The organism is Herpetosiphon sp. NSE202, assembly GCF_042688385.1.
In the GTDB taxonomy this organism is placed as follows: domain Bacteria; phylum Chloroflexota; class Chloroflexia; order Chloroflexales; family Herpetosiphonaceae; genus Herpetosiphon.
In genome coordinates, this window is record NZ_JBHUPY010000001.1 from 576,717 (window position 1) to 633,735 (window position 57,019).

Annotated in this window: 57 protein-coding genes, 4 tRNA genes and 1 pseudogene (1 of these 62 running past the window's edge); 39 read left to right on the forward strand and 23 right to left on the reverse strand. The window is 47.6% G+C overall.

The features are described 5' to 3' along the window. The first annotated feature begins 346 nt into the window (after positions 1–346). The 13 genes from ACFMKP_RS02450 to ACFMKP_RS02510 all read left to right on the forward strand — a co-directional run bounded on the left by ACFMKP_RS02450 (position 347) and on the right by ACFMKP_RS02510 (position 11,720). Positions 347–1,384, forward strand: a complete 1,038-nt coding sequence (locus ACFMKP_RS02450; protein ID WP_382288742.1) for a WXG100 family type VII secretion target — start codon at positions 347–349, stop codon at positions 1,382–1,384. 23 nt (positions 1,385–1,407) lie between these two features. Further along, a complete protein-coding gene (locus ACFMKP_RS02455) occupies positions 1,408–1,920 on the forward strand; it encodes a DUF4919 domain-containing protein (protein WP_382288744.1) in 513 nt (170 codons plus the stop codon). A gap of 4 nt (positions 1,921–1,924) precedes the next feature. After that, complete coding sequence (locus ACFMKP_RS02460; RefSeq protein WP_382288746.1) at positions 1,925–3,022, forward strand: WD40 repeat domain-containing protein; 1,098 nt, start codon at positions 1,925–1,927, stop codon at positions 3,020–3,022. 312 nt (positions 3,023–3,334) lie between these two features. Beyond that, positions 3,335–4,600, forward strand: coding sequence for a WXG100 family type VII secretion target (locus ACFMKP_RS02465; RefSeq protein WP_382288748.1), 1,266 nt, complete (start codon positions 3,335–3,337; stop codon positions 4,598–4,600). Then, on the forward strand, positions 4,600–5,079 hold the full coding sequence (locus tag ACFMKP_RS02470) for a hypothetical protein (protein ID WP_382288750.1): 480 nt from the start codon (positions 4,600–4,602) through the stop codon (positions 5,077–5,079). Before ACFMKP_RS02465 ends, ACFMKP_RS02470 begins: the two co-directional genes overlap by 1 nt. Positions 5,080–5,149: 70 nt before the next feature. After that, positions 5,150–5,476, forward strand: coding sequence for a hypothetical protein (locus tag ACFMKP_RS02475; protein WP_382288752.1), 327 nt, complete (start codon positions 5,150–5,152; stop codon positions 5,474–5,476). Between the two features lie 188 nt (positions 5,477–5,664). Beyond that, complete coding sequence (locus ACFMKP_RS02480) at positions 5,665–5,970, forward strand: hypothetical protein (RefSeq protein WP_382288754.1); 306 nt, start codon at positions 5,665–5,667, stop codon at positions 5,968–5,970. Between the two features lie 299 nt (positions 5,971–6,269). Continuing rightward, positions 6,270–7,475 (forward strand): WXG100 family type VII secretion target, encoded by a 1,206-nt coding sequence (locus ACFMKP_RS02485; protein WP_382288756.1) that lies wholly within the window; start codon positions 6,270–6,272, stop codon positions 7,473–7,475. Positions 7,476–7,567: 92 nt separating this feature from the next. Then, the gene (locus ACFMKP_RS02490) at positions 7,568–8,374 is read left to right on the forward strand and encodes a hypothetical protein (RefSeq protein ID WP_382288758.1); all 807 of its coding nucleotides are present in this window, start codon (positions 7,568–7,570) and stop codon (positions 8,372–8,374) included. Positions 8,375–8,465: 91 nt separating this feature from the next. Beyond that, on the forward strand, positions 8,466–8,771 hold the full coding sequence (locus ACFMKP_RS02495) for a hypothetical protein (protein WP_382288760.1): 306 nt from the start codon (positions 8,466–8,468) through the stop codon (positions 8,769–8,771). A gap of 295 nt (positions 8,772–9,066) precedes the next feature. Then, entirely contained in the window at positions 9,067–10,422 is a 1,356-nt protein-coding gene (locus ACFMKP_RS02500; protein ID WP_382288762.1) for a WXG100 family type VII secretion target, read from the forward strand. An 89-nt stretch (positions 10,423–10,511) separates the two neighbouring features. Continuing rightward, positions 10,512–11,324, forward strand: coding sequence for a hypothetical protein (locus tag ACFMKP_RS02505; RefSeq protein ID WP_382288764.1), 813 nt, complete (start codon positions 10,512–10,514; stop codon positions 11,322–11,324). Between the two features lie 3 nt (positions 11,325–11,327). After that, complete coding sequence (locus tag ACFMKP_RS02510) at positions 11,328–11,720, forward strand: hypothetical protein (protein WP_382288766.1); 393 nt, start codon at positions 11,328–11,330, stop codon at positions 11,718–11,720. A 31-nt stretch (positions 11,721–11,751) separates the two neighbouring features. Here the strand turns inward: ACFMKP_RS02510 and ACFMKP_RS02515 are convergent, their stop codons facing one another. Further along, entirely contained in the window at positions 11,752–12,318 is a 567-nt protein-coding gene (locus ACFMKP_RS02515; RefSeq protein WP_382288768.1) for a hypothetical protein, read from the reverse strand. A gap of 116 nt (positions 12,319–12,434) precedes the next feature. Here ACFMKP_RS02515 and ppgK point away from each other — a divergent pair, with 116 nt between their 5' ends. Next, positions 12,435–13,178, forward strand: a complete 744-nt coding sequence (gene ppgK, locus ACFMKP_RS02520) for a polyphosphate--glucose phosphotransferase (protein WP_382288770.1) — start codon at positions 12,435–12,437, stop codon at positions 13,176–13,178. A gap of 28 nt (positions 13,179–13,206) precedes the next feature. Here the strand turns inward: ppgK and purB are convergent, their stop codons facing one another. Next, positions 13,207–14,583, reverse strand: a complete 1,377-nt coding sequence (purB, locus tag ACFMKP_RS02525) for an adenylosuccinate lyase (protein WP_382288771.1) — start codon at positions 14,581–14,583, stop codon at positions 13,207–13,209. Between the two features lie 553 nt (positions 14,584–15,136). On the opposite strand from purB, the gene rpsA reads away from it, so the two are divergent. Both rpsA and ACFMKP_RS02535 read left to right on the forward strand, forming a co-directional pair. Next, positions 15,137–16,447 (forward strand): 30S ribosomal protein S1, encoded by a 1,311-nt coding sequence (gene rpsA / locus ACFMKP_RS02530; protein WP_382288773.1) that lies wholly within the window; start codon positions 15,137–15,139, stop codon positions 16,445–16,447. Between the two features lie 311 nt (positions 16,448–16,758). Then, on the forward strand, positions 16,759–19,272 hold the full coding sequence (locus ACFMKP_RS02535) for an ATP-dependent Clp protease ATP-binding subunit (RefSeq protein WP_382288775.1): 2,514 nt from the start codon (positions 16,759–16,761) through the stop codon (positions 19,270–19,272). A gap of 65 nt (positions 19,273–19,337) precedes the next feature. Here ACFMKP_RS02535 and ACFMKP_RS02540 read toward each other — a convergent pair whose 3' ends face one another. Continuing rightward, a complete protein-coding gene (locus tag ACFMKP_RS02540) occupies positions 19,338–20,141 on the reverse strand; it encodes a YceI family protein (RefSeq protein WP_382288777.1) in 804 nt (267 codons plus the stop codon). A 26-nt stretch (positions 20,142–20,167) separates the two neighbouring features. On the opposite strand from ACFMKP_RS02540, the gene ACFMKP_RS02545 reads away from it, so the two are divergent. The 6 genes from ACFMKP_RS02545 (at position 20,168) to ACFMKP_RS02570 (ending at position 27,534) form a co-directional block, all read left to right on the forward strand. Next, positions 20,168–21,121, forward strand: coding sequence for a phosphotransferase (locus tag ACFMKP_RS02545; protein WP_382288779.1), 954 nt, complete (start codon positions 20,168–20,170; stop codon positions 21,119–21,121). A gap of 205 nt (positions 21,122–21,326) precedes the next feature. After that, entirely contained in the window at positions 21,327–22,406 is a 1,080-nt protein-coding gene (locus tag ACFMKP_RS02550) for a HindVP family restriction endonuclease (protein WP_382288781.1), read from the forward strand. Continuing rightward, on the forward strand, positions 22,403–23,332 hold the full coding sequence (locus tag ACFMKP_RS02555; protein ID WP_382288783.1) for a DNA cytosine methyltransferase: 930 nt from the start codon (positions 22,403–22,405) through the stop codon (positions 23,330–23,332). Before ACFMKP_RS02550 ends, ACFMKP_RS02555 begins: the two co-directional genes overlap by 4 nt. Positions 23,333–23,375: 43 nt before the next feature. Beyond that, entirely contained in the window at positions 23,376–24,509 is a 1,134-nt protein-coding gene (locus tag ACFMKP_RS02560; RefSeq protein ID WP_382288785.1) for a cystathionine gamma-synthase, read from the forward strand. Between the two features lie 95 nt (positions 24,510–24,604). After that, positions 24,605–25,651: a TPM domain-containing protein gene (locus ACFMKP_RS02565; protein WP_382288787.1), complete on the forward strand. Its 1,047-nt coding sequence runs from the start codon at positions 24,605–24,607 to the stop codon at positions 25,649–25,651. Then, positions 25,645–27,534 carry a hypothetical protein gene (locus ACFMKP_RS02570; RefSeq protein ID WP_382288789.1) on the forward strand — a complete coding sequence of 630 codons (1,890 nt, stop codon included), beginning with the start codon at positions 25,645–25,647 and terminating at the stop codon, positions 27,532–27,534. Before ACFMKP_RS02565 ends, ACFMKP_RS02570 begins: the two co-directional genes overlap by 7 nt. 43 nt (positions 27,535–27,577) lie before the next feature. On the opposite strand, the gene ACFMKP_RS02575 is transcribed toward ACFMKP_RS02570, so the two are convergent. From ACFMKP_RS02575 to ACFMKP_RS02605, 7 genes are all read right to left on the reverse strand, one after another. Then, a complete protein-coding gene (locus ACFMKP_RS02575; RefSeq protein WP_382288791.1) occupies positions 27,578–27,916 on the reverse strand; it encodes a hypothetical protein in 339 nt (112 codons plus the stop codon). A 33-nt stretch (positions 27,917–27,949) separates the two neighbouring features. Continuing rightward, positions 27,950–28,264, reverse strand: a complete 315-nt coding sequence (locus ACFMKP_RS02580; RefSeq protein WP_382288793.1) for a hypothetical protein — start codon at positions 28,262–28,264, stop codon at positions 27,950–27,952. A gap of 35 nt (positions 28,265–28,299) precedes the next feature. Continuing rightward, on the reverse strand, positions 28,300–28,782 hold the full coding sequence (locus ACFMKP_RS02585; RefSeq protein WP_382288795.1) for a hypothetical protein: 483 nt from the start codon (positions 28,780–28,782) through the stop codon (positions 28,300–28,302). Positions 28,783–28,792: 10 nt separating this feature from the next. Beyond that, the gene (locus tag ACFMKP_RS02590; protein WP_382288797.1) at positions 28,793–29,287 is read right to left on the reverse strand and encodes a hypothetical protein; all 495 of its coding nucleotides are present in this window, start codon (positions 29,285–29,287) and stop codon (positions 28,793–28,795) included. Positions 29,288–29,368: 81 nt separating this feature from the next. Further along, entirely contained in the window at positions 29,369–29,866 is a 498-nt protein-coding gene (locus ACFMKP_RS02595) for a hypothetical protein (protein ID WP_382288799.1), read from the reverse strand. A 69-nt stretch (positions 29,867–29,935) separates the two neighbouring features. Then, entirely contained in the window at positions 29,936–30,409 is a 474-nt protein-coding gene (locus ACFMKP_RS02600; protein WP_382288800.1) for a hypothetical protein, read from the reverse strand. Between the two features lie 61 nt (positions 30,410–30,470). Continuing rightward, positions 30,471–30,953: a hypothetical protein gene (locus tag ACFMKP_RS02605; protein WP_382288802.1), complete on the reverse strand. Its 483-nt coding sequence runs from the start codon at positions 30,951–30,953 to the stop codon at positions 30,471–30,473. A 244-nt stretch (positions 30,954–31,197) separates the two neighbouring features. On the opposite strand from ACFMKP_RS02605, the gene ACFMKP_RS02610 reads away from it, so the two are divergent. The 4 genes from ACFMKP_RS02610 (at position 31,198) to ACFMKP_RS02625 (ending at position 33,668) form a co-directional block, all read left to right on the forward strand. Further along, positions 31,198–33,177, forward strand: a complete 1,980-nt coding sequence (locus ACFMKP_RS02610; protein ID WP_382288804.1) for a hypothetical protein — start codon at positions 31,198–31,200, stop codon at positions 33,175–33,177. 142 nt (positions 33,178–33,319) lie between these two features. Next, a tRNA-Arg gene (locus ACFMKP_RS02615) sits at positions 33,320–33,395 on the forward strand. Positions 33,396–33,421: 26 nt separating this feature from the next. Then, a tRNA-Ser gene (locus ACFMKP_RS02620) sits at positions 33,422–33,513 on the forward strand. 79 nt (positions 33,514–33,592) lie between these two features. After that, positions 33,593–33,668, forward strand: a tRNA-Arg gene (locus ACFMKP_RS02625). A gap of 34 nt (positions 33,669–33,702) precedes the next feature. Here ACFMKP_RS02625 and pnuC read toward each other — a convergent pair. The 5 genes from pnuC to ACFMKP_RS02650 all read right to left on the reverse strand — a co-directional run bounded on the left by pnuC (position 33,703) and on the right by ACFMKP_RS02650 (position 37,824). Then, complete coding sequence (pnuC, locus tag ACFMKP_RS02630) at positions 33,703–34,338, reverse strand: nicotinamide riboside transporter PnuC (protein WP_382288806.1); 636 nt, start codon at positions 34,336–34,338, stop codon at positions 33,703–33,705. Positions 34,339–34,345: 7 nt separating this feature from the next. Beyond that, positions 34,346–35,350, reverse strand: a complete 1,005-nt coding sequence (locus ACFMKP_RS02635) for an AAA family ATPase (protein ID WP_382288808.1) — start codon at positions 35,348–35,350, stop codon at positions 34,346–34,348. Between the two features lie 9 nt (positions 35,351–35,359). Next, positions 35,360–35,533: a hypothetical protein gene (locus tag ACFMKP_RS02640; RefSeq protein ID WP_382288810.1), complete on the reverse strand. Its 174-nt coding sequence runs from the start codon at positions 35,531–35,533 to the stop codon at positions 35,360–35,362. Between the two features lie 150 nt (positions 35,534–35,683). Next, the gene (locus ACFMKP_RS02645; protein WP_382288812.1) at positions 35,684–36,124 is read right to left on the reverse strand and encodes an SPFH domain-containing protein; all 441 of its coding nucleotides are present in this window, start codon (positions 36,122–36,124) and stop codon (positions 35,684–35,686) included. Between the two features lie 293 nt (positions 36,125–36,417). Beyond that, entirely contained in the window at positions 36,418–37,824 is a 1,407-nt protein-coding gene (locus ACFMKP_RS02650) for a DUF1986 domain-containing protein (protein WP_382288814.1), read from the reverse strand. A gap of 317 nt (positions 37,825–38,141) precedes the next feature. Between ACFMKP_RS02650 and ACFMKP_RS02655 the strand changes: the two genes are divergently transcribed. Further along, positions 38,142–39,653 (forward strand): helix-turn-helix domain-containing protein, encoded by a 1,512-nt coding sequence (locus tag ACFMKP_RS02655; RefSeq protein ID WP_382288816.1) that lies wholly within the window; start codon positions 38,142–38,144, stop codon positions 39,651–39,653. 71 nt (positions 39,654–39,724) lie between these two features. Then, a complete protein-coding gene (locus ACFMKP_RS02660) occupies positions 39,725–41,173 on the forward strand; it encodes a PQQ-binding-like beta-propeller repeat protein (RefSeq protein ID WP_382288818.1) in 1,449 nt (482 codons plus the stop codon). 45 nt (positions 41,174–41,218) lie between these two features. Here ACFMKP_RS02660 and ACFMKP_RS02665 read toward each other — a convergent pair whose 3' ends face one another. The 5 genes from ACFMKP_RS02665 to ACFMKP_RS02685 all read right to left on the reverse strand — a co-directional run bounded on the left by ACFMKP_RS02665 (position 41,219) and on the right by ACFMKP_RS02685 (position 47,829). Beyond that, entirely contained in the window at positions 41,219–42,004 is a 786-nt protein-coding gene (locus ACFMKP_RS02665) for a hypothetical protein (RefSeq protein WP_382288820.1), read from the reverse strand. Between the two features lie 50 nt (positions 42,005–42,054). After that, entirely contained in the window at positions 42,055–43,599 is a 1,545-nt protein-coding gene (locus ACFMKP_RS02670; protein ID WP_382288822.1) for a hypothetical protein, read from the reverse strand. Between the two features lie 162 nt (positions 43,600–43,761). Then, positions 43,762–45,309 carry a hypothetical protein gene (locus ACFMKP_RS02675; RefSeq protein ID WP_382288824.1) on the reverse strand — a complete coding sequence of 516 codons (1,548 nt, stop codon included), beginning with the start codon at positions 45,307–45,309 and terminating at the stop codon, positions 43,762–43,764. Between the two features lie 317 nt (positions 45,310–45,626). Further along, positions 45,627–47,177: a hypothetical protein gene (locus tag ACFMKP_RS02680; protein WP_382288826.1), complete on the reverse strand. Its 1,551-nt coding sequence runs from the start codon at positions 47,175–47,177 to the stop codon at positions 45,627–45,629. Positions 47,178–47,583: 406 nt separating this feature from the next. After that, positions 47,584–47,829 (reverse strand): helix-turn-helix domain-containing protein, encoded by a 246-nt coding sequence (locus ACFMKP_RS02685; protein WP_382288828.1) that lies wholly within the window; start codon positions 47,827–47,829, stop codon positions 47,584–47,586. On the opposite strand from ACFMKP_RS02685, the gene ACFMKP_RS02690 reads away from it, so the two are divergent. From ACFMKP_RS02690 to ACFMKP_RS02720, 7 genes are all read left to right on the forward strand, one after another. Next, positions 47,786–48,229: an RNA-guided endonuclease InsQ/TnpB family protein gene (locus tag ACFMKP_RS02690; protein WP_382288830.1), complete on the forward strand. Its 444-nt coding sequence runs from the start codon at positions 47,786–47,788 to the stop codon at positions 48,227–48,229. The two genes, ACFMKP_RS02685 and ACFMKP_RS02690, sit on opposite strands and share 44 nt — an antisense overlap. Next, the gene (locus tag ACFMKP_RS02695; protein WP_382288832.1) at positions 48,226–48,396 is read left to right on the forward strand and encodes a zinc ribbon domain-containing protein; all 171 of its coding nucleotides are present in this window, start codon (positions 48,226–48,228) and stop codon (positions 48,394–48,396) included. Before ACFMKP_RS02690 ends, ACFMKP_RS02695 begins: the two co-directional genes overlap by 4 nt. A 176-nt stretch (positions 48,397–48,572) precedes the next feature. After that, positions 48,573–50,054 (forward strand): menaquinone biosynthesis decarboxylase, encoded by a 1,482-nt coding sequence (locus tag ACFMKP_RS02700; protein WP_382288834.1) that lies wholly within the window; start codon positions 48,573–48,575, stop codon positions 50,052–50,054. Between the two features lie 171 nt (positions 50,055–50,225). Further along, positions 50,226–51,053, forward strand: coding sequence for a hypothetical protein (locus tag ACFMKP_RS02705; protein WP_382288836.1), 828 nt, complete (start codon positions 50,226–50,228; stop codon positions 51,051–51,053). A gap of 119 nt (positions 51,054–51,172) precedes the next feature. Next, positions 51,173–52,360: an acetyl-CoA C-acetyltransferase gene (locus ACFMKP_RS02710; RefSeq protein WP_204755463.1), complete on the forward strand. Its 1,188-nt coding sequence runs from the start codon at positions 51,173–51,175 to the stop codon at positions 52,358–52,360. Between the two features lie 58 nt (positions 52,361–52,418). Beyond that, complete coding sequence (locus ACFMKP_RS02715) at positions 52,419–52,619, forward strand: hypothetical protein (RefSeq protein WP_382288838.1); 201 nt, start codon at positions 52,419–52,421, stop codon at positions 52,617–52,619. A gap of 113 nt (positions 52,620–52,732) precedes the next feature. Next, positions 52,733–52,807: transfer RNA gene (locus ACFMKP_RS02720), tRNA-Lys, on the forward strand. Positions 52,808–53,240: 433 nt separating this feature from the next. Here the strand turns inward: ACFMKP_RS02720 and ACFMKP_RS02725 are convergent. From ACFMKP_RS02725 to ACFMKP_RS02735, 3 genes and pseudogenes are all read right to left on the reverse strand, one after another. Then, positions 53,241–54,230 (reverse strand): annotated as a pseudogene (locus ACFMKP_RS02725) (recombinase family protein); the annotation flags it as partial. A gap of 12 nt (positions 54,231–54,242) precedes the next feature. After that, entirely contained in the window at positions 54,243–54,431 is a 189-nt protein-coding gene (locus ACFMKP_RS02730; protein ID WP_382288840.1) for a hypothetical protein, read from the reverse strand. Then, positions 54,422–54,778, reverse strand: a complete 357-nt coding sequence (locus ACFMKP_RS02735; RefSeq protein WP_382288842.1) for a hypothetical protein — start codon at positions 54,776–54,778, stop codon at positions 54,422–54,424. Before ACFMKP_RS02735 ends, ACFMKP_RS02730 begins: the two co-directional genes overlap by 10 nt. 441 nt (positions 54,779–55,219) lie before the next feature. Here ACFMKP_RS02735 and ACFMKP_RS02740 point away from each other — a divergent pair, with 441 nt between their 5' ends. The 4 genes from ACFMKP_RS02740 to ACFMKP_RS02755 form a co-directional block, all read left to right on the forward strand. Then, positions 55,220–55,387 carry a hypothetical protein gene (locus tag ACFMKP_RS02740; RefSeq protein ID WP_382288844.1) on the forward strand — a complete coding sequence of 56 codons (168 nt, stop codon included), beginning with the start codon at positions 55,220–55,222 and terminating at the stop codon, positions 55,385–55,387. 179 nt (positions 55,388–55,566) lie between these two features. Then, positions 55,567–56,376: a hypothetical protein gene (locus ACFMKP_RS02745; protein ID WP_382288846.1), complete on the forward strand. Its 810-nt coding sequence runs from the start codon at positions 55,567–55,569 to the stop codon at positions 56,374–56,376. Between the two features lie 2 nt (positions 56,377–56,378). Further along, a complete protein-coding gene (locus ACFMKP_RS02750) occupies positions 56,379–56,897 on the forward strand; it encodes a hypothetical protein (protein WP_382288848.1) in 519 nt (172 codons plus the stop codon). 92 nt (positions 56,898–56,989) lie between these two features. Further along, on the forward strand, positions 56,990–57,019 hold the 5' end (the start) of the coding sequence (locus tag ACFMKP_RS02755) for a hypothetical protein (RefSeq protein ID WP_382288850.1). The gene runs 444 nt beyond the window's last position; only the first 30 of its 474 coding nucleotides appear in the window; the start codon lies at positions 56,990–56,992; its stop codon lies off the right edge, out of view.

Here is a 57,019-nt window from a genome sequence, read left to right on the forward strand (position 1 = left end):
AACCGCCTGAGGCTCCAATTAACGATATTTTATTTGACATAATTGAATAGTTGTAGCGTTTAGGATAGGCAATAAATTAAAAATCCCTCACAATTAGCTCGTCAAGCCTCTTGACAAAACCTATGCTGGTTGGCTATGCTGCATACGACATCGCTCCTAAACAGCTATTAGTACCTCTGTTGTTGGGCGGCGGGCTATCCAACCTCATGCCGCCACGTTCCTATTGTATTGATTCCGGTAACTAATATTGGTTTAGGAGGAGTGCTCGTTCCTCTTTTTTTGGTTTGCAGTGCAAACCCGCTATTTTACGCCATGCGTTATGCTATGGCGACCACAAGGAGCCAAAATGGCAGCAGATCTCGTGCAAAGCGATTACGAACGGCTCGGACAGGTGGCAACGCAGTTTCAAAAACTGCACGATCAGCAAACCCAAATGGAAGCCATGGTGCGTCAAACCTACCAACAATTACGTAGTACCTGGCAGGGCGATGCGGCGGTCGCCTTTTTTGCGGAAATGGATGATGCGATTTTTCCAACCCTCAAGCGCTTGCAAACGGCCTTGACCAGTGCTAGCACCCTCACCAGCCAAATTTCGCAAACCTTCCGCCAAGCAGAAGAAGAAGCCTCAAAATTGATGAAATTCGATGGCAACGGCGGGGCTGCTGGCGGTGGCGCTGGAGCCGCTGCTGGTGGCGGCGCTGGGTCTGGAGCCAGCTACTCTGCTGAAGGATCAGCATTTGCCGCAGGTGGCGGCAGCGGTGGGCTTGATCCGGCGGTTAGTGCCAAATGGGCAACCCTTACTCCCAACCAACAAGCAGCAGTTTTGCAAAGCATCTCCAACAAAATTTGTGATGAATATGGCATTGAACATGTGCCAGTCACGGTTTCCGATTTGGCCGATCCGCCAGGCTTGGATCTGTTTGGCTATCGCAACGATAAAGGGGTATTTATCGACCTTGACAACATGGGCGATGCCGACCGCGTATTGAACACTGTGGCCCATGAAGTACGCCATGAAGTGCAACGCCAAATGGGTATTTTGGCCAACCCGAGCAGCTTCGATAAATTCTTGCGCTCGATGGGCATTCAAGAAAGCCCCAAATGGCCAGTTAATGATGTGACTGAAGCTATGGCTAACGAATGGCACGAAAACTTCGCCAACTACATTAGCCCAGAAAGCGATTTTGCCAAGTACGAAAGCCAGCCTGTTGAGAGCGATGCGCGCAAATATGGCGAAAACTACCGCGATAATTTAACCTTATCCGAGTTCGAGAGCCATATTCCCAATCCAACGCCGCAACCTGTTCCAGTGCCAACCCCTGGCCCAACGCCAGTCCCACCAACTGCAACGCCAACCCCAACACCGGTTGGTAAAACGAAGTAACTGATTAATCACAAGGATAGTCTATGACATTAAACGATGCAGCCTATCAATATTGGTCTCAGCCCAATCGCGAACACTTTATGGCGTTGCGCGAGGCAGTGATGGCCAGCGCTAATTATTCACCGCACATCTCGCCCAACGAAGTAGCGCATGCTGCTTTTAGCCAAGGCGATTACCCAACGGTGATCAAGCAGTTGCGGAGTTTGTTGCCCGGAGCCTTGCTAAGCCCAGGCTTGCATAATCTCTTGGCAGTTGCCTACAACGAGCTTGGCGACAAGGATAATACCTTGCGCGAGGCCCATTTTGCCAAAACCGTGATGGATGGCATTTTAATGACTGGCGATGGCAGCCGCGAACAGCCCTACTATGTGCTTTCGGTGCAAGATGAGTACGATGTGTTGGGCTATTTGGGCAAAAACAGCCAACGCCAAACCCTTGTTCACGATCAAGACCAAAACCTCGATCTGCACATCTGCGATGATGAGAGCTGGGTTTGGTTTGAAGTCAGTTCGCTGATTGTCTTAGAAGGAAACTAGGTTCATGCGCTACGTTAACCCCTTGCAGACAATTTCGCGCGTTGTGTGCAAGCAAATTTCTTTGCTCTTGGTAACTATCGTTGGCGCACTCTTAACTGCTTGTAGCTCATCGGGAGGCAATCCAGTGCCAACAATCGGAATTAATGTCGCGCCAGGGGTTAACTTTCGCGGCGATGTGGTCGCCCTTCAGTTTGAAGATAATGCGCAACTGTCGGTCGGCGTTGGCTATGATGGCGCATATCGCTGGAATCTGGCAACGCCTGCGATTGAACAAACCTTCGCTCCCAAACAACTGTTTTTTGGCCTTGCGAGCGCTGCACCGCTCGTCGCCACAACCGATCGCAAAACGATTACGACGTGGGATTCGAGTACAGGTAAACAAGTGGCTACATGGAATGCCAAACCACGCCACTTGGATGTGCAAACAACTGTTTTTGAAGTCAGCGCGCTCGCAATCACGCCTGATCAGCAAACCCTGATTGCTGCCTACAACAAAGGCAGTATGTTGCAAGCCTGGAATTTGGCAACCGGCGAGGCTACGACGACCTTTGGCGCGCCAGCCGATACTGGCTCGATTGTTGCAATTGCGCTCAGCCCCGATGGCCAATTGCTGGCAAGCAACGATTTTAGCGGCGTTGTGCAGGTTTGGGAGGTTGCGAGTGGCCAGCAAGTGCAGCGCTTCAAAGAATCCAGCCTCAAATATCAGCCAGGCAAATTGGCGTGGAGCCACGATGGCAAATGGTTAGCTGCTAGTAGCGGCGATAAAAACGGCGGTAGTGTGCTGGTTTGGGATACCAATTCGTGGTCAATTGTGGCGACCCATACCAGCGCCGAACACCAATTCGTAGGCTTGGCCTTTCATCCGAGCGCCAATACTTTGGCGATTGGCACGAGCAGCGGCTTGATCGAATTGTATGATCCTGCCAGCGAGCAAGTGACGAACACGCTCAACGGCCACGCCGAGCGCGTAACGACGCTGGCTTGGAACGCTGACGGCAGCCAACTGGCCTCTGGCGGTAAAGAGCCGTTGGTGATTATCTGGGATACTGCGAGTCTAAGCGAAAAACAACGCTTGCTATTGCCAGCCACCACCGTCCAATAAGTACATCAGGACGCAGGCAACCCAAGAGCCTTGCTTGCGGTTGCCTTGCTGTTTTAGCCCAGCAACTCCAATAATTAGCCCTTGACAAAACATAAGATCATTGACTATGCTGCATGTGACATTACTCCTAGTTGCTGATTAGTACTTAGCTATTCAAGTATAATCATTGCCCGTCATTTTGCTTCCATCGCTTTTCATGCTTGCTAATACCAATCTGCATTCAAAGGGTAGGTTGGCTTGCCCGTTTGATTACGCTGGTAAGCCCGCTATTTTACGCTCATGGTGTTCCTATGAGCAGCACAAGGAGCCAGTATGGCAGCAGATGTCGTGCAAAGCGATTACGAACGACTTGGCCAAGTGGCGACGCAGTTTCAAAAACTGCACGATCAGCAGACCCAAATGGAAGCCATGGTCCGCCAAACCTACCAACAATTACGCAGTACCTGGCAGGGCGATGCGGCAGTTGCCTTTTTTGCGGAAATGGATGATGCGATTTTTCCAACCCTGAAGCGCTTGCAAACGGCCTTGACCAGTGCCAGTACCCTCACCACCCAAATTTCGCAAACCTTCCGCCAAGCAGAAGAAGAGGCCTCAAAGATCGTAAGCTTTGATCAAGGTGGTACGCAAGAGGAAAATGCTGGCGGTGCTGGTGGCGGCAGCGGTGCGAATCCAACCCCCGAAATCGGTGGCATGGCAGCTGCTTTCGGCCAAGTCCAAAATGTCTTCGATGCAGCGTTTGGCACCAATAACAGTGGCAGTGACAATGTTAAAGATCAAATGCGTGATGCCATGGGCGGAATGGGCTACGATGCTACTGCAATCAAGGATATTATTGCCAATGCCACGCCTGAGCAGCTCAAAGAAATTTGGTCGGATTCGAGCTTGATGGCTGAATTGCACAAAGAATTAGGCACCGATAATTATCTTAATCTGGTGGTCAGCGTTGGCATGAACCATAGCGGCTCTGTTGCCCATACGGGCGCTCCCGATGCAGACACGGCGATTCGTGATCATCTTGGCTCGTATGTTACTGATGCAGTTGCCGATAATCGCCAAATTACAGGCCGCGTTGGCGTAGTCGATGATACCAACTGGGATATTGCCGGAATCAATCATTATGGCAAAGATGTTTGGGAATCGGGCAAACGCGATGCAATCAATGGCTTTGTCGATAGCGACGGTCGGGTTTGGATTCATCAAGATAAAGGCAACCCTGGCACGATGATTCACGAAGGCGTGCATAAATATTCCGATGAAGCCATGATTGGGGTAAGCCAACCACTAAACGAAGGCGTGACTGAATACTTTACCCGCAGTACAACCGATAATCTTGGCTTACCCAGCCGTGGTAACTACCAAGGGAATTACGAATTTGTTAGTTCGTTATCGAGTTTGGTTGGTGAAGATGTGGTTGCCGATGCCTATTTCAATGGCAATATGGATGGCTTGAAGGATGCCTATGTGAATGCAGGCTACAGCGAAGCGCAATGGGATACGCTGATTGAGCATACTCAAAATAACGAATGGGCCGATGCGGAGCTATTGACCGCGCCGATTCCTGCTCCAGGAACACCTTAATGCGTTGGTTGATCTGGCTTAGCTGTTTGTATCTCTTGGGAAGCTGCAGCAGTGCTCAGCCAAATTTACGCAGCATGACCCAAAGCCCAATTAGCGATAAGGATACGCTCATGACCCAAATTACCAATCCCCATTTGGAACGATCAGCGCGGGTACTCGTGACCAGCGACCTCAGCTTAACCCAAGAATCAGCCTTCGTGCCAGCCCAAACGCTTGGAGCACAAGAGGCGCTTGGTTTTTATAACGAAACTTGGCAAATTCATGTGGCATTGTATGCCTTTGAAAACCAAAATCAGCATCAGGCCGCGCAGCAAAGCCTGAAGCAGCAGCTACCAAGCCAAGGAGTGTATAGCAGTTTTGGCAGCAATGGGCCAATCTTGTTTGTTGCCTATGCGCCAAACGATGGCTCAACTGGCGATCCGATTCGCGCCAAACATCAGGTTGCCAAGCTGGCGACACTGTTTGCTGGCGAAGAATAAGCGTTATGCTCGATCGAGGCTCAGACCATTAATCGTGGTCTGAGCTTTTTTTGGTATGTAGCGAGGCGAAATGAAGCAACTCAAACGCGGGTTAAAGCTGATTGGCTATAGCGTGTTGAGCGTATTAATTGGCTTTTGTTATCTTTTGCCCAGCAGTGAATATCGTTCAGCCCAAGGTATTGCGGTCTATGATCCCGATACGGTGCTAGTAATACAGTGGCTAGCTGCGGGCTTGCTCATTCCAGTTGGCCTGTTACTAGTTTGGTCAATTCGGCAACGCCAGCAACGCTTTGGTTGGCTTGAATCTGGCGTGCTGCTGGCTAGTTTGGTAGTATTGATTTGGCGTTGGCTTGCATTGAATGCCTATCAACACCCATTTCCTGAAACCTTGCGTTAAATTTAATATGGCATCATTTAGTGAGTCTAATTTTGTCCATTTACTTGATCAAGCGATGGCAAAATTAGGGGAGATTAACGTTGTCTATGAAGCCTAAATTCTTGAGTGTAACGTTACGAAGTTTCAGCTTGTTGCTCGGAGTAATGTTGCTGATGGCATGTGGTTCAGGAAACAGGAGCACCAAACCGGTGCAAATTCGGGTGCATAATGCGACCGATCGCGGCATCCGCGAGGTGTGGCTTGGCGCAAGTGGTTATACCGATTCCGAGCCAGCCCGCAATCTGGCTGCTGGTGCAACGAGTGCGTACATTGGCTTTGAAGCAGCTTTGCCCAATTATCGCCAACTTCAAATCGTTATGGAAGATGGTGCACGCTATCTTGGCATTGCTGATCCAAAGCCGATGTTTGGACAAGATGATTTGCCGCCAGGCAACTATCAATTTGATATTAGCCTCATCAACGATGAAGCAGTTGTGACGATTATTCAGCAATAGCTGCTTGTTGGTTGCTGGTAGGCTTAGTTTTACTCAGTACTCATTCCATAAAGCCCTTAATGAGTGATATAAATATACCAAAAGTCCTACTATGAAATCTAAAATCATGTTGACAAGCAGCATTGGATTGATTATATTGATAGGCATTAATCCTTGCAAGAGTTATAATCCATTACCCGTTTGTGATTTAAAATATTTGGAAATGGCAATTGCCTATATCCAGCTTGTGGGTAAACACAGCGTAGGGTGGATTCATGACATTTTTTTAATTGCACATTTGTGCGCTTGCGGGAGACTGTATGACCGCAGATATTATTGCCAATCGGTATGAGGTTGTTGAACAAGCCGGAGTGCGATTCCAAAAACTCTACGATCAACAAGTGCAAATGGAAGCGCTGGTGCGCCGTACGTATGAGCAACTACGTGGTGGTGCATGGCAAGGTGCGGCTGCTACAGCATTTTTTGCCGAAATGACCGACGAGGTTTTTCCGGCTATGAAACGCTTGCAACAGATGCTGATTGTTGGCAGCGAAATGGCCACCCAAATCAACCAAATCTTTCGCCAAGCTGAAGAAGAAGCTGCAAAGCAAATCGTATTCGATGCTAGTGCAGTATCAGGTGGCACAGCGTCTGGTGGTGCGGCATCGGGTGGCACGGCATCGGGCGGTAGCACAAGTGCAGATGCAGCGAATGCGTTGCCAGCGCCTGTTTCAACTGATAAAATTTTCACTGATGACTACATGGATCGGATGATCGGCTCACAATTTAAGGGAGCCAATGACCCTGAATTAAATAGTGCAATGGAAACGATCACGAGTGGTAAAGCCTCGGAAGCTGAAATTCAAAATGCTTTGGCCCAGATTGCCAAATCGCGCGGTTTATCAATGGAAGAAGTGACCGCGAACTACAACAAATTTAATCAATTGCGCCAAGAAGCATCTGAAATTGCGCGTAAAACAGGTAACCCAATGCCTGATAATGTAAACTTCCTGCATCCTAACTTCTTAGGTAGTACCGCAAGTTTGCGCTATGGTAAAGTTGTTGGTGATGCACTCGGTATTGATCCGGTCTTTGCTTCGATGCTTAACCCTACTGGTGGTTTAGTGGGTAATGGTAATTATGCAATTGATGCTGGTGAACGCCCTGTTGGCTATCATGGCATTATGCACGATGCAGCTGGATATTTGAAAAATTATCATAATGATGGCCCTGGCTATAATTATCTTGGTCAAGAAAACCGTGACCCCCGTGATCCATTAACTGGTCAAGAATCCGGGATTCGCTATTGGAATCGTAAAATGGCCTATGGATTCATTGATGGCAATGGGATCAATTTTAATCCGCCAATTGTATCCAATGTAGTTGCTGAAATTGGTGGATGGGGTATCGGCACATACACTGATATTAAACGTGAAGTTCCTAAAATTTGGGAATCTACCAAAAGTACAGCTAGTGATACATGGAATTCGCTATCCAAAGGCGTAAGTGATATTTTTTCGTTCTAGGAACTAGTAAATAGTATATTGACATAAAAATTGATCAGCTTATACAATCTGCATAAGCTGATCAAGCTCTTTCATGAGTATTGGGAGAATTTATGCAATTAATCAGTGAAATTACCTATCCAGTTCGATTATCAAGTGCGGAATTATTTGCACTTTTAGCGCTGGTTTCCGCGCCAACGTTGCTGGGTGCTGAGGTAGAGTCTCCACGCTCGATTAATAGCGAACGTGGCCAATTGTTATGGGAGCAAGGAACAGCCGAACTGCGAGCCAATGGCTGGCTCGTATATGATGAAGTAACACAGACTGATGTTGTTAACGAAACGCTTTTGCTGCTGCTGTTAAATGCGGTCAATGCTGAAGTTGTACTATTAACCACATGGGATCAAGCTGATGGCACACATCATGGGGTCGCGCATTATGATCATGGACAAACTCTTGTTGAAATGTCGATCGTTGATGGTATGCATGAATTTGTAATGTTTGCGCAGCGTACTGATGGATTACTGCGAATAGCACGTCGTTTAGCCCCAAAATTACCACTAAACGCCGAGTCAATTCAATTTAAGCTAACTCACGAACAAGCGGCTATGGCCAAACAAAATCCTGATGTACATTTACTTCAATCGTTTGGATTAAGTGAAATTGCTGCACAACAATTTGCTGCCACGCTTCAAAAGCCACGTTTATATGGCAGTATTAATCTCCTGCGCTCAGAAGCAACTGAGGTCATCGTCAACCGAATTATTGGAATTGTTCTTGCTGAAACAAGTGCATGTCTTGGCTTGGTCAGATCTGATGGCAGTATCGACTACTATCATGTTAGCGAAGCTGATTTTATTCAATTACTTGATCAGGAGATGACGAACTTAGCAGAGATGCAGGTTGTCTATGAAGCCTAAATTCTTGAGTGTAACGTTACGAAGTTTCCGCTTGTTGCTCGGAGTAATGTTGCTGATGGCATGTGGTTCAGGAAACAGGAGCACCAAACCGGTGCAAATTCGGGTGCATAATGCGACCGATCGCGGCATCCGCGAGGTATGGCTTGGGTCAAGTGGCTATACCGATTCCGAGCCAGCCCGCAATCTGGCTGCTGGTGCAACCAGCGCCTACATTGGCTTTGAAACAGCCTTGCCCAATTATTATCAGCTCAATATTGTGATGGATGATGGCGAGCGCTATCTTGGCATTGCTGATCCAAACCCGATGTTTGGGCAAGATGATTTGCCGCCAGGCAACTATCAATTCGATATTAGCCTCGTCAACGACGAACCAGTTGTGACGATTATTCAGCAATAGCTGCTGATCCAGCGCTCCACATCCCATTTCCTCGTAGCCTTGCGTGCCAATTTAGCGCAAGGCTCAAAATTGCCCCTAAAGCTTCCGAAAAACGTGTTGACAAATAATCACCTGATTTAGTATCCTAATGAGGTATTAATCCCGTTGAGGGATTAGTACCCATCGTCTTTTTCTTGTCCAAAGTCTTGGAAATCCCATTTGGTATGGCCCGTCTTGTGAGAGAACAAGAATTGTGGAGGTTTTGTGGTATTTTTTGTTGCCGTCGCAGTTGTGACGGCGCTCGCTAGGAGGCTGCATGGCCGCAGATATTGTACAGAATAAGTTTGAAGATGTGGAGCAAGTGTCCACTCGGTTCCAAAAATTGCACGATCAACAAGTGCAAATGGAATCAATGATTCGCCGCATGCACGATCAATTGGTGAATTCGTGGGAAGGTGATGCCGCTGAAGCATTTTTTGCTGAAATGGCTGATGATGTGTTTCCAACCCTCAAGCGCTTGCAAAATCTTTTGAGTGTCGGTAGCCAAGTTGCCAAACAAATCAACCAAATCTTCCGCCAACATGAAGAAGAAGCCTCGAAGATCGTCACCTTTGAAGGTAACGGTTCAGGCTCAGGTGGCGGCGGGAATGGCACTGCGAGCGCTGGTGGCGGCGGCGGTAGCGCCGATGGCGGCAGCAGCAGTGGCGGTGGCAGTGGTGCTGGCGCTGGTGCTGGGGTTGCTGCTGGTGGCGGCGGCTCATCGTCAGGTGGCGGCGGCTCATCGTCAGGCGGCGGCGGTGGCGGTTCATCGTCAGGTGGCGGTGGTGGTGGCGGTTCATCGTCAGGTGGCGGCGGTGGCGGCAGTAGCACTGCGAGTGCTGGTGGCGGCGGTGGCGGTGGTGGCGGTGGCAGCAGCCAAAGCCCAATGTCACCAGATCAAGTCTTCAATGATAAATACATGGGCAGTTTGGTCGGCCAACAATTCCAAGGTGCTGGCAACCCTGAGTTGAACTCAGCCATGGAATTGCTCACCAGTGGCAATGCTACTCCTGAACAAGTCGAAGAAGCCCTGAAGAAGATTGCCGCAGCCCGTGGTTTGCCATTAGAAAAAGTTCAAGCCGACTATGGCAAGTTCCTTGAATTGCGCGATCAAGCAGCCAAAACTGGCGCAGCCAACGGTCAATCAGCAGTCGAATCCATCAACCAAACCTTCCATGGCGATTTCATGGGCAGCACCTCAAGCTTGCGCTATGGTAAAGTCGTCGGCGATGTCTTGGGCATCGACCCAGTATTTGCTTCGATGCTCAACCCAAGCGGTGGCTTGGTTGGCCCTGGTAACAAGGCAATTGACTTGGGCGATTCGCCAGTCAGCTATCACGGCGCAGTCCACGATGCTGCTGGCTACCTCTACAACTACCACGACAGTGGCCCAGGCTACAACTACCTTGGCTTGGAACGCCGCGACACGGCCAACCCATTGACCGGCCAAGAATCCGGTATTCGCTACTGGAACGAAAAAATGGGCAACACGGGCATCGGTGCAACCATTAGCAATGGCGCTGGCAGCTTGATTGGCAAAGCCCAAGATGCAGTCAATTGGTTCGGCGATGTCAAAAAGGATGTCCAAAATACCTGGGGTGGAGTCAAAGATTGGTTCTCCAAAACCTTCTAGGTAATCCTTAAGCTTAATCGTATAATGGGCAGTGGCTTGGACGTTCTTGCAACGCCGATCCACTGCCCATTTCAGCAGGAGGCCAGAATATGGCACAAACACGCGAATTAACCTACCCATTGCAGTTTAGCACTGCTCAATTTTCATATCTCTTGGGGATGGTTCATGCTCAAAATGTGATCGGTGGCGATGATGCTACGTTGTTCCCAGTTGATCCGGCCCAGCGCCAAGCACAATGGGATCAGGGTTTGGCTGAGCTTCAAGCCGATCAGTGGATTGTTTGGGATGAGGCTGCTGGCCATTTTTCCATGACTGATCCCTTGATGATGGTGATTGCAACCGTCGCCGAGCCAGATATGGTGGTGGTCAGCGAATGGCAACATCGTGCAAGTGGCAGCCAAGGCGTAAGCCACTATTTCTCGCCTAGCGGTATCATCGAAATGAGCTTGGTCGGCGGCCAATATACCTTGGTTGCGCTCACCAATATCGATGTGATGACTGAGCGCTTGGCCCATAGTTTGGGCTATCAAGATATTGCGCAGCCAGATGCTGGCTTTAACTTTCCCCGCGAATTGGTCGAGCAAGCCAAGCATAATCCCGATCCACGCTGGTTGGCGCAACAAGGCATCGCGCCTGAAGCCGCCCAGTATTTTGCCGAAACCTTACAAGCGACCGCTAGCCGCGGCACGGTAACGATTTTGCGTACCATTGAGGCCAAAGCGGTTGGCATGCGCTTGGTGGGGGCATTAATTGGCGCTGGTGGTCAACAATGGCTTGCCTTGCCCCACCCCAATCAAACAATTGATTATTTTACTGCAACCACTGCCAATTTTATGGGCGTAACCAGTTCGTTGATTAACGAATTGCTCAATACGCCAATTGAAGAGCTAGTGGCTGGCTAGGCTATGAAGATCGTTCGTCTGTGGGCGCTGTTGAGTCTGTTATTAATCAGCCTTGCTGGTTGTGGTGGTGATGACATGGATAAAGTGCATATTCGAATTCGCAACGATAGCGACATCGATATTGAGAATTTTTGGCTCGGTGCTGGCGGAGTTGGCCAAGAAACTACGCCCTATGGCGCAATTAGCTCTGGCCATATTACCGAGTATCAAGCTCACGAACCAGTGCTTGCCAACTATCGCAAGATGAATTTCGTCACGGTCGATGGCAAACAATATCTCGATGTAATTTACCCCGAAAAGCATGTTGGTACGCCTGAGTTGGCTCCTGGCTACTACACATTTTCGTATGCGTTGGATAACGATAAGCCAGTGCTGACGTTAACCAAAGATAAATAATAATCCTGCATACTATGCCAACACCGCAGTTTTATCCATTACTGCGGTGTTTTTTTATGCGCTGCCAAAGATAAACCAAGCCAACTGCTACCAATACCACAAAGCTGCCATTAACAAATAGCCACTTGCTGGCACTCAACCATGGCGTGAGCCAATCGATAATTGGCGTGCGCTCAGGATAACGCCCCATTACCAACGCAGCACCGCAATTTTCAGCATAATCAAGCCCTAAACCGATAACTGGCACCAGATTCAGCAAGCGCCAATTGCTTCCATCCGCAAACGCACGTTGGCCCAACCAACTAATGGCGGTGGCTAAAAACAGCGTATAGGCCAAGGGCCAGATCAGATCAAAGCTAAACCGCGCCGCAACATATTCAGCCCGACCTTCTGGGCCATAGGCCTCGGCAAAGCGATATAAATCGTCGGCACTATAGAATAAGCTACTATCCGGCGAACCAACATCTGCACTATATTGCTGCGACTTTTGCGCTTGTTGCGGCAAGACGAAGCCCAAAAAACCAGCGAAAATAGCCAGCCCAACGAGTACCAGCCAACCCTTGCTCTGGCGTTCAAGCCAGCGCGAAAATCTACGCATTGCAATGCTCCAACTAAGCTGCTCGTTATTGCTACGCACAAACCGCCCGCTTGGATCGGACTTCAAGGCATAGTCTGTGCTTGCATTGATTAAGCTACTTTGCGGGAGGATTATGCATGCAGATTTTAGGCCTCGATATTGGCGGCACGGGGATTAAAGCAGCTCCGGTAGATTGTGAAACTGGCAAATTATTGGCCGAGGTGGAGCGTCGCGACACGCCGCAACCGGCCACACCCGACTCGGTGCTCGAAGTGGTGCAAGAGTTAGTTGAACATTTTGATTGGCAAGGGCCAATTGGCTGTGGCTTTCCGGCGGTGGTGCAACGCGGGATTGTACGCACGGCCTCGAATATTGATCAACGTTGGTTGCATTGTGAGGTGGCATCGCGCTTCAGCAAACATTTTGATCGCGAAGTAACCGTGATTAACGATGCTGATGCTGCTGGCCTAGCCGAAATTACCTTTGGCGCAGGCCGCGAAGTGATGGGCACATTGCTGATGTTGACATTAGGTACAGGCATTGGCACCGCGCTCTTTCATGATCACGATTTATTGCCCAATTTGGAGCTTGGCCAGATTATTGTTCGTGGCAAGCCCGGCCACGAGTGGGCTGCCGCCAGCGTGCGCGAAGATCAAAACCAAAGCTGGGAGCAATGGGCGCAAGGCGTGGAGCTATTTCTGCAAACCATCGAAGTGATGCTCTGGCCCGATTTAATCATTCTTGGCGGCGGCGTAAGCAAAGATGCTGATCAATTTTTGGATCGGATTCGGATTCGGGCCAAATTAGTGCCAGCCCGCTTGACCAACGATGCTGGGATTATTGGCGCTGCCTTGTTTGCGGCCCAAGCAAGCCCCGAATAACAGTCATGCACTTCGGGGCTAAGCGAATTTAAATCTTTTTGCGGGCCAGTTTGGCGGCTAAGCCAATGTAGGTTTCTGGGCGTAATGCATGCAATTCCTCACGCACTTCGGGTCGTACATCAAGCTCGTCGATAAAGCTATGTAAATCTTCGAGCGTAATTTGGCGACCGCGAGCCAGCTTTTTCATGGCTTCGTATGGCTCTGGGTAGCGCTCGCGGCGCAAAATTGTTTGAATTGCTTCGGTCAGTACCTCAGGATGGCTGGCTAATTCGGCGTAGGCTTTGTCGGCGTTGAAAGCCAATTTGCGCAAGCCTTTGAGTAAGCGTTGATAGGCAAACAAACTATGGCCAAAGGCCACGCCCAAATTGCGCAGCACCGTGCTATCCGATAAATCGCGTTGCAAGCGCGAGATTGGCAGCTTGCGGCCAAAAAATTCGAGCAAGCTATTGGCCAGCAACAAATTGCCCTCGGCATTTTCAAAGTCAATTGGGTTAACTTTGTGGGGCATTGTCGATGATCCAACTTCGCCAGCCACGCTTGCTTGGCCAAAAACCGAATCGGAAATGTAGCGCCACATATCTTGTGAGAGATCAACCAAAATTGTGTTGACGCGGCGCAACGCATCGCCAACCTCAACCACGCTATCATGCGGCTCGATTTGGGTGCTCAGCAGGGTTGGTTCTAAGCCCAAAAACTTCACAAACGCCGAGCTAAATGTGATCCAGTCAACATCTGGTAAGGCGGCTTGATGGGCAGCAAACGTGCCTGTTGCCCCATTCAACTTGCCAGTGAGTTTGATGTGAAGAAGTTGCTCGATTGCGCGGTTGACGCGCGCCGCAAAGACCGCAATTTCTTTGCCCATGGTGGTTGGGGTGGCTGGCTGGCCGTGAGTTTTGGCCAATAATGGCGCTTCTGCATGCTCAATTTGCATATCGCGCAATTGGCCGAGAATCTGGCCAAGCGCCGGCAACAGCACAAGATCGCGTGATTCTTGCACCATTAAGGCATAGGCCAGATTGTTGACATCTTCTGAGGTCAAGGCAAAGTGCACAGCCTCTTTATACTTGCCAAGGCCAAACTGATCGAGTTTTTCGCGCAGCCAATATTCGACCGCCTTTACATCGTGGTTAACTTTGCGATCCCATGTGGCAATTGCAACTGCATCTTCGACGCTAAATTGACGATATAAATTGCGTAACGCGCCAGCTAACTGACCATCGATGCCCTCGATTAGGCCAATTCGCGGTGCGCGGGCCAAAAATAATAAATATTCAACTTCAACTCGCACGCGATAGCGCCATAAAGCGGCTTCGCTAAAATGACCACTAAGCGCCTCAACATCTTTACGATAGCGGCCATCAAGCGGCCCAATCGCCAGTAAAGCCTGTTGATTAATCTCGCTCATGAGAATCCTCACTATGGTTGGTAGAATTAAATGCACTCCATTGTAGATCAAAAGTTGCCTGAGGGGTCAGGGTTCAGAAGGCAGAAGGCAGAAGGCAGAAGGCAGAGAATGTATGGCTAGAGGCTATGAGCACTGGTTCATCATGTTAACCACAACCTGATCCCCTCATCCCCTCGCCCGCGAGGCGATGGGGAACCACGAAAACAGTGCTCCCCTCGCCCGCGTTCAGTGGGAGAGGGGCTGGGGGTGAGGGCATACCCCGCGTTGCCAATCCAATGAACCATTACAGCTATGGGCTTTTGGCTATCGGCCAATGTTCGTGGAATTCGGGCAATTCGGGGCTTAAAAATTAACTTCGCGCTCTTCGTGGTTACCGTTCTTCGTGTCCTTCGCGGCCTTCGTGGATCAAAAATCAACCTCCAACCCCAACAACTGATCCCCACATCCGAAAAAAACCTTGCCTTTTGGATACTGCTTCTGTATAATTTTGATATCGGGTTCACGCTGTCCGCCCTTCCTCGGGAATCCTCTTTTGGCAAAAGGACGACGCATTATGGACGAGCAAACAAAACCGGGCATGGATCAATCTGATGTGCTTCCTAGCACAGGATTGGACGCGACCCCAGAGGCCGATCAGTTTAGCGATGATGATCGTGCTTTGCTGGAGGCCTATCTCCGTGATCCAGCCCACGATTATCGCAATCTCAAGTATGGTGATTCGGTCGATGGCACGATTGTTCGCGTTGATCGCGACGAGGTGCTAGTCGATATTGGCTCCAAGTCTGAGGGCGTGGTGCCAGGTCGCGAGATGACCAGTCTGTCGTCGGAAGAACGCGCCGAACTCAAGGTTGGCGATGTCTTGCTTGTTACAGTCGTTCAAACCGAAGACGCTGAAGGGCGTATCGTGTTGTCGATAGATAAAGCACGCCAAGAAAAGAGCTGGCGCGCCTTGCAAGTCAACCACGAAGCTGGCGATGTGATTCATGCTGCCGTGACCAACTACAACAAAGGTGGTCTGTTGGTCAACCTCACTGGGGTGCGTGGTTTCGTGCCATCATCACAGGTCAGCAGTGTTAGCCGTGGCTCCGATGTGCAAAAACAATCGGATATGGCCAAACTGGTTGGCCAAACCTTGCCACTCAAAATCATTGAAATCAATCGCTCACGTAACCGCCTGATCTTATCCGAGCGCCAAGCTGTCCAAGAAGTGCGCGATTCACGCAAAGATCAGCTGCTCGAAAAATTGGAGCCAGGCGCGGTGCGCAGTGGTCGCGTGACCAGTCTGTGCGATTTCGGGGCCTTTGTCGATATTGGCGGGGCTGATGGACTTGTCCACCTTTCAGAGCTTTCGTGGAGCCGCGTCAAGCATCCAGAGGAAGTGCTAAAAGTTGGCGATGCAGTCAATGTGTATATTCTCAGCGTTGACGAAGATAAAAAACGGATCGCGCTAAGCATCAAACGTACCCAAGCTGAGCCTTGGACAACCGTTACCGACCGTTATCAAATTGGTCAGGCTGTTTCTGGCGTTGTGACCCAACTCACGGCGTTTGGCGCATTTGTGCGGCTCGAAGATGGCATTGAAGGCTTGATCCACATCTCAGAAATGAGTGACGAACGGATTCAACACCCGCGCGATGTGATTAACGAAGGCGATACAGTTTCAGCCCGCATTATCCGCATCGATCCATCACGCAAACGCATTGGCTTGAGCATGCGCAATGGCAGCAGTGAAGCAACCACTGAAACAGCAGCAGATTCAACGGCTGAAGCAACGCCTGAAGTAGAACCTGTTGAAGCAGCGGCTGAACCAACACCAACTGATACTGACGCTGAATCAAGCGCCAGCGATGCTACCGAAGAATAATGGCTTGCAGGTGCGAGGGTCAATAACCCCTCGCTTATGCTCCTGCTGCATGCGGCATGCCCATTTCAAGCAAAACGCTAATAAAACGGGCATGCCTGATCCGTAGATAGTGATACAATTAAGGCACGACGCTTCCGATGCGGCACACCCATTGCCAAAGAATGAAGCCGAGATGCTGCCCCAGTTTCGAGAGCACTCCCAATTAGCATTGTACGACCTATCGACACCTAGCAGCATCGACTATTGTCATAGATAACACGCCAAGGCTTAATCTTACTTATCCTAAGGTTGCCTTGCTTTGGAGCAAACATATGGGTGCATACGACAAAATGAGCCGCCGCGCTAAGCAAGTGATGAGCTTTGCCCAAGAAGAGGCGCGAGCGTTTAATCATCCCTATATCGGCACCGAGCATTTATTGCTGGGCTTGATTTTGGAAGGTGAAGGGGTCGCCGCTCGTGTGTTGGCTGAACTTGGTGTTACCATCACAAAAGCCCGGAATGCTGTTGAATTTATTGTTGGCCATGGCGATGGCCCACGCTCAACCTCAGAAATTGATCTAACCGCCCGCGCGAAAAAAGTTTTTGAGTATGCTATCGATGAAGCTCGCAAACTCAATCATACCTACATCAGCACCGAACATATTTTGCTTGGTTTGGTGCGCAATGCAGAAGGTGTCGCAACTGGGGTGCTCGAAATTATGAATGTTGGGCTTGACCAAGTGCGCACCCAAGTGATGCGCATGATGCGTCAAGGCGTTGGCGGGAGCAGCACACCAAGCCCAAGCGCTGGTGGCGAACGCCAAGCCAAACAAAGCAAAACACCATATCTCGATGCCCTTTCAACCGATTTGACCGAGTTGGCCGAAGCTGGTCGCCTCGATCCCGTCGTCGGGCGCAAAGATGAAATTGAGCGCGTGATTCAAATTTTGTCACGGCGCACCAAAAATAACCCTGCCCTGATCGGCGAACCTGGGGTTGGGAAAACTGCTATCGCTGAAGGTTTGGCGCAACGAATTGTTGCCGATGATGTTCCAGATTCTCTCAAAGGCAAGCGTTTGGTAACGCTTGATATGGGTGCTTTGGTGGCTGGAACCAAATATCGCGGGCAATTCGAAGAACGCCTCAAGCGGGTCGTTGACGAAATTAAAGAAAGCCGCTGTATTCTCTTCATCGATGAATTCCATACGATTATTGGGGCTGGCGGAGCCGAAGGCACGCTCGATGCCGCTAATATTCTCAAACCAGCGCTTTCGCGTGGCGAATTGCAATGTATCGGCGCAACTACCCTCGATGAGTTCCGCAAATATATTGAAAAAGATGCAGCACTCGAACGCCGTTTCCAACCAGTGATGGTCGATGAGCCAACCATCGAGGAAACAATCGAAATCTTGCGTGGGATCAAAACTCGCTACGAAGATTTCCATCAATTGCAAATCGAAGACGAAGCGATTACTGCCGCCGCTGTGCTCAGTGCTCGCTACGTTCCCGACCGTTTCTTGCCTGATAAAGCGATCGACTTGATTGATGAAGCTTCGTCGCGGGTGCGCATGTATCGCTCAGCCACGCCATCGGCGTTGCGCGATGCCTTGCGTGGGCTTGATGCGATTCGCAAGGAAAAAGACGCAGCACTCGAAGAAGGTCAATTCGAAGTCGTGCAAGATCTGCGGATTCGCGAAGAGCGCATGCTCCAACGCATCACCGATCTTGAAGATGAGGAAGAAAAGAGCCGTGGCTCGGAGCAACGCAAAGGCAAGCCCTACGTGACCCAAGAAGATATTGCCGAAGTTGTGGCAATGTGGACTGGGATTCCAGTGATGCGCTTGGCCAGCGAAGAAACCCAGCGCCTCATGAAGATGGAAGATTATCTGCATGAGCGGGTTATTGGCCAAGAAGAGCCAATTTCGACGATTGCTCGCGCTGTGCGGCGTGCCCGCGCAGGCTTGAAAGATCCCAAGCGCCCAATTGGATCGTTCATTTTCTTGGGGCCAACCGGGGTTGGTAAAACCTTGCTGGCCAAGGCCTTGGCTGAGTTTATGTTTGGCTCAGAAGATGCCTTGATCAAAATCGATATGTCGGAATTCCAAGAACGCTTCAATACCTCGCGTTTGGTCGGCTCGCCTCCAGGCTACGTCGGCTATGGCGAAGGTGGTCAATTGACCGATGCAGTGCGTCGGCGACCCTATAGCGTGGTGCTGTTTGACGAAATCGAAAAAGCCCATCCTGATACCTTCAACTTGCTCTTGCAAGTGTTGGAAGATGGCAACTTGACCGACGGCAAAGGTCGACGAGTCGATTTCCGCAATACCGTGATTATTATGACTTCGAACGTCGGGACTGAGCAAATTCGCCGTGGCTCGCGGATTGGCTTTGGTGGCAATCGCAACACAATCGATATTGAGGACACGCGCAAGAAGGTCGATGACGAACTGAAGCGCATGTTCCGCCCTGAATTTCTCAACCGGATTGATGGGACGATCATTTTCCATCCATTGACCGATATTGAAATTCGCAACATTGCCCGCTTGGAAGTTGATCGGGTGCGCAAGCAATTGGTCGATCATCAAATTGATCTGTTGGTAACTGATGAAACCTTGGATCTGTTGGCCAAACGCGGCTACGATCCAACTTATGGCGCTCGTCCATTGCGCCGCGTCATTACCAATATGATCGAAGATGGTTTGGCTGAAGGCTTGCTGCAAGGTCGCTTCAAAGATGGCGACAAGATTCATATCGAACTTGAGGATAACGAAGTGGTTTTGCGCACTGAGCGCGAGGCCGCCGAGTCGGAAAATCCCAGCGTCGAGCCAGAAGCCGAATTAGTCTAAACTAGCAAACAAAATCGCCCTGATCGTAATGATCAGGGCGATTTTACATTTCCTCGTCAAATCAATTATTGGGCAACTGCCTTAGCAACCAAATCCAAGGTCAACAAAACTTCATCTTCGGCCTTGAGCATGCCGCCAATATCAGGAGCATCGACATTGAAGCTGCTCATGTTAAACTTGGTGGTGGCTTTGCCGGTCAAGGTATCGCCATTCAAGGTTGCGGTTACATCGAAGGTCATTGGGTTGGTGGTATCGTGAATCGTCATATCGCCAGTGATTTTGAAGGTAAATTCGACACCTTCTTTGAGATCACTTGGCAAGTCGCTAATCACAGCGTTCTTGAACACAGCGTTGGGATATTGCGATGATTCCAGCCATTCGCGGCGAATTGCATTGTCGCGGCGTTCGCTATCTGATTGTAATTGGCTGATGTCAACCACAATTTCGCCAACTTGCGAGTTAGCTGGGGTTGCCGTATCGATCAAAATATCGCCTGCGATGGCTTTGGTTACGCCAACAGCATCAACGATTTGGTTATCTTTCAAGAAGGTTTCGCGCACTTGATAGCTAGCACTTGATTGGCTAGCATCAATGCGGTAGATTTTAGCACCAGCAGCAGCTGGTTGTGAAGCATCTGTTGTTGGTTCGGTGCCGGTTGTGGCGGTCGCGGCTGCGCTGGTATCTCTGGCGGTAGTTGGGGTTGCTGGCGCGGCAGCAGTCGTTGGAGCCGTCGTTGGCAACACTAAAGTTGCTGCAACAGGCGTGCCCGTGCCTTTTTCTGCGTCAGACGTGAGCCACAAGCTATAGGCAATAACGCCAATGATTGCGACGGCAATAACGCCGCCAATAATTAATCCAATTTTCTTCATCGAAGAATCCTTTCGTGAGCTAAATTATGCAACAACTCGATCTTTTGTGGGAAACTGGCGATGCAGCTCAAGCATTGCAACAACGCTTTGGTTGGGATGCCGCCAGTGCCAACGCGTGGGTGTCCGCGCTGCTCCACGAGCACTATGGCCTTGCTGAGATTCAAATTTTGCGTTGCAGCATTAGTGCTGGCAATGCAATTCTTTGGCTCAAAAATGATGCTGATCGCTGGATTTTTAAAATTAGCGTTGATCATGGCCGCCATGCTCAAATCGAACAAAGTGTTGAGCTTCAACACTGGCTTTCAGTACAACAAATCTCTGTCCCGTTGATCGTCCCAAGCAAGGCTGGCCAACGAACGCTTAAGATTAACGAACGATGTGTATATCTCCAGCAGTGGCTCGATGGCACACCGCCTGACCCTGAGTCTAGCCAACAATTGTGGAGAATTGGTGAAGAAACTGCCAAGCTTCAACACATATTGGCCAGCTATCCCACCGCCGCCAACCTGCCCCAAGTTTTATTTCCGTTGGAGCAAGTTTGCATGGGCTTGGCTGCATGGCTGGGTGATACGCCTGGGGCTGAGCCATTACAGCACCAGCTTAATCAACTGGCGCAACAAGGGCTTGAGCATTTGCCGCGTGGCGTGTGCCATAACGATATTCGCGCTGCCAATCTGTTATTCAAAGGCGATCAGCTGCAAGCAGTTTTAGATTTTGAAGAAGTTGGCTGGCGCTGCTTGGTGCTGGAATTGGCGTGGACAGCAGTCCATGGCTTGACGCTGTATCGCAATTGGCAACCAGCTACGGCGGCCCAACAACAAGCAATTATCGCTGGCTATCAAACGCTTCGGCCTTTGAATCCTGATGAGCTGGCAATTTTGCCAAGCTTGTGTCGTTTACAAAGTCTTTACCTTTTATGTTCGCAAGGTTCTACGGCGTTGGATGCAATTGAGCGCTTAAAAGAATTAAATTGGGATTAAAAATCACCCCTAAATCACCATCATGTGGGATGGCGTTTAGTCCGAATTGCGCTATACTGAAATCAAACCTTCTCCTCTCTCTTCTCTCCCACAAGCGGCTCCATTATGCGAGCCGTTTGTGGTTTTAGGCGCTTATATTTCTATGTATGCTATAATTAAACTCGATAAATTATTCTAATAAATGGCATATTTAGGAAAACGTAGAATGTTTGATCACTTAAATCAACCAGGATTGTTTGGAATAACTAATTCCAACCGAGATTTTACAAAAAAAGATGCTTGGGGTAAGAATCAATTTAATAATGCATTTCCTATTGCTTTAGCTTGTTTTATGTTTAGCCAGAACATTAAACCTATCTATATTCGATTAGAAAAGCGGAATATTGAACATAACTATTTTGCTGTTGATCAACTATTTCAAATTAATCCTTTAGAAGCACAGGCATTTTTTGCATTTGAACATAGCTATCATCCATATACTGAACTTATTATTGGGAAAACACCAGCAATTGATGTTGTCATTAGTAATCTGCAAAACTCTCAAATCATTAATGCTTTTGAGATAAAATTAACCGCAATTCCTGATAATACAACAGCAAACCTCCTAGATAATCTTCAAGGTTGTGAAATTGTTATCCGACCTGATACCATTGTCTATTTAGCACTCAGTATTGCTAAAGTATTTCAACAAAATCCGTTAGCGCTTTTAGATATTTTAGATCCTGTCTGTGCTAGAATTGGCGATTGGGAAGATGCAACTAGCATTCAACCAATGATTCCACTATTTTGTGAATTACTGTATACAATTTTTGATTGTTATCAAGCTGCTCAAATACCGATTTTACTTCAACCAATTTGGAAAACTCAAGGAAAATTATCAATATTACACGAAAATTGCCTTGATCTTTTTGTATGGAGCAATTTTGCCCTGGCAAAAGTTTTTTTAGATGCTTCGATAAAACCTTCTGAGAAATCAATTACTCGGCCTGAACGTACAACCGTTTGGTTAATCAAAATGCTCTATGATTTTGCTCAGAATGGCAAAATTGATTATAAACGAACGCTTGATCGGATTACCTTTAATTTGAAAAATGATAAAGCCTTTGCTGCTAGCGGAATGGTCACAAGAAAATATATGAATTCGCCAGAATTACAGAATCCACGAATAAAACGCCATTCAATTAAGCATATTATTATTAATGGTGGTCAGCGTTATCTTAGCCCTGAACGTCGTTTGGATAGTGCAATTGTGAGTACACCTGGCCTTTTTGAGGAAATACTATGAAAACTATTGATTTATTTGCTGGCTGTGGTGGCATGTCTTTAGGATTTATGCAAGCAGGATTTGAGATAGTTGCGGCAGTTGATAATTGGCGACCTGCAATTAATACCTATCAGCAAAATTTTACTCATCCAATTCATGAGCTTGATTTGGCACAGATAGATGCGGCTGTATCCTTGATCAAAACGCATAGCCCAGAATTAATTATTGGTGGACCTCCGTGTCAGGATTTTTCCTCAGCAGGTAAACGTGATGAAGGTTTGGGACGTGCCAACTTAACCCTTGATTTTGCCAAAATAGTACTAGCTATTCAACCTGCATGGGTTATCATGGAAAATGTTGAGCGTGCTCGACTTTCCAAAATTCATCAACAAGCTTGTAGTATGTTGGGGGATGAAGGCTATTCTTTGGCTCAAGTTGTATTAGATGCTAGTTTGTGTGGCGTGCCTCAATTACGCAAACGGACGTTTGTGATTGGTCATCGTCATGGTTCAATCGCTGATTTAGCAAATGTGCTTCAGCAACGTTTAGCCAAACAATCATTAACGGTTCGCGATTATTTTGGTGAAAGTTTAGATACTGACTATTATTATCGCCATCCGCGAACCTATGAGCGGCGCGCTATCTTTAGTGTTGATGAACCAAGCCCAACAATTCGTGGGGTGAACCGACCAATTCCTACAACCTATCGCATGCATCCTAAAGATGCTGGCGATGTATCGTTAGCACGACCACTGACTACCAAAGAACGGAGTCTTATCCAGACATTTCCATTAGATTTTAAGTTTGTTGGAACGAAATCTGAGCAAGAGCAGATGATTGGTAATGCAGTGCCAGTTAATTTGGCGTTTTTTCTAGCAACCAGTCTTCAGGTTTATCTTAATCAGCCTAGGATGCAACAACTATCATTATTACCATCTTTCTTTTAATGTAATGATCAATGTTGATTATTAACGAATAAGGAGCACACTCGTGGATTATGGCTTTGCAACCCGCGCCATCCATGCCGGGCAAGACCCAGAATCAGTAACCGGCGCAGTCATCGTGCCAATTTATCAGACTTCAACCTATGCCCAACGTGGCGTTGGCGACCATACAGGCTATGAATATTCGCGCACCGATAACCCAACTCGCACCGCGCTCCAAACATGTTTAGCCGCTTTGGAAGAGGCAAAACATGCGTTGGTATTTGCTTCGGGCTTGGGCGCTTCGACAACCTTGATGCTCATGCTCAAAGCTGGCGATCATGTAATTTGTGGCGATGATGTCTATGGCGGAACCTATCGCTTGTTCCAACGGGTGATGACCGACCACGGCCTGAGCTTTGATTTTGTTGATATGGCTGATCCTGAGGCAGTGCGGGCGGCGATTAAGCCCAATACACGCTTGATTTGGCTGGAAACTCCCACCAATCCGTTGTTGAAACTGGCTCCGATTGCCGCAATTACTCGGGTTGCGCGCGAGCATGGCATTTGGACGATTGTCGATAATACCTTTGCCTCGCCCTACAACCAACGCCCAATCACCTTGGGAGCTGATATGGTCTTACATAGCACGACCAAATATATTGGCGGCCATAGCGATGTGGTTGGCGGCGCAATTATGACCTCGAACGACGAGCTATATGAGAAATTGAAGTTTTTGCAAAATGCTGCGGGCGCTGTGCCAGGCCCATTCGATTGCTGGTTGGTGCTGCGTGGGGTCAAAACCTTGAGCATTCGCATGCGCGAACACGAACGCAACGCTTTGGCAATTGCCCAATTCTTAACCGAACATCCTGGGGTTGAAAAAGTAATTTATCCAGGTTTGCCATCGCACCCGCAACACAACTTGGCCCGCGAGCAAATGCGCGGTTTTGGCGGCATGATCTCGATTTTGCTTAAAGGTGGCGCTGAGGCAGCTAATGCCATGGTTACCAAAACCAAGCTTTTTACGCTTGCCGAGAGCCTTGGCGGCATTGAATCGTTGATTGAAGTGCCAGCTGGTATGACCCATATGAGCGTTGCTGGCTCGAAACTTGAAGTACCAGCCAATTTAGTGCGGCTTTCGGTAGGAATCGAAGATATTAATGATTTATTGCGCGACCTTGAGCAAGCACTTGCGTAGTAGTAACGGTAAGCCGCTATAGCCATGGCTTGGATTAGGCTATGGCATTCGCGCTTCCTAATCCAAGCTTGGTTCTTTCTTGTTGGAGGTTGGCTATGAAACAACGTCGCTGGGGCATATTGATGCTCTGGATGCTCAGTATGATGCTCTTTGCTGCACCTAGTTTTGCCCAAAGTGGCAAAGTGGTGATCGATAACAACGGGGTTGATGTTGACGAAAGTCGAATCAATACTGCTGCCCGTCAATTGAGTGATAAAGGTGCATTGGTGGTGGTCGTGCTGACCGACAGCACTGGCGGCCAAAGTGAAACCGCCTATTTGGATAGCCGCCTGAAAGACCTAGGCATTGGCAATAGCTCAAAGGCTGGCGATCGTCCAAACAACGTTTTGATTTACTATGTTTCGTTTGATCCACGCTATAGCTCGATTTTGCCAGGCAGAGATTACAATCAAGCGCTAACGACTGGCAATCAATCGGACGCGATTCGCAATAATCAGCTCAACGCAGGGCTGAAGGCCAACGATCCTACGCGGGGCTTGGTTGATGCGCTGACCGCGACCTCGCGGGTAATCAGCGACCCTGCTGGCGCAGCTTCGAGCAGCTCGCAAGGCAGCAGTAGCAGCAGCGGCATTGGCTCAAGCTTGGTTTGGGTGATTGTGATTATTGCGCTAGTGGCAATTGGTTTCTTTGTGGTGCCGGGCTTGCTCAAGCGCCGTTCAAGCCAAGCTGCCGAAGCAGGAGCACAAGTTAATACGCGAGCACGCTTTGATCAGGCCAAGAAAAACGCTGGGGTAGCGATTGCCGACCTTGCCCAAGCAATGCGTGATGCAGGCGAAAAACAACGCTTCGATAAAATTAGCTATCCAGCCACCCAAGCCAATGAATTAGAAAAGCGGCATCGGGCGGCTGAAAGCAACTTTACCCAAATCAAAGTTCAGTTTGATGATATTAATGAACGAATTGATAACGTCGCAAATCCTTCAGTGACTGATTTGGAAGGCGCTGCCGGCGGCTACGATGGCATTACCAATCAAGTTCGTCAATTAACCAGCGAATTGCAAGCGATGGATGGCTTACGCAAAGAGCTTGATACGATCAATGCGCAGGCTCCAGCTGAGGTTGACCGCGCAAAAAAATGGTAACCGACGCTGCCGATTTGTTGCAACGCATTGGTGGCCAACAGGCGCAAGCCCAAGTTGCCACGATTCAGCAACAAGTAATGCAGGCTGCTCAATCGTTAGCCTCAAAACATGCTAACGATGCTCGGCAATCTGCGAGCGTAGCGTCGGAACAATTGATCAAACTGCAACCATTGCTTGATCGGCTGAAAAGCGCCGAGGCCCAACTTAAGGCCGCCGAGGAACATTTGCCAAGCATCACTGGCAAACGCGCTGCTGGCGTAAAACAGTTAGTCGCCGAAGGCGAGCAGGTGTTGCAAAATGCTGCCGTGCAAATTAACGAAACTGATGCCAGCGATTTAGTTGATGAAGCTGAGCGAATTGCCCAACGTGCCTATAAACTTGGGCCTGATTTTGCCAGCACCCAACAATCGTTCAACCAACGGCTCGAAGCAGTTAATGCCCGTGGCCTCGAATTGAATGACCGTTTGGAAGCAAGCCGCAACGAGTTTGCTGAAGTCAACCAATATGCACCAGAATCGTGGAGCGATATTCGCGGTAATGGCAGCGAAGCAGCTTCAGCAGTTGCTCAAGCGCACCAACTTTGGCAAACAGCGCAAGCCAAAATCGCCCCCGACCAAGATGATTGGGCTGGTGGCTTGGAAGAGTTGGAAACTGCCGAAGAGCGCTTGGTTTATGCTGATACCTTGTTGAAGGCAATTAGCAAGCGTTTGGCCGATTTGCGCGAAGCCCAAAAGAGCGCCACGAATCAAATCGAAGATGCCAAGCGTGATATTAAACTTGGCTGGGGCTATGTGCGCAACAACGATGCTGATGTGGGCAAAGCGCCAGAAAAAGCCTTATCCCAAGCTGAATCGTTGCTGCAAAATGTCGAAAGCCAATTGACCCGCGAAAAGCCCAATTGGATCAGCGTCTTGCAACAGGTAACCCAAGCTCGCCAATATGCCGACCAAGCCTTGGCTGGTGCGCGTTCTGAAGTCGAAACCATGAACGCCAAGCGTGCTCAAGCCAAAGATTTGGCCAAAGCTGCCCAGGCAGAGCTTGGTAAATTGCAAAACTTTGCCCAGTTGCATCCCGTCGATGCCAAGCCTGAGCATCGCAAAAAAATCGATGCCATTGGTCGCACGCTTTCTGAAGCCGATACTGCGCTGCTTTCAGCCGATCGCAACGAGGAAGAAGCACGGGCTGGGGCCTTAGATTCGGCAATTGGTGGCTATAACACGGTTATCAGCCAAGCAGCGCCATTGTATAGCGCGATGTATGAAACCTTTCAATCGTTGGAAGTGTTGCGGCGCGAAGCCTCGGAAGCAGTGCAAGTGGCCCAACAATCGCTCAACAACGCGAACCAATGGTACACCCAGTATGGCCATGTTTTGCCCGCTAATTCTAATGGGCGGAGTTTGCTGAGCAAAGCCCAACAAACGCTGCGCCAGTACAATCCCAATGCTGATGCAGAGGAATTGAAAAAGATTGCGGCCAGCGCCCGCGAAGCCAATGGCTATGCGCACGAAGCGGCCCAAATTATTCAAACTGCGTCGCAAAGTTATCAACAAAGCCATCAGCCACAGTATGGTGGCCAGTATCAAAGCGGCCACTATTCTGGGCGGCGCGATAATGATGTTGGCGATTTGCTGACGGGGATGTTTATTGGCTCGATGATGAACAGCGGTCGCGATCATCACCATGGTGGTGGTTGGGGCAGCGGTGGCGGCGGCTGGGGCGGTGGTAGCTCCGGTGGCGGCAGCATCTTTGATAATAGCTCTAGCGGCTCCGGCGATTCCGGCGGCGGTTGGGGCGGCATGTTCAGCGGCGGCTCCGGCGATTCCGGCGGCGATTGGGGCGGCGGTGGCGATAGCAGCTCCGGCGATTCCGGCGGTAGTTGGTAAATAAGCAACGAGCGCTGCACTCAAAAAATGAGTGCAGCGCTCGTTAGTATTTGAACATAAATGGTAAAAATATGATGGCTACTGCAACTATGGGTATGAGTGGCAGACCAATGGTAAACCAGCGCATAAATGCTGTTGTATGATCAAAGCGAAACACACCATAGAATAAGAGGAGCGCGGCTAATCCACAGCTCGCCATGAGCGATATTCCTGAAAGACCAGCGCAGATTGCTTCGCGATCATTTGCACACTCTCCGCTAACTAACAATCCTGCAACAAATATAAATAAACCGGTATTCAGAATATTGAGAATAACCGAAAAGCTCCATTTAAATTTGGGTTTTTTCGGATTGTTTGGCACATGATAATCAATTTGGGGCATACAAATCCTGTTCAATTACAAAATCAAACCAATTTAGCCCAAGAATGGCGCAAGATATACCCCAAGCATCGGAATTAATGGCAACCCAAGCGTTATCAAACGTAATGCTTTTGGTGTTTTGTTGAAACGATAGATTCCAAGCAACAAGAGTACAATTGAACTAATTAGGCTGGGGATGAATAATCCGATCAAACTCGCAAAACCGCAGATACTATTATTGCAGGTTATCAAATTAATCAGCGCGTAGGTAAATAACCCAACGCTAGCAACATTGAAAAAGCATAAGATTTTTATCCCAAAGGTCGTTTTTGCTTGATTATGCGGTACATAATACTCGAGCTCTTGCATTATATTCTCTCAAACAGCACCATTTCTCACAGCTTTTACAAATATTCGCTGGTAGTTTCGTTGAGTAAATTTGGCAATACCAAGCGCACCAGCACGGCGCTAATTCCAATCGCAATTGGGTGCAAAATCAATGGCCATAAAGCAGTATCACTATGATCAGCGCGAAGCATTAGCAAGCGCACGCCAAGCAGCAGCCCAATGATGACGGCTGGCAACAACCACAGCAACCATTTTTCGCCTCGTTGTTGGGGGTCGAGCCAGCGTCGCCAGCTATAAATGCCCAAGGTTAAAATTACGCTCTCAGCCAGGCCCAAGCCCAAGCCAAAAATTGCCCCCAAGCCCATCGCCAAGGCTGCTGCCGCCAAAAATGCTGGATGGTTAATGCCAACTAAACTAATGCACAGGCCATAGGCCGCACCCGCAAGGCAGCCAATTGCGAGGCCAAAGCCTAAACTGAATTTGCTAATCGTCCAGAGATTGGGCTTAGGATACGGAGCTGTGGTTGAATGAAGCATCATCTCTCCTTGATTAAAGTTCATCTAAGCGACTTAAAACCGCTGGGAAAGCCAATAGCATAAACAAAACGAGCAGCCAATTTGGGTACACAATATAAATATACAGGAAACTTAAATTGCTGCCAATGCCCATAAATGCAGCAAAATAGGCTTTGATCGAATAGTTGGCTGTAAAAAAAGGATACCAACTAAGGCTATGCAGGCTACTCAACGTGATTGGCGTTATGAGCCATAGCCCGAAATTGCTGATAAACCCTGAAGCAAACTTTTTGCGCCAGTTGTGAATGATGATTGCAACAATTGGACTGCCAATCAAGCCCATCGCTGCCCCATAGAATACCCCAATAACCGCCGTCACTAAGGCGACCGCAAAATCAGCGAGTAGGCCAAGGGTAAAACCATAAATGCTGCCTACAACGACAGCCAAACCAATGCCATATTTAAAACATTCGTCGATTAACTCGCCTAAACTGGGTTGCGGGTTTGTCTCGCGCTGCTGGTAATCCATCTGGCATACTCCCTTAGTAAAGCAGATTCTTCGCTCATAAGCAAGTATGCCAAGTGCATGTTACAAGCTTGTTACAAGGGCTTAATCTTGGCTGCTGAGGCGGGTTTGGGGTTTTAGAAGCTTGGGCAAGATCAGCCGAATCGTCATTGCCATTATTAAACTTGGCCCAATCGCATAGCCGAGGGTCTCAACTTCCAATAACCCTGCCAATGGCTGCTGTTGATAATGATCATCATACAGCAGTACCTTGTACCAAAAGCTAAAATAGCTCAAGCCAATGCTGTTGGGAGCCAGCCAATAAAGATTGTGTTCGCTCAAATTGTGTGGGCTGAGCCATCTGCGCCAGCAGTATATTTCGATTGCGAGCAGCAATCCACCAATTGAACCAACAAACATCCCTATGATAAGTCCAAAAATTGCCCCAAAAATCCATCCAAGGAGCAGATCAACCATAAGGCCAATCACTAATCCATACAAGCCCCCAAGAATTAGGCCTAAGCCTGCACCATATTCGAGACATTGGCTAAGTATGGTTATAAAACGGACAGGAGTTGTGGGTTTAGTCGGAACTTGATCCATAAATGCTCCTCGCTCAATTAATGCTGAATCTTCGTGTAATGACAGATTAAATATTGTAGATTGCATCTTTTAATAAGTCTGAGTTTCGTGGAGAATGCTTGGAATTACAATAATGAGCGTAATGTTCATAATAAGCAATGGCCAGGTTACAAAAATACTTAAGAACTGAAAATGCGTGATATTCATCAATAAATCGTTGATATATGCTCCAAAATCGTGGTATGCATCGCTAATTTGATAGCAAACAACAAGATAGCTGAAGCCGATTGGCAATGGAGCAAGCCAACGAATTGCTTGCTCGTTCAACGTGGCTGGTTGCAGCCATGTGCGCCAAGCATAAATCATCAAAGCGAGCATAATTCCACCAATCAAGCCGGTGCTCATTCCAATCAGCGGCCCAATGATCAGACCAAAAAATAAGCCCGTAAATAAGCCATAAATTGCCCCTAGAATTGCTCCCCACTTAATCCCGCACTGAATACATTCTTTCAAAATTAACCCCCAGCGCGGTTGGGCAATTTGCTGCACAGACTTTTGATTCATCTCGGCTATTCCTTAACTTAAAACGACTAAATCCATGCTGTTGTTATGCTGCTTACAACGGCTAAGGTGCTGAAATTTGAATGTTGGTAAGGATGATAGGCACGCCAAAGAAGGTGCTGGCGCTGATGATCACACTTGGCCAAACAACTAGCCTACTGAGGCGTGTATTTTGCATGCTATTTAACATAAGATCGTAGAGATAGTGATTAAGCCCAAGCTGCTGGCCAAGCAGGCCATAGCTGATCAAGAGATAGCCAATGACGATAATCAATGGGGCAACCCACAGTAACGAGTAGCTGCGCTGGTTGGCTGATGGAAATAGCTGCTGCCAAGCATAAATCATAGTGGCCAACGCCATGCTCCCAACAACCCCAACGATGCCACCAACTAAACTACCGACGATAAATCCTCGCGCTACACCGAGATAAGTGCCGTAGATTGCGCCGATGCTTACACCGAGGCCCGGCCCGCGCTGAATACATGCATCCAAAATCGTTGCGAACGCTGATTGAAGGTTGGGATTGTAACATGATACATTGCTCATACTCCTTGCTTAGGCTTAATATCTTCGCTCACCAGCACTATGCCACGCGCGTGTTACACCAGCGTTACAAGCGACAAGCTTTGTAAAAGCAAATGTTTAAGCGTACACTGGTTTATAACAACTTTTAGGCGCTAGCTTCGTATCGGTAGGCGTAGTTTGTTAGAGGTAATTCTTGAAGCGGCTACATTAAACGGATGAGCCTATTGATAATGACCGTAGATGGCTCATTGCTCATGGAGAGACTATGATGAAGAGTATGCGTTCTGTACTCGTGATTGCCCTCGGACTGATCGTGATTGGTGGGGCCTTATATGTTGGGTTTAGAAATCAAACAGCTTCTCGCGCGAGACCAATTGAAGCGCGTACGGGCAACCCGCTTGATTTTAGTCAACATCGCTGCGAAGAGATCCTCTATAATCCTATCTTTCGGGCGCAACGAGTTCTTTACCCAAATACTGATGTAGAACCTAAACCAAAAGACCAAATTAGTTTCGCAATCTCGGGGACGGTAGGCTACAGACTTTGGTTTAATTATAAAGGCTATAATTATCAAAAAGCATGCTCAGATCAGCCTAATATTCTGAATACCAATATGGAGGGATGGGGAATCGTTAAAGGGCAACAGTATGAAGACATAATCGGTAGTGCTGTTGTTGCTGCCGGTTTTGACAAGCCACCAAGTGGTTTTTATATGTCTAGTAGCCGCCACGAACAACTCTTTACCCTTGAAACCGAGTTGGTGATGCAAGATGCGCTTGACCCAGATACGAAAGAACATGCCGCTGGCTTAGTATTTCTCGTTCCTGCATTGGATAACCCCGAACAGGCAACTGGGTATGGCGTTGCCTTGACCACCAAAGGGCTAGATAATCAGTCAGGAGTCAGGCTCTTCAAATATGATGCAGCTAATACCGTGATTCAGTTTGTGCCATTTGATGTGAGCATTGGTCGGCTTTACCAGCTCAAAGTTGCTGTATCACCAGCCCCTGACCCACGGATCAAGGTTTGGGTTAATGATAACTTGCTGATTGATGTGGCAGATCCTGAGCCGAACATTGTTGGCTATGCAGGAGTCATGGTCAGCAACGAAGTCGCACATTTTGATCATATGTATCTTACCAATCAAGGCTCGCCGCTAGCTGCCAGTGCGCTTAACACCAATCTGCAAGCGCCTTGGGTCAAACTACCACGAACCGATTCGTGGCTTGAGGCTGGCGATAGCTTGCGCGGCAGTGGTCAGGACGATAGTTTTTATATCGCCGATAGCAAGACCGCCAATGGCCAATTGAGTGCTGATATTCGTTTTGATGCCCAGCCAGCGACCGCCTCCTTGCTCTTTCGGGTGCAAAATAAACTTGCACCAACCAACGGCAGTTATGCGGTTGGCATTTCGACCGAAAATGGCGGCGAGCTTAAATTATTCAAATTTCCCTATCAACCGATCAAAATCGTCAAAACCTCCATTGTTAAGGATCTACAGTATCGGCTGCAGGTAGAATTTATCGGCCCGTATATTCGGGTGCTGCTTGATGGACAGACGTTGATCGACTACACCATGGATAGCACCTATATCGAGGGTTTTGTTGGCTTGAATGTCTATCGTTCAGCAGCAGACTTTCAGAATATCCAATTGACCCAGCCCCAATTGATTGAAAACTTTGCCACCAATTTGGCCGAACCATGGCATGTTGAGGGTTATCGATGGCTAGCGAATGACCTAACAGCCCAGAAAATCAGGCGTGGTTTGTTGGTCTCAGCCATTGATCATGGTTTCTACTTATCCAATACTGAAACTCCTAATGATTTTACGTTTGAAAGTGACATGATGTTGGTTGCTGACCCTGCCCATGAACAAGCGACAGCTGGTTTAGTTATGTTTGGCGAGGATGTAACTTCGACAAATAGATTTTTGATTGTGAATATAACGACCAACAACGGTGGTGAGGTGAGTCTAGTGGAGTACCCGGATATGGAGAAGATCGGGAGAACAGTCAAATATACTGAAGCACCATTGGCTAGTTGTAGGCTGCCAATTCAAAAAGATGTGGTTTATAAGCTTAGAGTAGTAACAATTAGCGGTGATTTTATGCGTATTTCATTGGATGGTCAGCCTTGTTTAAGCCATTTCCTTGCAGACCGATATCAGGGTGGTTACTTTGGCTTCGTTGTGCACGCGGGCAATGTACTGTTTAATAATACCTTTGTACTCACGCCTTTGAACTAGAACCCTAGCATTAAACGCCTGCGAGCAAACCCTACAACCTGTACGATCCAGGGTTTGCGCGTAGGCAAGCGCTAAACTTGCAAAATAGAAAGAGCTGTGCTATACTCTCAAACGTTGCTGAAACGCAACGCAAAACGAATGCGACTCCGTAGCTCAGTGGATAGAGCGTTTCCCTGCGGAGGAAAAGGTCGGGCGTTCGACTCGCCCCGGAGTCGCCACTCTTTTTACAATCAAAACCCCACTAGGGAAGGTGGCAGAGTCCGGTTGAATGTACCGCCCTCGAAATGCGGCAAGGTGTAAAAACCTTCGTGGGTTCGAATCCCACCCTTCCCGCCACCAACTTGGCAGCACGCAAATGTGCTTTTTTTATTTAATGCAGGGTGTATAACCAAACCATACCTGCAAAATCTAATGCGACTCCGTAGCTCAGTGGATAGAGCGTTTCCCTGCGGAGGAAAAGGTCGGGCGTTCGACTCGCCCCGGAGTCGCCACTAAAAAAGAGCACCCTTGGGTGCTCTTTTCGTTTTAAGCGGTTTTGCGCCATAAGCGCCAACCATTGCTTGCCAACACCAAAAAGACGGCGTACAGCAGTGCCACTAACAGCGTGCCTTTAACTGCATACAGCCAAATTGCAATCACATCAACCGTAATCCAATAATACCAACATTCGACCCTGCGTTGAGCCATTAAAATTGTGGCCGTGAAGCTCATCACGGTTGTCAATGAATCAATCAGCACATAGCTGGCTGGCTCAGGAAAATATTGCGGCAGCCATTGATCAATATTGCCAATAATCCAAGCCAATACCAACGTGCCAACTACGGTAATTCCCAGCGCGAGCAGGTTATAGTTGCGTGAGCTATAACGCGGTTTGATTGCCGCCTGATCTGCTGGCCGCGACCAGTGCCACCAGCCGTAAATCCCAGTGAAAAAATAATAGACTTGCTCAAAGGTATCTGCATACAGCTGAATTTGGTAGAACAGCACGAAAAAAAGCACCACGCCAATTAAGCCAATTGGCCAATTGCTGACCTTGCCGCGCCCAACCAACCAAACTGACCACAAATTGAAGATCGTGCCGACCAATTCGAGGTAGCTCATCGGGTAGTCAAACAGCGTGAACGCAATCGTATTAATGTCGAAGAAGCTCGCAAGATCCATAAACACCTCAACTTTGGTTGGCTAAAAGATTCTGAAAAAGTTGGTGGCGTTGTACTAAGCTTTGTACTTGGGTGATGCGTTGTTCAAGCGGGCCGCGAATCAAATAATATGGTTGGCGACGGGTATGCAATTCGGCCAGCAGTTGTTTTTGGAAGATTGTACGGTGGACTTCGCCCGAACGATCCCACGTATCGGCGTAGGGAATATCAGTATCGCATACCAGCACTAAATCGTAGCGTTGTTGGGCTTGGTAGGCCAATTGAGCCAAACGTGGTTCGGCCATGCCATGGTAGCTCAGGCCAAAATGATAGGTGGTTAAGGCATTCGTATCGACAAATAGATACTTGTTGCTTGCTAATAAGCGTTGTTCTTCGCGGGCCAAGTGACCCTCGGCAATTTCAACCAATTGTTGTGGCGTGAGCCGCCGATTGCTCTGATGTTGCTCCCAATATTCGCGGCCATATTCTGGCATCCATTGGGTGTTGAAGCGCTCGGCCAAGGCCGCAGTAAGCGTGGTTTTGCCCGTCGATGGCGCGCCAAGCAGCACGACTTTCATAATCAAATCGCGATAGACCAGCGGATGTAAAAACTCGCGGTAGCGATAGGGATCGCTGCGAATTTTGGTGGCTGAGATTGGCACTTGGCTACGCGCTGCATCAACTTGACGATTGATTGCCCCAAGCGCTTGGCTCATATGCGCGCCATAAAATTCGCTCGAATAAAAATGGCTGATATTGCTGATGCCCAGCTGCTTGATGACATAATCTTCGTGGAGCTTTTGAATTTCAGGGGTGTTGCCAATTGCGCTTGGCCCATCCCAGGCCTCAATCACATGGGCCTGAGGATACAGCTGGCGCAGCCAAGCACTCCGGACTGATAAGGGTACGTTGGTTTGTTCTGGGCTATCGTAAATGATAATCTGCAGCTCAGCCACTTCGCTGAGCGCAGTTTCAATCATCAATTGATGGCCTTTGTGCAATGGGGCAAATTTGCCGAGGGTTAAACCACGCATTCAAATATCCTAAACTTCAGGTTGGCTAAATCCACTATCGATTGTTTGATCATTGTTTGATTGATGCACATGCAGCACAATCGTATTGCTCTTGTTGCTATCGAGGGCTTGCAATACCCGCAAATTCATCAGTGCTGGATTGCGATCGAGCATGCGTGAAGCATTGGCCAAACTGCGCAACACTGCTTGCTCGCCACGGGCTTGTTCTAATGCTGCGGCGGTTTCGCGTTGAACTTTGGCTTGTTGTAAAGCGGCGCGTTTTAGCTCGGCAGGCAGGGTAAAATCTTTGATTTGGATATTTTGAATGCTTGCGCCAAGCTCGTTGGCTTTTGGTTACACTAGCTCAAGAATTTGAGGCGCGATTGGGGTGCGATCAGCCAATAATTGATCGAGCGTATACTTGGCCACAACATCACGCAACGCAATCTGCAAATCGTTATAAACCATCGTTTGGGCGCTGGCATGGCTATGCAGCCAACGCTCAGGCTGGTTGATGTGTAGGGTGGCGACCAGATTGAACTTAACGCTAATCAAATCGGCGCTCAACATTTCTTGGCCACTCACGCTCAGCGAACTTGGGCGTACATCGAGCTTGGTAATATGATACTGATTGCGCAGGAAGCGGTGGCTGCCTGGCTCAAGCAGCGCTTGAAATTTGCCATGGTTGTAGAGCAAGCCACGTTCATGCTCATAAATTGTGGTGACAGGAAATAAACGGGCTACAACGATCGTGATAATGATGACTATAATGAATCCAATCGCAACGGTTTCCATACTCTCTCGCTTTCAAAACGATGTTACACGCTTACCCAAATCGCGCAATTGGCGGAAAGCCCGTAGCCTTGCAGAGCCAATTACAGGTACAATAGATGGATAAGCGTGTAACGAGTCAGGATTCGAACCTGGCATTCCACAGTGATAAGCCAAAAAGGCAATTGCTTGGCTGCTACGCAACCAACAAGCATACGCTCATCAACTTAAGCATAACAAACAATTAATCATAACAAAAGCCCCAACTTACTGAAGTAAGTTAGGGCTTGCGATGGAACTATGGTCAATCGTTGGGCTTATTGCAGGTTTACATCGTCCACGAAGAACGAGGTGATCAAGCTGCTGTCGGTCGTGCCCACGAATTGGACGCGCACGGTTTGGCCAGCGTAGGCTGCCAAGCTCACGCTATCGAAGCTCCAAGCGTTCTTCGTGCTTGCATTGCTCCACGTGCGCAAAGTGGTAATCAAGCTGCCGCTGCTGTTGTAGAGGCGAACATACAAGCGGTCGTAAGCGGTGCTGCCACTTTCTTGAGTGCTCATATACCAGTAGTAGCTAAGTACGCCGTTGGCTGGCACGGTTACGGTTTGATAGATGCTATCGTTGCCGCTGTTGTAGCCACCAAGCCATGCGCTGTAGGAGCCGCTGCGTGGGCGGTTGGTTGCAATGATGCCGCTTGGTGATTGAACCCAGCTAGCACTGCTTTCGAAGCCACCATTTTGCAAGCTGCCACCTGGAACTGGGGTGCCAGGAATTGGCGTGCTGGTTGGAACTGGGGTGCCAGGAATTGGCGTGCTGGTTGGGGTTACGCTCCCAACGTAGCCGTTGATCCAGCTGGTGTAGTTGGCAACTTTGGTGTACACGCCATATTTGTTTGGCTGAGCACAACCTTCGCCCCAGCTGACGATCCCGGTCAATTTCCAAGTGCCGCTGCTTTGGGCGACGAATGGCCCACCGCTATCGCCTTGGCATGAGTCTTTGCCGCCAGCTGCGTAGCCAGCACAAACCATGTTGCCGGTAATATCGCCATTGTAGGCGTTTGAGGCATTACAGGTAGCGGTTGAAACGACTGGCACTTGCACTTTGTACAAGACGCTTGGTGATGAACCATTTTGGCTCAATGCGCCCCAACCAGTGACGGTTGAAACAACACCAGCATTGTACAAAGCATTGTCGACAGTGGTTGCGAAAGGAATCACGGCAACGCGGCTGTTGAGGGTCACGGCGCTGCTGAGTTTCAACAAGGCAATGTCGTTATCGTAGGTCGATGCGTTGTAGCTTGGGTGAACAATCGCTTGGGCAATTGTGCGGCTTTGTTCAGTGCCTTCGTTGCTTGTCCAGTTGTGGTCGCCCATCACCACGCTCAATGATGAGACCGAAAAGCCTTGAACACAGTGAGCAGCGGTCAAAACCCATTGTGGCGCAATCAACGAACCACCACAATGCAGGCTGCCATTGCGCGCTACCCGCGCTTGCCAGGGGAATTCACCAGCGGTAGCTGCTGAGCCACCAACAATCTTATCTGGTGGAGGCAATTGATCGGAACTAGGTTGCTTTTCATCAACAACAGGGAGCGGATAGACTTCGACTTTTTTGTTGTCTTTGGCCGAGGCAGCATAGCCGCCCAACAATACTGATGTGCTCAACACCGTTGTAATGACCGCAGCCCGTACCCGACGAATTGTCCAGCGTCCAGATCGTTCCATGATAGCTCCTTATGCACAGACCATACGCTGTAGTGTTAGCGAGCCAAAGTTAGGTTGCAGCAACCCTATCTGCTCAAAAGTAAAAACTTATTAACACATACATATACGCTACTATAATTGACGAAATTGTTTGAATCAACTAGATTGTTTGTTAGATTGTTTGATGATTACGGCCTTTTCATGACGTGGCTCAAGCAATAAGACCGCCGGAGAAGCGCGAAGGCGCACACCTCAACACCGTCGTTGCCAATCATCAACCTATCAATTGTGAACCCGCTGGACAGCTCATCCATGTGAGGTTTACCGAGGTACTGCCTGTGGGACGCAAATCCAAGCAAGGTACGTCGTACCTTCGTCTACTCCGCGAAGAACGTGGGATTTCCCTAACCGAGATGGTCGGCCTAGTTGGCTATACTAAAGGCTATATTTCTGCAGTCGAAACTGGGGTTTCCAAGCCAACGACTGCATTTTTACACGCTTACGAGCGGGCCTTAGGTATTGATGAGGGGAGTTTGGTCGCTAGCGCCGAACAAGCCATTAGCCAAGTGCTTAGCACTGCCCAAGCAGGCTTGATGCCTGAGCCACCAAAGATCGACCCCAGTTTGCTGCCAGTCGCCAATAAAGGTGCGGTGCTCGAAGGTGTGCAATCGATTCTTTTGCAGGCCATCGCTATGGTCACTGCTGCCGCCAAACAAAGCCCTTGGCCTGGAGCCGAAATCGTCGTGACCTTTCAAAGCGAACACGATCCGTTGACGGTTTTTCCAGAATTGGCAGTTCCTTGGCGCGCTGCTTTGCGCCAAGCCCTGCATGCTGGCTGGAATGTGGTGCATCTTTGGCGCTTGCGGATTGAAAACCAACATCGCTTTGAGTTGATTGCGCGCATGCTTTCGATGCTGGGCTATCGCGGCAAATATCAGCCCTATCTATTCCCCAATCATGTCTTGCCTGGCGCGCCAGCCGATGTGATTATTGTGCCTGGCCAAGGGGCGTTATGGCTGTTTGGCAGCCGCCAATCCAAACATGTTGATAGTGGCTTTTTCTTTGCGCCTGATAGCCCGCATTATCAATTAATGAGCCAATTTGCAACCACAATGCGTTCGCAAACCCAACCCTTGTTGGAGGTCTATCCAGAACGATCATTGGATTTTAAGGCCTTGGCGTTGCAATTTGAGGCCGAGGATGGCGCACAATTGTTGTTAAAAGAAGGGCTTAGTTTTCAATCGATGCCAATTGCGATTCGCAACGCTTGTATTCAACGGATTTTGCAAGCGCCCTTGGTACGGTCGTTGCAAGAACAAACCCATCTGGAGCTGTGGTGTCAACAATTATTGGATCATCATCGCCAACGGGTGCATTTATTTGAGCAATTTTTGCAAGATCGCCAACATGAGGCACGTCATATTGTTACAAAAACAGCAATTTTGCGTTTATTGAGCCATGGCGAGCTGCCTGCTGATGATTGGCTGCGTGATCAGCCGCAAAGCCAATTGACTTTGGCTGAAGCTTTGGCGTGGTTGCGCCATGTGATTTGGCTCTTGCAGGTCTATCCAAATTATCAGCTGGCAATTGTTGATGCGATTGACCCTGCCTATTTTCCCGTGGCTTGGAAAGTTGAAGGCCGCCAAACCTTGATTTTAGAATCATGGCAGGTTGCTGATACCGAAGATGGCCGCGAAAACGTCAATATCATTATTCACGATCGCACGATTGCCCATTCATTCCGTGACCATTTTTTCACCTACTGGGAGCGTTTAGCCAATCGCGAACGTAATAAAGATGCAGTGATTGATTGGTTGCAGCAGCATGTCAGCCAACCAGTTAAGCTGTAACGACGTTTGAATTGGCTGCGTACTGGCAACGCTCTTGTCTCTGTTGAATGCTTGTGCCAAAGGAGCCTCAAATGTCGCAACAATGGAATAGTAATATGACACCCTATCGCCAAGATCGTTCTTCGTGTTTGCCGGTAATCCTTGTTTTATTGATCTTGCTTGCAGCGATCGGTGGTGGGGTTTATTTCTTGGCGACTAAATCGCTTGATTCAGCAAAGGTGCCAATTCGAACGGTACAAGGAACGACGGTAGGGATTGGTAAGCCTGTAGAGGTTGAACAAGCAACCATCACTGGCTCGGTGCTCTATCATTCAACTCAATTGGCCTATGATCGCAATGGCGATGAACGCAACGAAGTGCTGGTGCAAACAACCAGCAAAAGTATCTATTCAATGGCCTTGCTCGATGGCGCTGATGGCAAGGCGCTGTGGCAAACGGAGCTTGGCAGCGAATCCTATGATTTGGTGGCGCTTGAGCAGTATATCGCGGTGGTCAAAGAACGTGATTTACGGCTGTTTAATGCCAAAGATGGTACGCTTGCTTGGCAAACTCGCTTGTCGGATCGGATTCAACTGCACCCACCAATGCTCTTTATTAGTAGCGATTTAATTGTGGTTCAGACCTACGATAATATTTTGACCGCCTTTGAATTAGCGAGTGGTACGCAGCGCTGGCAAAAAACCTTGGCTGATCGTTATGCGCGGGCGTTAGCCAAGTTTGGCGATGAATTATGTGGCACCGAGCGCGATGCTGAATCAGGCTTGGAATTTATCATCTGTTATGCGTTGCAAACTGGCGAGCAACGCCAAGCAATCCAATTAAATCAAGATTGGACGGAGCACATCGAGTGGATGGCCGACCCGCAAAACAATAATGGTATTTTGCGTATGCGCAGCGATAGTGATCCGGCACAGTTGGCGGCCATCGGGCTTGATCAACAGCAGCGCTGGAGTGTTGAGCTTGCTGGTGATTTTGCCGATAGTTTCAGGAGTAGCGACCGCAGGTTGGCAAGCAGCGGTGATATGCTGGCGTTTGGTGCTGGTGAACAAGTTGCGATCATTACGCCTGAGCATCAAGTTGTGACCTATAACTTAAGCGATTATGAACTGCATCCAATTGGCTTTGATGCAGAGGTTTTGTATATTGCTGCGGTTAAACAGCGGGGCACGAATACCGTCAGTATGTTGGCAATCAATGCCAAAACTGCCGAATTGCTGTGGCGGCTCGATGATCTTGGTACGGCGAGTGATTGGAGTGGCAACAACCCAATTCAAGGGGTGATTGTGCCAGGTGAAGGCATCGTTTTTGGCTGGCTCGACCAAGAAATTGACGATTTAGTGCGGGTGCAATTGCTCAAACGCGCCGATGGCACGGTTGGTTGGTCGTTCCAGCAAGAGATGTTTATTGGCCAATTGCCGACGTTAACCCGTAGCGGCAATGCCATGTTGATTCAAACAGGCGATGGCTTGAGGATGGCAAACTTACGGACTGGTGAAGGGTTGTGGACGCTGACTCGCTAAAAAACAGCATGCCCCTTGATTGATCTCAAGGGGCATTTTTGTGGCTTATTGAGGGTGGGCAAAATTGTGCAGCACTTGCACGAGCGCTGTCAGATCGAGATTGCGCACATACAACTGGCCCTCTGCTTCGGGCACAAGCAACCATTGTTGTTGCTCGCCACAAACCAAGGTAAAGGCTTGTTGCACACTCGTTTCCGGCTTATTTTTCAAGAGTGCCAAGGCGCTGATAGAGCGCAATTGCTCGAACGTTTGGCCAAATGCCTCGGCGACGTTGGGCGCTAATCCACCAGTTTTCAGTTGCGCAACCACCTCTTCGCGTTTGATTGTGCGGGTGCCGGCAATGCTCCGAAAGACCGTTTCGCTTAGGATTCCCTCTAATGTTGCGCCAACCTCAAGCTCAAGCGGCTCAATAATATCCAGCGCTGCTTGCACAATCTCGCGGGCTTGGGGCAGCGCAATCACTTGATGAATGCCGCCTTGGCCACGGTGAAAGAGATACTGATTGTTGGCATGATGAATGTAATTTGCTTGCTGTTTTTGGCCAGCAGGCTGATGCAAAATGACCCATGTTTGGCTTGGTTGGCTGATGATGTTCAACCATTCGGCCACCATTGGCTCTAAAACTGGCTGGTCGTCAGTTAATTCCAACAAACCATGGGCGATCAGGCTGCGTTCGGCAGTGCCAAGTACATAGTTTTGATATTGCTCAGGTAGCTCACCAAAGACTTGGTTGGCTAAATCATCAAAGCCCAGCGGCAAGGGCAAATCTGCCACAATCAAACAAACAAATAATTCTTCTTGGCTTAGCGAAAAGCCACGTAATTCACTCATGAGCTGCTCCATAGATCGAGTTGAACATCCGATTATACCAGTCGCAGCGCCTATTCTTGAGTAAAGCGAAATTCCGCATGCTCTGGTAAGGTTTGGCTAAATTGATCAAGCAATTGGCGAACTTCTTCAGCTATATCTGGGTTGCGCACATAGAAACTAACCTCTTTATAGGCAACTATGGCAACCGGCAGATCTAACTTAAGCTGCCCAAGCTTAATCCAATCATTTGGAATAAAATCTGCAAACCATTCATCATAAATCATAATCAGATTAGCATCATATTGCTCGGATAATTGATTCATCCAGCCAGGAGTTCGCGCTTTGCGATAATCAATCACATCAATATTGGATAATCCAAATAAATCTAATGTGTAGTTATTATTCATAAATGCAATTAATCCAATATCATTAACTCCAACATTTTTATTATATGTATTAGTGAATAGTGCCATTTGATATTGCTGAAGATAAATGCTATTAGAAAATTTTGGTGTGTAAATTATAGGATGGGCATAATCTAGATATATAAAAAGTAGCAGTGAAATAAAAATAGATGTAAATAACTGTTTTCTGGTGCTACTAACTATATTTATGATAAAATCTCTATATAAATACATAAATATAATAAATGCATACGTAATTATAAAGGTTTCATAGCGATAAAATGATCCAAGAGTTGCTCCAAATAATAAATAAAGTGTTATAGATAATGTAGTTATATAGATAAATGAAGTATGTATTTTCTGGCGTAGTTTTAACGTAATTAATATCACCATGCCTAATAAGATAAACCATGTACGGGATTGCATTGAAATCAAAATAGTTCGAAAGAAAATATCGATTGAATTTCTATTTGAAAAAAGAGACCTTTTGATAAGGACTGATGTTGGTAAATAATCTAGCCCAAGGCTATGGATGAAGTAGGAAAAAGCGGCTAAAAGTGACATTATGCTGATTAAACCAATCGCAGCTAGCTTACGATAGCCCTTGAAATAGAGCAATAACAGGATGGGGATTGAAATGGCAAGGCTTTCGTACCGCACTAAAGAAAGCAGCACAAGCATCATAATCAGCGATTTATTTAATTTTTGATTAATTTGTAAATCGAGGAGTTGGTACAGAATGATAACGGTTAGAAATACTTGCAGAATATGCTCCATCCCCGACCAAATCAGTGGAGTCATGCTGCAAATAAAGATGAATAGGGCGACAAAAAAGGTTTTCTTTGCAGAACTCAGGCTATTTTGGAAAATTAAATCGATTATTTTACGAATAAAAAATAATGTTGCTAGCGCAAAGCCAAGGTTAAGCATCAAAGGCGTGTATTCGAAAAATGGTAAAGGTGCAAATAAAGCTAAGAGAAATGGCCAGAGAATACTGGACGATGGCGCTGATGGCTCAACCAGATTGATGCCATAATGACCATTCGCGATATTGCGGGCTAAACTCAGATGAATATACGGGTCATCAAGAATATACAGGAATTTCCCTGCATTCAAGCTATAAATCGCCATGCCTTGGATCAACAAGATCATGCCAAGAATCAGATAGGGGATGGCACTGTGGATTGATTGGATGTTCAGGTTTCGTTTCATAGTCCCTCTGTCTACGTGCAAGGTAGTTGCGCGACAATGCGCCATGAAATAGTGCTCAGTAATGACTCATCGCTACTATACCATAGGCCGTATGGGCGGCTATAAGGTCAAAAATCCTACCATGAAGATACGTTCTCTGGTTTGCGCTCAAGCTCGTGGAACCTATTCTGGCGCAAAATCAAAGGTTGTATTTGCGGGCAGCGTTTGCGCGAATTGTTTAATCAATTGGCGCACTTCGGTAACATTGGCTGGGTTTCGTACATAAAAAGCCATTTCTTTGTAGGCTACTGAAACCGTAGGTATATCTATATTAAGTTCTCCTATTTTAATCCAATCGCTAGGGCGATGATTGGTAAACCATTCATCATAAATCATAATCAGATCAACATTATAGCGATCTGTCATTTGATTCATCCAGCCAGGTGTTTGCGATTTACGATAATAAATCACATCGATATTGGATAAACCGAATACATCTAATGTATAATTATTATTCATAAATGAAACAAGTCCAATATCATTGACTCCAACATTTTTATTGTAGTATTTACTGGTAAATAATCCTATTTGATAGGACTGAGCATAAATACTATTAGCAAACATAGGTGTATAGACTACACCATGGATATAATCTAAGTATCCAATAAGAAATCCTGATAATAAGATAATAGTTATTAGATATTTTCTTGTATTATTGATCGTTTGTGAAATAAATTTATTGTACAAATATATAAATGCAATAAGCGCATAAACGATCATATATGTTTCATAGCGATAAAATGTTCCAAGGGTTGTTCCAAATAGCAACTGAAGGAGAATAGATGTGCTAATTGTAATAATAAACAACATATGAGATTTTTGGCGTAATTTCAATCCAATTAAAAGTAATATACCAACTAAGAAAAACCACGTTGGAGCTTGCATTGAAATATTAAGATTTGCTAAAAATATTTCAAATGAATTTTTGTTTGAAAAATATGATCCTTTAATAATAACTGACGTTGGTAAATAATTTAATCCAAGGCTATGCAGAAAATATGAAAAGGCTGCTAAAGCAGAAATTATTATAAAAAAGCTAAGTAATGATAATTTTTTATATCCTTTGAGGAAAATGAAAGTTAATGCTGGGATGCAGATTGAAAGATTTTCGTAACGAACTAATGAATGTACTATGATTGCTATTATTAATGATTTATTTAATTTATTATTGATTTCTAGATCAATTAAATTGTAGATAATAAAAACTGAAAGGAATATTTGTAAAACATGTTCCATGCCAGACCAAATTAACGTAGATACTGCGGTGATTATAATGAATAGTACGCTAATAAATATTTTTTTAGTCGAGCTAATGCTACTTTGAAATATTAAATCGATTATTTTATGAATAAAAAATAAAGTACATACGCCGAAACCAATATTAAGCATTAAAGGTATATACTCATAGAATGGTAAAGATACAAATGGTGTTAAGAGAAATGGCCAGAGAATACTGGATGATGGGGCTGATGATTCAACCAGATTGATACCATAATGGCCATGAGCAATATTGCGGGCTAAACTCAGATGAATATACGGGTCATCAAGAATATAGGTGAATTTTCCATCATTAAGCAGATAAATTGCTATAGCTTGGATCAAGAGGATCAGCCCGAGAATGAGATAGGGGATCGCGATTTGAATTGATTGGGTGGGCACTACTCGTTTCATAATCCCTCACTTACATGCACAATGCTGTGCTGACAAACGGGTACTTCGATCGCTTGAGCATATATCGATGCTGATTAAGGGCTGATTGGAACAATAATTTATGCATTTATCGCTGCTTCGCGCAATCGGGCGAAGCAGCGATAAGCACTTAATCGTTGCACATTCATGAATGTTGCTGCTTACCACTACTCGCGCATAGGCCCGATTTGGCGCTCATTGTAGATAGCTGTTGTCGGCGCTTACTGGGAATTCCTTGGTGTGCGTAAGCGAAGGCGGAATTAATGATCTACGCTCAATAAACTGAAAGCTTAACCAAGTTATTCGGGCGCAAACCGAAACTCTGTATTTGCGGGCAGTATTTGGCTGAATTGCTCAATTAATTGGCGCACTTCGACCACATTGCTTGGTTTTCGCACATAAAAAGCAACATCACTGTATGCAGTTGCCGCAACAGGTAGCTTCGTTTTAAGTTCACCGATTTTAATCCAATCGCTAGGGCGATGATTAGTAAACCATTCGTCATAAATCATAATCAGATCAACATTATATTTATCTGCTATTGTATTCATCCAGCCAGGTTTCTTTGTTTTACGATAATCAATAACCTCCATATTGGATAAACCAAAGAGATCTAAGGTATAATCATTATCCATATAGGAAACAAGTCCAATATCATTAACTCCGATATTTTTATCGTAGTACTTACTGCTAAATAGCGCCATATGATATTGTTGACTATAAATACTATGAGACATCATTGGTGTATAGAATATATAGAAAAAGTAATTAAAATAATTGATAAAAACTAATATTACTATTACTGTTATTATAGAAAGATATTTTTTGGAACTAGTAAATAAATTTGCAATAACTTCTTTATATAAAAATATCCAAGCAAGTAGTGCATAAATAACCATATATGATTCATAGCGATGATACGGATTTGTAGATGTACTGAAAACTACCTGTAATAGGATTGACAATGAAACTGTTAATTTAAAATAGATATGCGTTTTCCGACGTAATCCTATTAACAGGGAAATTATTATAGTAAGGAACAAATACCATGTTTTTGTTCTAGCTGCATACGCTAAATTGTCGATCAGAATTTCAAACGACGTTTTATCGGAAAATTGCGAACCTTTAATAATGATTGAGGTTGGCAGATAGCCTAAACCAAGGCGATGCAGGAAATACGAAAATGCGGCTATCGGTACAAGCGTCAGCACCAGGCCAAGCAGTGCTGCCCGCCGATAGCCCTTCAGAAAGATAAAGAGTAGCACCGGAATCGAGATGGCGAGGCTTTCATAGCGAACTAAAGCGTTGATGATGACCGCAACCATTAATGAGCGATTGAGTTTGTTGTTGATTTCTAGATCTAAGAGATTGTAAAAAATGATGACTGCTAACAGGATTTGGAGCAGATGCTCCATGCCCGACCACACTAAGGGACTGATACTGGCGACGATGCCTAAGACGGAGATTAAAAAGGCTTTTGTCGCTGCACTCAGCCGATCGTGGAAGATGAGGTTGATGATTTTATGCAGAACATAAAGAATTCCGCCGCCGAACCCAATATTAAGCATTAACGGCACATATTCAAACAAGGGTAATCGAGCAAAGATGGCAAGGATAACGGGCCAGAGAATACTAGATGATGGGGCTGCTGGCTCAATTAGGTTGATGCCATAATGGCCATGGGCAATATTGCGGGCTAAACTCAGATGAATATAAGGGTCATCAAGATTGTAGATTAGTTTCCCATCATTAAAGAGATAAATTGCTAGGCCTTGGATCAACAGAATCATGCTAAGAAGCAGATAGGGGATGGCGGTATGGATTGACTCGGTGGGCACTACTCGTTTCATAATCCCTCAGTGAAATGCGCAATGCTGCGCCTATACATTTGTGCTAGGTTATTCTCAATGGAGTGCAGTTTAATCAGGGCTGATTAAACCCTAACCCCTACTATACCATAGGCGCTATTGCTTTATATGTTTGCCGCAGAACACCCCGCCCCCAAGACCCACGTTGTGGGTTTCCCGCGCAGGATGCATGCGTGCCAGTTCTGACGAAGAGCAATTAAAGCGAAAAATAGCAGGCTCTCTTGTCAAGAGCAATCAGGTGCGGTTCGGTTATTTTGACTGCGTACAACATATGCTATCCCATCCAGTCAAAAAAATCGGCCATTATCGGGTATCATGACCGTCGCTCTGCCTTCCTTAGTGCGGTGTAGCCGCGCCTCTGGTTGTGCATAACCATGCAGAGGCATTTTCATGCCGTATTATCTTTAAGGTATTCCAATATCTCCCCTGGTTGTACGTCGAAATACTCACACAATGTGCTGAGCGTTTTGAAGTCCACTCGACTCGCCCTTGGCGTAGTAAGCCCATTTATGGTTGATAATGCCAAACCTGTTTCTTCTGCAAGCCGACGTAGGGTGAGGGTTGGCTGATTGGCTTTTAACCTCTCCACATTGTACTGTGCAATAAGCACTTTTAATCGACTGCGAACAGCCATAACAAGATCCTCGCTTAAGTCAATACTGAAGAAACTTGCCCGCGCTCAGCGCAAACTCTCCTGCGCTCAAGAGGGTAGTAAAAATCGATTGAAAGCTCGCAAGCGGGTTGCCAAAATTCACCAGAAAATCAGCAACCAACGCGCCGATTGGCTGCATAAACATGCGTTGGGGATCGTTCGCCAATTTGACGTGGTGTGCATTGAAGACCTGACTATCAAAGGCCTTGCGAGAACCAAGCGGGGTACCCTCTGGGTCAAATCATTCAGTGATGCCGCCGTGAGTATCTTCATACAACGATTGCAGGAAAAAGCCGAATGGCACGGACGGCGGGTGATTAAGGTGGACGGTTCTACGCCTCATCGAAGACCTGCCACCACTGTCAAACCAAAACCGCCTTGACGTTAGCAGATCGGGTGTGGCCATGCCTCACCTGTGGCACGACCCATGATCGTGATAGGAATGCGGCGATCAACATGTTGTATGAAGGAATACGCCTGCTTGCCGTTGGGACGACAGAAAGCCAAAACGCTGCCGGAGATGGTGTGCATCCAGCGAAATGCTGGTAGCTGTCGTTGAAGGCAGAAGCCACGCCCCTCGTGGGCGTGGTAGTTCACGGCCAAATAGTCGCTAGTCGCGCTGTGGGTCTCTGGGCGTTGAAACTCCCTCTAGCGCCTGCTGATCGACGATAAATCGTGATACAATGCACAAAGATTGAACAAATCATCTGCAATGGAGCGTTATTGTGGCTGCAAAAATACCTGCAACCTTCGCCGATTTACGCGAATGGATCACGTTTTTGGAAAAACGCGGCGAATTGAAACGGATCAAAACGCCAGTTTCTTCCGACCTTGAAATTACCGAAATTACCGACCGCGTTTCGAAAATGAAGCAAGGTCAAGGTAATGTCGCATTATTATTTGAAAATGTGATTGGCTCGGATTTGCCAGTCTTGATTAATGCGGTTGGCACGGAGCAACGCATGGCTTGGGCCTTGGGCTTAGAAAAGCTCGACGATTTGCGCGCCCGCTTGGCCAGCGTCGTCAAGCCCGAAGTGCCCGATGGTGTTTTTGATAAGCTCAAAAAAGTCAGCGAGCTTTCCGAAATTGTGCGCTATCGGCCTAAAACAGTCGCCAGCGCTCCCTGCCAAGATATTGTTTGGACTGGCGACCAAATTGATTTGAATAAGTTGCCAATTCTCAAATGTTGGCCTGACGATGGTGGCCGCTATGTGACCTTAACCACCGTGATCTCCCGTGATCCTGTCAAAGGGATTCGTAATGTGGGTATGTATCGGGTGCAAGTTTACGACGAAAAAACTGTCGGCATGCACTGGCAAATTCACAAAGGCGGCACCGAACATCAACGCGAAGCGCTGCGCAAAGGTGGGGTGAAATTGCCAGTTGCGGTCGCGATTGGTGGCGATTATGCCACGATCTACTCTGGCTCTGCGCCCTTGCCGCCTGGCATCGACGAAATTATGTTGGCTGGGTGGTTGCGTCGCGAACGAGTTGAGATGGTCAAGTGCAAAACCATCGATCTCGAAGTGCCAGCTAACGCTGAAATTATTCTCGAAGGCTATGTTGACCCCAGCGAAAGCCGGCTTGAAGGGCCATTCGGCGATCACACTGGCTACTATTCGTTGGCTGATCAATATCCCGTGATGCATTTGACCGCAATCACCATGCGCAAAGATGCGATATATCCCACCACGATTGTTGGTTATCCACCGCAAGAAGATTATTGGTTGGGTAAGGCGACCGAGCGCTTGTTCTTGCCATTGATGCAATTGGTTGTGCCCGAGGTGATTGATGTGAATATGCCAGCAGAAGGCACGTTCCATAATTTGCTGGTGGTGAGCATCAAGAAAAAATACCCTGGTCAGGTGCGCAAAGTGATGTATGGGCTTTGGGGCTTGATGCTGATGTCGCTGACCAAATTTATTATTGTGGTCGATGATGATATTGATGTGCAGGATATGAACCAAGTTTTATTCCATGTTACATCGAATGTTGATCCGCAGCGTGATACAGTGATTGTTGAAGGGCCGCTTGATGCGCTTGATCACTCAGCCGACCACTTTGCCTATGGCCACAAAATGGGGATTGATGCGACGCGCAAGCGGCAAGATATTGATCGCTTCCCACGAGAATGGCCGCAAGATATTCGCATGACCAAAGCGATTGTTGATCGCGTGACCAAACGCTGGCGCGAATACGGCTTCTAAATTGAATTGTTGATTAGGCGAACAGCGCTAACCCTTGCGGTTGGCGCTGTTTTTTTTAATTCCATGCGACAACGATTTAGCCAAAAAATGTCGCATGGCTGTCGCATGGCCTTCGCTAAGGTGTAGCTGTGTCAATGGAGAATGACCAGCTATTCAATGGTGGAGGCCAGAATGGAAACGCACGCTTGGTATGTGGACTTGGTGGTAACAGTCGCCGTGGCTCAAGGCTGGAATTTAACTGCTGAAGAACAGACTGATTTGGCCAAATTAGTTGCCGATTATAGCCAGCAAAGTGCTGCACATAACCCGACGAAACTAAATGAAATTACGATCAATCTTTGGCATGATTATCCAACCGTTCAGCGTGCGCTTGATCCGCAGCATCCGCAGCATGCAGAAGCTCATCATCAACTCTATCAACAGATCAATCATTGTTTGAAGCAAATCCATGTCTTTGGGGTTGATGCCTTGTATCTTGATGAGCGGTCGCCTGATGTGTGTGCCTATGCTGATTTGACCCAAAAGCTGAGCCAATTTCGCTTTGAAGCGCGCTTGAGCACCTATATTTATCAGGTGACATGGCGTGCCGTCTTGCAATGGCGACGCTCGACCAATGCCTTAAAGCGTGGTGGCGCTGGTTTTAAGCGTCAGCAAGCGTTTGCTGCGGCCCAACAGGTGTACTATTTAAGCCAAGCACAGCAGAATCAAGATTTTCTGCTTGAAGATATGCTCGTTGCGCCCGATCCTGCAGTTGATGATCTGGTTGCAGTGCGCCAATTGAAGCGTGAGATTTCGCATGTGGTAGTGAGTATGCATGATGATCCGTTGTATGCGGTAGCGCAGCGACTTTGGCATGAACTCTTGTTTGAGCAAACCAATATTTCGGCCTTGGCTGAAACCGAGGGCTTGGCTGCTGGAGCATTATTTAATTTGCGTGCGCGGATTGGGCGGCGCTGCCGCGACGTAGTTGAGCGTTGGTGCATTGGTTTGGATGGATAAAAATTCGCCTAGATTGCGCCTTCGCTTTATGGTAAGATAACGCTGAAAGCTTGAATAGATAAGCCAGTGGCAAAGGCGCTGCTGGCTTTTAGCTAGTTCAAAACAAGGAGTATCGCCCCATGAGCAACGAGCGCGAACCGGTGTTGTTGAGTGCTGCCCGCACGCCAATTGGCAAGTTTGGCGGGAGTCTGGCTGATTTAACTGCGCCTCAACTCGGTGCGATCGCAATTAAGGCCGCATTGGAGCGAGCCGGGATCAATGGTGATGTTGTTGATGAAGTGATTATGGGCAATGTCGTTGGGGCCGGGCTTGGCCAAGCTCCAGCGCGCCAAGCTGCCTTGGGTGCAGGCGTGCCTGATAGTGTCAGCGCCCTAACGATCAATAAAGTTTGTGGTTCTGGCTTGAAGGCCGTGATGCTGGCAGCGAGCATGATCAAAGCTGGCGATGCTGAGTTGATTGTGGCTGGGGGCATGGAAAACATGTCGCGAGCGCCATATTTGCTGCCCCAAGCGCGCTTTGGCTATCGGCTTGGCAATGGCGAAATTCAAGATTCGGTTGTGCACGATGGCTTGTGGTGTGCGGTTGAGCATCATCACATGGGCAACTCAGCAGAATGGGTAGCTGATGCCTGTGGCGTGAGCCGCGAGATGCAAGATGAATTTGCCTACAATTCGCATCGCAAAGCTGCTGCCGCAATTGCCCGTGGCTCATTCAAAAACGAAATTGTGCCAGTCGAGCTGAAGAGCCGCAAAGGCACAACGATTTTTGATACCGACGAGCCAGTGCGCGCCGATAGCACAGTTGAAGCCTTGGCCAAACTTAAGCCAGCCTTCAAAGCTGATGGCAGCGTGACTGCTGGCAATGCGCCTGGAATTACCGACGGTGCTTCGGCCTTGGTGGTGGCAAGTATGGCCAAAGCCCAGCAATTGGGTGCTAAGCCATTAGCACGCATCCTTGGCTATGCCCAAGCAGGCGTGAAGCCATTGGAAATCTTCACTGCGCCAGCCTTTGCTGTGCGGCGTTTGCTTGAAGTAACCAACACCAGCTTGGCCGATTATGATTTGTATGAATTCAACGAAGCCTTTGCTGCTCAAGCTGTGGCCAACGGCCAAGATCTCAATATTGATTGGGATCGCTTGAACGTCAATGGGGGCGCGGTTGCCTTGGGTCACCCAATTGGTGCAAGCGGTGCTCGCGTTTTGACGACCTTGGTCTACGCCTTGCAAGAGCGTGGCGGCAAGCGTGGCCTGGCAACCCTTTGTTTAGGTGGCGGCGAAGCGGTGGCGTTGGCGATAGAGTTGATCTAAGTCTGATTGAGCGAGCAGGTTGATGACGGCAAAAAAACAACCAGTATAAGGAGGAACAATGGGTACTGTTGAGTTGATCTCTACTTTGGATGAAGGCGTTCGTGAAGGTCGGATTGCGCCCTACTTGGCCGATTTTATTGCAGCGCAAGCCCTGAATGTTTCAGCCGACGAAGTTGGCTTTAGCGAGTGGGGCAGCCCCGACCACGACGTGCTATCCCGCGTTGGAGCAACCATCGAACCCCTTTCCCGTCATCAATAAACCGAATGCGGCGCTACCCAAAAGTAGCGCCGCATTGTTATTCATTGCCTAAAAAAGTTTGTGAACCTTGTCATTTGCAATTTTATTCAGTCTATGCTATACTCTCACGCGTTGGGCCGGTAGCTCAGTGGTAGAGCATCGGACTTTTAATCCGCTGGTCGTGGGTTCGATCCCCACCCGGCTCACCAAGCGGGATTGTTGCAAACTTGCTACGAGTTCTAGAAATGGTTCTCGTGGCTGGTAGGCGACAATCCCTTTTTTTGTGCCCCAAACGGCTGCAATGAGTGATTGTAAGGCTACGCGCTTCTCGGTTAAGGCTCCCTTCTGCTTAAATGTCCAACTAATTGATTCCAACAGATCTAAGGCTTGGTCCATATTAAAGGATGCAGCTGGCTTTTGGCGTGGCGCTTGTGCTTGGGCCAACAACGCTGATTTGCGCTGCTCATATTCATCAGCACGAATCTGATCGTTGAGAAACAGGCGCTTGAGTGCGGCAAGCTCGGCTTCAACGTTGGGTGCTTCGGGTGCTGGTTGTTGGCGTGCGGCCCACTGTTGCTGCGCAACTCGGAGAATGTCGCGCTTCCAATCGCTAGGAAACGTCAAGGCATCGAGCACCGCAATCATATGCTGATCAATCACATCGTTGCGTACCATGGCCATGGGGCATTGGTTATAACGGCGTTGGCTGCACTCATAGTACACAACATTGGTTGTGCGCTTGTAGTGTTGCCACATGCGGCTGCCACATTGCTCACAATATAAAATTTCACTGAGTAGCCCACGGCCTTGGCTCACTGGTGTCCAGCCGCGCTTTTGGCCGCGCCGATCAAGTAAGGATTGTACCGCGTCCCATGTCTTCTGATCAATCAGCGCTTCGTGTTGGCCAGCATAGGTTTGGCCTTTATAGCTCACTTTGCCAATATAGATTTGGTTGCGTAGCATCGATGCAACGTTATCTTTGGTGTAGGGAACATACCGCCCTTGTTGGGTATTCCAAACTCGCGCCCCCCGTTGATTCATTGCATCGGCGATGGTGCTGAAACTATAAAGTCCAGTTGCATAGAGCGTAAACAGCATGCGCTGGTGCTCGGCATCTGCTGAAGGAACGAGCACTCCATGCTCATTGCGTTGGTAGCCAGTTGGCACTGGGCCAGGTAACTTGCCTGATTCCGCAGCTGCACGGCGGGCGCGTGCCACCCGTTCGCCTGTTAGCCGGCTATAAAGTTCGGCCCCAGCCCCCAGCATCGTGAGATTGAAACGGCCAGCGGCGGTATCCATTTCAATCGGCTCGGTAATGGAAATGAGTTGAATCCCCAGCGCGTGGAATTCATCAACCACCCGTAGCTGGAGCGAGGTGTTACGGGCGCAGCGGTCGAGCTTCCACACTAAGACAACATCAAAGCATCGTGGTTTCCGAGCGGCATCTGCACGAAGCTGCATAAACGCGGGACGATCAGCATTGCGGCCACTCTTGCCAGCATCTTGATAGACCTGCACAACGTGCCAACCATGGCGTTGGGCATAGGCCTGACAATCACGCTCTTGGCTTGCAAGGCTGCTGTTCTCAGCTTGTTCACGGGTTGAAACCCGCGTATAGATAACGGCGCGCATGAATAATCCCTTCTACGCTGCTTTCGATTGAGGCGGTTGTGCAGATGATTGATCTGCTTCATGGTCTTTGTCAAGCATCAATGCAACCAACAACGCTGCAAAGGCTTGAATTACGGTTTCACGTTGGCCATTGGCTTGGCCCCGTTCAATGGGTATTGGTGGTTGGGTTAGCTTGATCGGGTAAGATTGGTCTAGCTCCATCGAATTAGCTCCATGTTTTCAATGGGCAATCCATCATAGACTGCGCTGAAGAAGCTGAGCATTTCGGCAACATTGGTAAAGCCATCGGCTTGGGCCAAGGCGAGTTCATCGGCGGCGGTCATTTTTGCTCCATCAAGCTCAATTCCATTGGCGCTGATGCGTACTGACTGAACGCTCGTGCAGGTTGCTTCCCGCAGCAGGCGGCAACGCTTGGTGCGCATTCCGGTATAGAGCTTGAGTTGATCACCAGGCTTGGTTGGGTGTTTGCGCTTTGGGCGAATGGTGCAGGATTTCGTGCCGCTAGCAACCGCCTCGGCAAACTGGGGCTTGAAGTTATACGCTGGCATGTATTGTCCTCACGTTGGTTGATGCTTGTCACGTAAGCGGCGAAAGCACTCGATCGCTGCTTGTTTTTCTGCATCGGTAATCGGTTTAGGTTCTGGTTGTGGGTGATTGGGTTGGGGATCGGGGGTTGGTGGTTAGGGATCGGGTTTGGGTCGATTATCCATCAATCACCTCGTAAAAGAAGCACCGTAGCAAAGTCGCAGCGTGTTTTTTCGTTTTCACACCCCGATGGTTTTGCAGGTGGCGGCGACCTTCATAGATTAGGCGCAAACTCAGATGACCATCGGCATAAAATGCAATTGCATAGCCACAGGGTGTTTGCATTACATAAGTATCAGGTGATGCCCAAAAGCCCCAAAGGCTATTGACGTTGCTCACTTCATCTTAATCAAACCAAAACCACCTATGCAGCTATCAAAGAGTTATTTGACAAGCAAAGCCTTGTGAGTCTTATTACCGATGTTGGTGATCCACTGTATGTTGGTAGTGACCCAGGCAATAAATTCACTTTGGCAAAATTCGTTCTGGCGCGCTGCGGGGTTGTGGCCTATGGCTCGCTTGATAACGCCTACTATAAAAACCTCACAACCTACGCCAAAGCCATAGGCTAGTGTATTCAAGCCAAGTGTAGCCAATAAACAATCAATACAATACCTACTCCAGCTCCCCAAGTGGGGAGTTCTTTTTTAAGTACCAAGTAAAACAAATGTTTGTCTTGCATGATGTGTTGGGATTTTGATAGAATTATCTCCCGTTGAATTGAAGTTTACATTGCTAGAAGGGAACGTTTATGACCAACCCAAATGCTTCAAATGGTGAATCCAATTCTTCTCGCCAAAGCAAACCACGAAAAAATTTTCCTCGATTATCATTAACTAAAGTCTTAGAATTACCGAAAACAATTTTCGAACTGGGAGAAGGTGATAGTGTTCGACGATTAAGGGTTTGGGATAAACTTGGCCGTTCTCCAGATAGCGGCCTAAGTAGAACATTAATTGTGGCATCCAATGGCTATGGTCTTACGAGTGGTGCTTATAATGCAGAACTTCTATCAATAACCGAATTAGGTAAAATCGTTATAGGTGAACATAATATCTCTAGATACGAGAAAATTCTAGATATTTTATTCCAAAACGAACTATTCAGTGCGTTTATTACAAAATTTAGTGGAAAAAGTTTTAATAATGATGAAATGTTGCTTACCTATTTACAAACTACCCATAATATGGATGAACGAGAAGCAAAATCAGCTTTAGATGTATTTAAAGAAAATATCCAAGACTTTGGACTGGTAGAAGAGCTTTCAGGAAGAAAAACTATTATTTCACGCGAGATTGCTTTAGAGAATGCGCGAAAAGTCTTACCGAACCAAACAGCCTCTTCAAGCGCTTCGGCAAAACCTGCTCCTGAGGCAGAATCAACAGAAGCCGATGAAGAAGTTCATGCTGAACCAACTCATAAGCCTAAAGCATCTGCCAGCAAGCACCAAAACCCCAGTCTGCATATCGATGTTCAAATTCATATATCAGCCGAGGCCTCAGCTGATCAAATCGATCAAATCTTCGCAAGCATGGCAAAGCATTTGTATAAGAGCGAGTAACTATGAACAACGAGCAGGCTAAGGAAGTGCTTTCATTCGCGAACGATATTCAACAGCAAGCCTATGATATCTATAGGCCACCTGAGGACACTGGGCCATCAAAATCACAACATGTTATTACCCATTCAATTGTTCGAAAATCGAGGGGATATATCGAGAGTATTGTTCACCAAATTAATGGCACCTATGAACATGGATGGTTTGATGCCTGTGCTGTTATGATACGAAAACTACTTGAAACATTAATTATTGAGGTTTTTGAGGCTCATGGAATATCAAGTACGCTAAAAAATCCTCAAGGTCATTTTCTTTATCTGAGTGAACTTATTCCTAAGACTTTAGCAGAAACAACATTCAATATTAGTAGAAATGCACAAACAGCACTTCCAAAATTGAAGAATGTGGGCGATCGTTCAGCACATAATCGTCGCTATGTGGCACAAAGAAAAGATATTGACAATATAAGGGATGATTTGCGAGATATAGTACAGGAATTTTTATATCTCGCAGGTTTCAAGTAAAATAATTATACTAACCTTGTTATAGGTACAAAAACATGCTATAATAGGCATGTCGTTTTATATGCCATAAATACACCCGAATGGAGGGTTGTATGCCACACTATGCACGTGAAACAACGGTA

What these genes read in the sequence shown, in the direction of transcription:
- ACFMKP_RS02595 (WP_382288799.1), bottom strand. Translation starts at nt 29,866, where the DNA reads ATGGATCAAGTTCCGACTAAACCCACAACTCCTGTCCGTTTTATAACC.
- ACFMKP_RS02745 (WP_382288846.1), top strand. Translation starts at nt 55,567, where the DNA reads ATGACCAACCCAAATGCTTCAAATGGTGAATCCAATTCTTCTCGCCAA.
- ppgK (WP_382288770.1), top strand. Translation starts at nt 12,435, where the DNA reads ATGCAGATTTTAGGCCTCGATATTGGCGGCACGGGGATTAAAGCAGCT.
- ACFMKP_RS02535 (WP_382288775.1), top strand. Translation starts at nt 16,759, where the DNA reads ATGGGTGCATACGACAAAATGAGCCGCCGCGCTAAGCAAGTGATGAGC.
- ACFMKP_RS02510 (WP_382288766.1), top strand. Translation starts at nt 11,328, where the DNA reads ATGAAGATCGTTCGTCTGTGGGCGCTGTTGAGTCTGTTATTAATCAGC.
- ACFMKP_RS02635 (WP_382288808.1), bottom strand. Translation starts at nt 35,350, where the DNA reads ATGCGTGGTTTAACCCTCGGCAAATTTGCCCCATTGCACAAAGGCCAT.
- ACFMKP_RS02665 (WP_382288820.1), bottom strand. Translation starts at nt 42,004, where the DNA reads ATGAGTGAATTACGTGGCTTTTCGCTAAGCCAAGAAGAATTATTTGTT.
- pnuC (WP_382288806.1), bottom strand. Translation starts at nt 34,338, where the DNA reads ATGGATCTTGCGAGCTTCTTCGACATTAATACGATTGCGTTCACGCTG.
- ACFMKP_RS02500 (WP_382288762.1), top strand. Translation starts at nt 9,067, where the DNA reads ATGGCCGCAGATATTGTACAGAATAAGTTTGAAGATGTGGAGCAAGTG.
- ACFMKP_RS02730 (WP_382288840.1), bottom strand. Translation starts at nt 54,431, where the DNA reads ATGGAGCTAGACCAATCTTACCCGATCAAGCTAACCCAACCACCAATA.
- ACFMKP_RS02515 (WP_382288768.1), bottom strand. Translation starts at nt 12,318, where the DNA reads ATGCGTAGATTTTCGCGCTGGCTTGAACGCCAGAGCAAGGGTTGGCTG.
- ACFMKP_RS02685 (WP_382288828.1), bottom strand. Translation starts at nt 47,829, where the DNA reads ATGGCTGTTCGCAGTCGATTAAAAGTGCTTATTGCACAGTACAATGTG.
- ACFMKP_RS02645 (WP_382288812.1), bottom strand. Translation starts at nt 36,124, where the DNA reads ATGGAAACCGTTGCGATTGGATTCATTATAGTCATCATTATCACGATC.
- ACFMKP_RS02580 (WP_382288793.1), bottom strand. Translation starts at nt 28,264, where the DNA reads ATGCAAGAGCTCGAGTATTATGTACCGCATAATCAAGCAAAAACGACC.
- ACFMKP_RS02470 (WP_382288750.1), top strand. Translation starts at nt 4,600, where the DNA reads ATGCGTTGGTTGATCTGGCTTAGCTGTTTGTATCTCTTGGGAAGCTGC.
- ACFMKP_RS02660 (WP_382288818.1), top strand. Translation starts at nt 39,725, where the DNA reads ATGTCGCAACAATGGAATAGTAATATGACACCCTATCGCCAAGATCGT.
- ACFMKP_RS02705 (WP_382288836.1), top strand. Translation starts at nt 50,226, where the DNA reads ATGGAAACGCACGCTTGGTATGTGGACTTGGTGGTAACAGTCGCCGTG.
- ACFMKP_RS02675 (WP_382288824.1), bottom strand. Translation starts at nt 45,309, where the DNA reads ATGAAACGAGTAGTGCCCACCCAATCAATTCAAATCGCGATCCCCTAT.
- ACFMKP_RS02475 (WP_382288752.1), top strand. Translation starts at nt 5,150, where the DNA reads ATGAAGCAACTCAAACGCGGGTTAAAGCTGATTGGCTATAGCGTGTTG.
- ACFMKP_RS02575 (WP_382288791.1), bottom strand. Translation starts at nt 27,916, where the DNA reads ATGCCCCAAATTGATTATCATGTGCCAAACAATCCGAAAAAACCCAAA.
- ACFMKP_RS02485 (WP_382288756.1), top strand. Translation starts at nt 6,270, where the DNA reads ATGACCGCAGATATTATTGCCAATCGGTATGAGGTTGTTGAACAAGCC.
- ACFMKP_RS02555 (WP_382288783.1), top strand. Translation starts at nt 22,403, where the DNA reads ATGAAAACTATTGATTTATTTGCTGGCTGTGGTGGCATGTCTTTAGGA.
- ACFMKP_RS02735 (WP_382288842.1), bottom strand. Translation starts at nt 54,778, where the DNA reads ATGCCAGCGTATAACTTCAAGCCCCAGTTTGCCGAGGCGGTTGCTAGC.
- ACFMKP_RS02650 (WP_382288814.1), bottom strand. Translation starts at nt 37,824, where the DNA reads ATGGAACGATCTGGACGCTGGACAATTCGTCGGGTACGGGCTGCGGTC.
- ACFMKP_RS02600 (WP_382288800.1), bottom strand. Translation starts at nt 30,409, where the DNA reads ATGAATCAAAAGTCTGTGCAGCAAATTGCCCAACCGCGCTGGGGGTTA.
- ACFMKP_RS02550 (WP_382288781.1), top strand. Translation starts at nt 21,327, where the DNA reads ATGTTTGATCACTTAAATCAACCAGGATTGTTTGGAATAACTAATTCC.
- ACFMKP_RS02750 (WP_382288848.1), top strand. Translation starts at nt 56,379, where the DNA reads ATGAACAACGAGCAGGCTAAGGAAGTGCTTTCATTCGCGAACGATATT.
- ACFMKP_RS02610 (WP_382288804.1), top strand. Translation starts at nt 31,198, where the DNA reads ATGATGAAGAGTATGCGTTCTGTACTCGTGATTGCCCTCGGACTGATC.
- ACFMKP_RS02710 (WP_204755463.1), top strand. Translation starts at nt 51,173, where the DNA reads ATGAGCAACGAGCGCGAACCGGTGTTGTTGAGTGCTGCCCGCACGCCA.
- ACFMKP_RS02455 (WP_382288744.1), top strand. Translation starts at nt 1,408, where the DNA reads ATGACATTAAACGATGCAGCCTATCAATATTGGTCTCAGCCCAATCGC.
- ACFMKP_RS02585 (WP_382288795.1), bottom strand. Translation starts at nt 28,782, where the DNA reads ATGATGCTTCATTCAACCACAGCTCCGTATCCTAAGCCCAATCTCTGG.
- ACFMKP_RS02680 (WP_382288826.1), bottom strand. Translation starts at nt 47,177, where the DNA reads ATGAAACGAGTAGTGCCCACCGAGTCAATCCATACCGCCATCCCCTAT.
- ACFMKP_RS02540 (WP_382288777.1), bottom strand. Translation starts at nt 20,141, where the DNA reads ATGAAGAAAATTGGATTAATTATTGGCGGCGTTATTGCCGTCGCAATC.
- ACFMKP_RS02715 (WP_382288838.1), top strand. Translation starts at nt 52,419, where the DNA reads ATGGGTACTGTTGAGTTGATCTCTACTTTGGATGAAGGCGTTCGTGAA.
- ACFMKP_RS02460 (WP_382288746.1), top strand. Translation starts at nt 1,925, where the DNA reads ATGCGCTACGTTAACCCCTTGCAGACAATTTCGCGCGTTGTGTGCAAG.
- ACFMKP_RS02490 (WP_382288758.1), top strand. Translation starts at nt 7,568, where the DNA reads ATGCAATTAATCAGTGAAATTACCTATCCAGTTCGATTATCAAGTGCG.
- ACFMKP_RS02450 (WP_382288742.1), top strand. Translation starts at nt 347, where the DNA reads ATGGCAGCAGATCTCGTGCAAAGCGATTACGAACGGCTCGGACAGGTG.
- ACFMKP_RS02505 (WP_382288764.1), top strand. Translation starts at nt 10,512, where the DNA reads ATGGCACAAACACGCGAATTAACCTACCCATTGCAGTTTAGCACTGCT.
- ACFMKP_RS02465 (WP_382288748.1), top strand. Translation starts at nt 3,335, where the DNA reads ATGGCAGCAGATGTCGTGCAAAGCGATTACGAACGACTTGGCCAAGTG.
- ACFMKP_RS02605 (WP_382288802.1), bottom strand. Translation starts at nt 30,953, where the DNA reads ATGAGCAATGTATCATGTTACAATCCCAACCTTCAATCAGCGTTCGCA.
- ACFMKP_RS02670 (WP_382288822.1), bottom strand. Translation starts at nt 43,599, where the DNA reads ATGAAACGAAACCTGAACATCCAATCAATCCACAGTGCCATCCCCTAT.
- purB (WP_382288771.1), bottom strand. Translation starts at nt 14,583, where the DNA reads ATGAGCGAGATTAATCAACAGGCTTTACTGGCGATTGGGCCGCTTGAT.
- ACFMKP_RS02545 (WP_382288779.1), top strand. Translation starts at nt 20,168, where the DNA reads ATGCAACAACTCGATCTTTTGTGGGAAACTGGCGATGCAGCTCAAGCA.
- ACFMKP_RS02570 (WP_382288789.1), top strand. Translation starts at nt 25,645, where the DNA reads ATGGTAACCGACGCTGCCGATTTGTTGCAACGCATTGGTGGCCAACAG.
- ACFMKP_RS02590 (WP_382288797.1), bottom strand. Translation starts at nt 29,287, where the DNA reads ATGGATTACCAGCAGCGCGAGACAAACCCGCAACCCAGTTTAGGCGAG.
- rpsA (WP_382288773.1), top strand. Translation starts at nt 15,137, where the DNA reads ATGGACGAGCAAACAAAACCGGGCATGGATCAATCTGATGTGCTTCCT.
- ACFMKP_RS02565 (WP_382288787.1), top strand. Translation starts at nt 24,605, where the DNA reads ATGAAACAACGTCGCTGGGGCATATTGATGCTCTGGATGCTCAGTATG.